This window comes from Streptomyces sp. NPDC086147, assembly GCF_040702165.1.
In the GTDB taxonomy this organism is placed as follows: Bacteria; Actinomycetota; Actinomycetes; order Streptomycetales; family Streptomycetaceae; genus Streptomyces.
This window is the reverse complement of sequence record NZ_JBFBJO010000004.1, coordinates 57,672-111,734: the sequence shown is the minus strand read 5'-3', so window position 1 is coordinate 111,734 and position 54,063 is coordinate 57,672. Positions and strand designations below refer to the sequence as shown.

The following is a 54,063-nucleotide window of genomic DNA, read 5'->3' as shown; positions in this document are numbered from 1 at the left end:
GGACCGCCGGGCGGGCAGGGGGCTCAGACACGGGCGGGCTCCTTCGTGCCGAAGAGGCCGGCCGGGCGGATCAGGAGCACCGCGACCATGACGAGGTACGGGGCGAGGTCGCCGATCCCCCGGCCGAGGAACGCCAGGTCGCCCTGGTAGCCGGTGGCGAGGGACTCGGTGACGCCGACGAGGAGGCCGCCGACGAGGGCGCCCGTGGTGGAGTCGAGGCCGCCGAGGATCGCGGCCGGGAAGGCCTTGAGGGCGGCGAGCGAGGTGGCCCGTTCCAGGCCGGGGGTCGGGAAGACGGTGAGGAAGAGCGCGGCGACGGCAGCGAGGCCCCCGGCGACCGCCCAGGCGCCGAGCGAGACCCGGCCGAGCCGGATGCCCATGAGGGCGGCGGTCTCCTGGTTCTCGGCGGCGGCCCGCATGGCGACGCCCCAGGAGGTGTACCGGAAGGCCAGCAGGAAGGCGGTGATGAGGAGGGCCGCCGCGAGGAGGGCGGCGATCCGGGTCTGGGCGATCGTGACCGGTCCGACGGTGACGACGGCGTCGCCCCAGGGGTCGCCGAGGGCGAGGATGTCGGTGCCGATCCGGCGGGTCAGCTCGGTGGCGAGCAGGATGTCGACGCCGATGGTGACGATGGCGAGGACGCTGTGGTCGGCCCCGCGGTGGCGGCGCATCACGAGGAACTCGACGGCCGCGCCGACCACCGCCGCGCCCGCGACGCCGGCGAGCAGGGCGGGCCAGAAGCCGATCTCGTCGTGGAGGACGGCGGTGACGTAGCCGCCGGCCAGGAGGAGCGAGGCGTGGGCGAAGTTGACGACCTCCGTGGCGCGGAAGATGACGACGAAGCCGAGGGCGATGAGGGCGTAGATCGAGCCCAGGGAGACGCCGTTGATCAGGAACTCCGCGAAGGTGCTCACGCGGCGGACTCCTCTCCGAGGTAGGCGCGGACGACCGCCGGGTCGTTCTGCACGTCGGCGGGTGCCCCGTCGGCGATCCGGCGGCCGAAGTCGAGGACGGTGACGGAGTCGGCGAGCCGCATCACCAGGCCCATGTCGTGCTCGACGAGGAGGACCGAGATGCCGAGGCCGTCGCGGACCCCGGCGATGACGGAGGCGGTGCGGCGGCGCTCGTCGGCGGTCATGCCGGCGACGGGCTCGTCGAGGAGCAGGAGCCGGGGCTCCGTGCAGAGGGCGCGGGCGAGTTCGGCGAGCTTCTGCTGCCCGTACGGGAGGGAGCCCGCGGGCCTGGCGAGCTGCCGCTCCAGGCCGACGAAGGCGGCGATCTCGCGGACCCTGGCCCGGTGCCGGGCCTCCTCGCGGGCGGCGGAGGGCAGCCGGAGGCCGGCGGCGAGGAAGCCGGTGCGGGTGAGCCGGTGGCGGCCGAGCATCAGGCTGTCCTCGACGGTGGCGCGGGGCGGCAGGGCCAGGTTCTGGAAGATCCGGCCGACGCCGAGGTCCGCGATCCGGTGCGGGGGCAGGCCGGTCAGTTCGCGCTCCCCGAGGCGTACGGAGCCGGAGGTGGCGCGGTAGACGCCGGAGAGGACGTTGAAGCAGGTGGACTTGCCGGCGCCGTTGGGGCCGATGAGGGCGTGGACGGTGCCGGGCCGGACGGTGAAGCCGACGGCGTCGAGGGCGGTGAGCCCGGCGAAGCGGACGGTCAGGTCGCGGACGTGGAGGGCGGGGACGTCGGGGGCGGGGACGTGGGAGGCGGGGGCCGGCGTGGGGCCGGGGGCGGGGTCCGACGGCGGGGGCTCGGGGGGCTGCGGTGTCATCGGGTCTCCTCCCAGCGGGTCAGGACCGGGTGCGCGGTGGCGGCGCGGGCCACGTCGGCGGCGGCGTCCTCGTCGACCACGCCCAGGTAGCGGCGGCGCACCTCGTCGGAGGCGGCGAGTTCGGCGGCGGGTCCCGAGAGGGTGACCTCGCCGACCTCCAGGACGTACGCGCGGGAGGCGAGCCGCAGCGCGAGCGCCGCGTTCTGCTCGACGAGGAGCACCGCCGTGCCCTGGGCGTTGATCTCGCGGACGGCGTCCGCGATCCGGGCCGCCATCAGCGGGGCGAGGCCGAGGGAGGGCTCGTCCAGGAGGAGCAGGCCCGGCGCGGCCATCAGGGCGCGGCCGACGGCGAGCATCTGCTGTTCGCCGCCGGAGAGCAGCCCGGCCGGCTGGCGGGCGCGCTCGGCGAGGACCGGGAAGAGCTCGTGGACCCGGCGGAGGGCGGCGGCCCTGGAGGCCCGGCCGCCGCGCCGGCCGAGCGCGCCGGCCCGCAGGTTGTCCTCGACCGTCATCCGGGCGAAGACCTGGCGGCCCTCGGGCACCTGGGAGACGCCGGCGGCGACGACCCGGTCGGGCGGCAGCCCGTCGAGCGGCCGGCCGTCGCGGCTCACCGTGCCGGAGACCACGGCGCCGCCGTGGAACCGCAGGGTGCGCGAGACGGCCCGCAGCAGGGTGGACTTGCCGGCTCCGTTGCCGCCCAGGACGGTGACGACGGCGCCCGCGGGCACGGTCAGCGACACCCGCCGCAGCGCGCGCACCGGTCCGTATCCCGCCGTCAGGTCCGTGACCTCCAGGGCGGGTGCGGTACCTCCCATGGCTCCCCTTTCCCGGGCCGCCCACGTCGGCCCGGCCGTTCGGTGGCGCTCACCCCAGCACCGCACCGGACCGCGCGTCCACGCCCGGTGGCCGAATCGCTGCCGGTGACCAGCGGGCGCGGCGGGGGGCTGTGCACGCGCACAACGGTGCGCGTCAGGGGGTGTGCGAAGGGGGGCGGGAGGGGGGATCCTCCCGGCATGGGACGGCGCAGACGGCGGACCGGTGACGACTGGAAGGTGCTCGCCCGGGCGTGCACGGAACTTCTGGAGCGGGTGCCGGAGCTGGTGGACGAGCATCTGAGGGAACTCCACGCGTACGAGCCCGCCTACGGGCGGATCCTGCCGTACGACCAGCACTGGCAGGAGGCCCACGAGGCGATGCGGATCGGGATCGAGATGATCTCGGCGCCCCGGAACTCGCCCCGGCGGGACCTGGAGCACGCCGACGGGATGGGCCGGCGGCGGGCGGCGCAGGGCATGCCGCTCGAACTGGTCGTGCACGCCTACCGGCACGCCGGGCACCTGGTGTGGGACGCGCTGATCGAGGGCGCGGGGTCGGACGCGGCGCGGCTCGCGGCCCTGATGCAGTCGGCGACGACGGTGTGGTCGGCGGTGGACGCGCAGGCGGACACGGCGTCGGAGGCGTACCGGGAGACGGAGCTGGAGCTGCGCAGCCGTACGGACGAGCAGTTGCAGGCGCTCCTGGACGCGCTGCTCCAGGGGCAGCGCTCGCCCGAGCTGGTGGCGCGGGCGGCGGCGGGCCTGGACCTGCCGGAGCAGGGGCGGTACGCGGTGGTGGTGCTGCGCTACGACCGGCGGGAGGAGCGGGAGCCGTTCCACCGGCAGGTGCAGGGCGAGGGGGTGCGGTTCCTGTGGCGGATGGGCGCGGACGGCGAGCTGGGGGTGGCGGCGCTCGCCGGTGACACCGGTCTGGACGCCCTGTCGGAGCTGCTGGACGGGCGGTGTCCGGGGCCGGGCGGGATCAGTCCGGTGGTGGTGGGCCTGACCGAGCTGGGCCGGGCGCGCCGCCTCGCGGAGCTGGCGCTGCGCACGTGTCCGCCGGGCAGCCGGCGGATCGTGCGGCTCGACCGGCGGATGACGGGGGCGCTGGTGGTGGGCCAGCCGGAGATGGCGAGCCTGCTGGTCTCGGACGTCCTGGGCGGTCTCCTGGAGCTGGATCCGGCGGACCGGGCGGTGCTCCTGGAGACGCTGGACGCGTGGCTGGAGTGCGAGGGGTCGGCGGGGCGGGCGGCCGGGCGCCTGTACTGCCACCGCAACACGGTCTTCAACCGGCTGCGGCGGCTCGAACAGCTGACGTCGCGGTCGCTCTCCCGGCCGCGCGACCTCACGGAGATGACGCTGGCGCTCGACGCGTTCCGGCTGACGGGGCCGGGGTGACCGGGCCCCGTCCCCGTGTCCCCCGCCTGTCCCGTCCCCGTACTCCTTACATCAGGAAGTCGCGGGCGATGTTCGCGGCCGCCTCCTCCAGGAGGGGGCCCGCGTTCGCCATGGACTTCGCGGGGTCCGGCTCCAGGTCGGCGAGGGGGTAGGCGCGGCGGATGCCGGCCTTGCCGAGGGCTTCGGCGGGGAGGGCGAGGCGGCCGCAGACCGCGACGACCTCCTTGCCGGCCGCGCGGGCCGCGGCGGCGACGCCCGCCGGGGCCTTGCCGTGGAGGGTCTGCTCGTCGAGGGAGCCCTCGCCGGTGACGACGAGGGTGGCGCGCTCCAGGGCGGGGGCGAAGCCGAGGACCTCCAGCATCAGCTCGATGCCGGGGCGGAAGCTCGCGCCGAGGATGAGGGCGCCGTAGCCGATGCCGCCGGCGCCGCCCGCGCCGGGCGCGAGGGCGGCCTCGGCCGCCTTGGGGCCGATCGCCTTCTCCAGGACGGTGGCGAAGTGGGCGAGGGCCGCGTCGAGGGTGCGGACGTCGTCCGGGGTGGCGCCCTTCTGCGGGCCGTAGACGGCGGGGGCGCCCTTGGGGCCGGTGAGCGGGTTGTCGACGTCGCTCGCGAGGATCAGGTCGACCTCGGCGAAGCGGGGGTCGAGGCCGGTGAGGTCGGCCGTGGCCAGGTCGGCGAGGGCCGCTCCGCCGGGGCCGACGGGCTCGCCGTCCGCGTCGAGGAAGCGGGCGCCGAGCGCGGCGAGCATGCCGGCGCCGCCGTCGGTGGTGGCGCTGCCGCCGACGCCGAAGACGACGGTGGTCGCACCGGCGTCCAGGGCCGCGCGGAGCAGTTCTCCGGAGCCGTAGGTCGTCGCGGTGAGCGGGGCGAACTCGCCGGCCGGGAGGAGCTGGAGGCCGGAGGCCTCCGCCATCTCGACGACCGCGGTGGTGTCGCGCAGCGCGAACGCGGCGGTGACCGGTGCGCCGATCGGCCCCGTCACCGTCGCCTCGTGGCGCTCGAACCCGGCCGCGACGGCCGCCGCGACGGTGCCGTCGCCGCCGTCCGCGACGGGCAGCGTCTCCACCTCCAGGTCCGGGACGACCCGTCGCAGGCCTGCCGTGACCCGCTCGGCGACCTCCACGGCCGTGAGCGAACCCTTGAACTTGTCGGCCGCCACGAGCACGCGAGCGACCGTTGCTGCTCCGTCCGTCACCTTGCATCCCTTGCTTTCGAACGTGCAGTCGCGCCGCCGCCGACCCTATCCGGAGCCCCGGACGGCGTGCCACCCCCTCATGTGCGGATATTCCGCACCATAGCGGGGTCGCATGGGCGCGGAACCGAGCGAGCGGGCCGGCGGATCCGGACGGGCGGTACGCGCCCGACGGCAAGGTCGTCGGGATCGGGGCCGCGGCCGTCGTCGCGGCCGTGACCCGGGCCCTCGGCGAGGACTCCTTCGACAGCGCCTCCGCCACGGCCCCGGCGTGGATCGCGATGATGTTCGGCGCCGGCGGCCGAGGTCTCCGCCGGGACCGGTGGTCTCAGCCCCGCTGCGGTTCCGGCGGGACGATCTCGCCGGTGCGGACCGGTTCGTCGCGGCCGGCGACCCGGGCCTCGGTGCGGTGACCGCGGGCGATGTAGTCGCGGACGACCACCTCGACGGCGTCCTGCGGGTTGTCGACGCCCGCCAGGACCATGACTTCCACGACGAGTTCGGCGTCGAGCGCGATGTTCACCTTGGCCATGCCGGGAACCTAACACCCCTGCGGGGGGGGGGAAGGGTGTCGGGTTTGTACGGAAAGGGCCGCGGGCTCGTACGGGAAAGGACCGCGGGCTCAGAAGAGGGCGTCGGGCTCCTTCGTGCCCGACTCGAAGGCCAGCAGCCGCTGCTTGCGGTCGAGGCCGCCGCCGTAGCCGGTGAGGCCGCCGCCCGCGCCGACCACCCGGTGGCAGGGGACGATGATGCTGACGGGGTTCTTGCCGTTGGCGAGGCCGACGGCGCGGGAGGCGCCGGGGTTCCCCAGCTCCTCGGCGAGTTCGCCGTACGTCCGGGTCTCCCCGTACGGGATGAGGTTCAGCCGCTCCCAGACGCGGAGCTGGAACGGGGTGCCGACCAGGTGGAGCGGCAGGTCGAACGTCGTGAGTTCGCCGGCGAAGTAGGCGTCGAGCTGGCGGACCGCCTCGCCGAAGGGGCGCGGGTCGGGTGCGCCGAAGGTCTCCTCGGGCGGACGGTGGCGCTGGCCGGTCATGTGGACGCGGCTGAGGACGCCGTCGACGGCGACGAGGGTCAGCGGCTCGTACGGGCTGTCGACGACGGTGTGCTGGACGGTGGGCACGGGGCGACCTCCTCAGGAGGGCAGGTGGTTGATCGGGTGGGAGTCGGTGGCCCAGAGGTACTGGACGGCGTAGGCGCGCCAGGGGCGCCAGTGCGCGGCGCGGGCGGTCAGCGCGGCCGGGGTGGAGGGCAGGCCGAGGCCCTCGGCGGCGCGGCGGACGCCGAGGTCGCCGGGGAGGAAGGCGTCGGGGTCGCCGAGGGCCCGCATGGCGATGATCCCGGTGGTCCAGGGGCCGAAGCCGGGCAGGGCGAGCAGCCGGGCGCGGGCCTCCTCGCGGTCGTCGGCGGGGCCGAGCGGGAGGGTGCCGTCGGCGAGGGCCCGGACCAGGGTGAGCAGGGTGGTGCGGCGGCTGCGGGGCAGGGCCAGGGTCTCGGGGTCGAGGGCGGCGAGCGCCGCGGGCTCCGGGAAGAGGTGGGTGAGGCCGCCCTCGGAGTCGTCGACCGGGGTGCCGTGGGCGGCGACGAGCCGGGCGGCGTGGGTGCGGGCGGCGGCGGTGGAGACCTGCTGGCCGAGGACGGCCCGTACGGCGAACTCGGCGGGGTCGACGGAGCCGGGCACCCGGCGGCCGGGGGCGGCGTCGACGAGCGGGGCGAGCAGCGGGTCGGCGCGCAGCCGCTCGTCGACGGCGACGGGGTCGGCGTCGAGGTCGAGGAGGCGGCGGCAGCGGCTGATCGCGTGGGTGAGGTCGCGGGGGTCGGTGAGGGAGAGCCGGCAGGCGATGTGGTCGGCGCGGGGCGCGAGGGCGACGACGCCGTGCCCGTACGGGAGGTTCAGGGTGCGGCGGTAGGCGCCGTCCCGCCACTCCTCGACGCCGGGGACGGCGGTGGCGGCGAGGTGGCCGAAGAGGTTGGAGGGTTCGAGGGGGGTGCGGAACGGCAGCCGGAGGGTGATCGCGCCGGAGGCGGGGGCCCGCCGTCCGGCCGGGCGGGCGGCGCGGGCGCGCAGTGCGCCGGGGGTGAGGGCGAAGACCTCGCGGACGGTGTCGTTGAAGGTGCGGATGGAGGAGAACCCGGCGGCGAAGGCGACCTCGCCCAGGGGCATGGGGGTCGTCTCGATGAGGACCCGGGCGGTCTGGGCGCGCTGGGCGCGGGCCAGGGCGAGGGGTCCGGCGCCGAGTTCGGCGAGGAGCTGGCGCTCGATCTGGCGGGTGGACCAGCCGAGCCGCCGGGCGAGCCCGGGGACGCCCTCCCGGTCGACGACGCCGTCCTGGATGAGCCGCATCGCGCGGGCGACGGCGTCGGCCCGGACGTTCCACTGGGGCGAGCCGGGGCTGGTGTCGGGCCGGCACCGCTTGCAGGCCCGGAACCCGGCGCGCTGGCAGGACGCGGCGCTGGGGTGGAACTCCATGTTCTCGGCCTTGGGCGGGACGACCGGGCAGCTCGGCCGGCAGTAGATCCGGGTGGTGCGGACGGCGGTGAAGAACACGCCGTCGAAGCGGGCGTCCTTCGACCGGACGGCCCGCACGCAGCGCTCGGTGTCGGTGTGCATGCCTCCATGATCGGGGGCGGACGGCGCCGGGGCTGGCGGAAAAACGACATGGCCGTCCGGCCCCGGGCCCGGGGCCCCTACTCGAAGCGGGTGGTGTCCCCCGCTCCCCGGCGGACGATCTCGGGCTCGCCGCTGGAGAAGTCGACGACGGTGGTGGGCTCGGTGCCGCAGTCGCCGGAGTCGAGGACCGCGTCGACCTGGTGGTCGAGCCGCTCCTTGATCTCCCAGCCCTGGGTCAGCGGCTCCTCCTCGTCGGGCAGGAGGAGGGTGCTGGAGAGCAGCGGCTCGCCGAGTTCGGCGAGGAGGGCCTGGGTGGCGACGTGGTCGGGGATGCGGACGCCGACCGTCTTCTTCTTGGGGTGGAGGAGCTGGCGCGGCACCTCCTTGGTGGCGGGCAGGATGAAGGTGTACGGGCCGGGGGTGGCCGCCTTGACGGCGCGGAAGACGTCGTTGTCGATGTGCACGAGCTGCCCGAGCTGGGCGAAGTCCCGGCACATCAGGGTGAAGTGGTGGCGGTCGTCGAGGTCGCGGATCGTCCGGATGCGGCTGATGCCGTCGCGGCTGCCCATGCGGGTGCCGAGCGCGTAGCAGGAGTCGGTCGGGTACGCGACGAGCGCCCCGTTCCGGATGCTGTCGGCCACCGTGGAGATGGTGCGCGGCTGCGGGTTGTCGGGGTGCACGTCGAAGTACTTGGCCATGGGAGCCAGTCTAATTTTCGCGGGCGGAGGCGCGCAGCCGCCGCCAGACCGCCTTCGCCGCGTTGTGCCCGGACATGCCGTGCACGCCGGGGCCGGGCGGGGTGGCGGAGGAGCAGAGGAAGACCGCGGGGTGCGGTGTGTCGTAGGGGCGGAGCGACAGGGTGGGTCGCAGCAGGAGCTGGAGGCCGCGGGCGGCGCCGCAGGCGATGTCGCCGCCGACGTAGTTGGCGTTGTGCGCGGCGAGTTCGGGCGGTCCCGCGGTGGCGCGGGCCAGGACGCGGTCGCGGAAGCCGGGGGCGAAGCGCTCGATCTGGCGCTCGATCGCCTCGGTGAGGTCGCCGCGCCAGCCGTTGGGCACGTGGCCGTAGGCCCAGAAGACGTGCTTGCCCTCGGGGGCGCGGGAGGGGTCGACGAGGCTGGGCTGGGCGGTGATGAGGAAGGGGGCGTCGGGGGCGGTGCCGGAGGAGGCCTGGTTCAGGGCGGTGCCGATCTCGCCGGCGGTGGGGCCGATCTGGACGGTGCCGGCGCGCCGGGGCTCCTCGGCGGTCCATGGCACGGGGCCGTCGAGCGCGTAGTCGACCTTGAAGACGGCGGCGCCGTACTTGTAGTGGTCGTAGTGGCCGCCGAAGCCGGCGATCCGGGCGAGGGCGGTGGGCGAGGTGTCGAAGACGTAGGCGCGGGCCGGCGGCAGGTCGTCGAGGCGCTTGACCTCGAAGTCGGTGTGGACGGCGCCGCCGAGGTCCTTCAGGTACGCGGTGAGGGCGTCGGAGACGGACTGCGAGCCGCCCCGGGGCAGCGGCCAGCCGCCGGCGTGGGCGGCGAGCGCGAAGACGAGGCCGACGGCGCCGGTGGCGAAGCCGTCGAGCGGGGCGATGACGTGGCCGACGAGTCCGGCGAAGAGCGCGCGGGCCTTCTCGTCCCGGAAGCGGCGCATCAGCCAGGTGGAGGGCGGCAGTCCGGCGAAGCCGAAGCGGGCGAGGGTGACCGGGTCGCGGGGCAGCGCGGTGAGCGGCAGCTGCATGAAGTCGGCCGCCAGGGTGTCCCACCTGCCGAGGAAGGGGGCGACGAGCCTGCGGTAGGCGCCGGCGTCGCGCGGCCCGAAGGAGGCGGCGGTCTCGGCGACGGAGCGGGCGAGGACGGCGGCGGTGCCGTCGTCCCAGGGGTGGGCCATGGGCAGTTCGGGATGCAGCCACTCCAGGCCGTACCGGTCGAGCGGCATCGTCTTGAAGACGGGCGAGCCGGCGCCGAGGGGGTGGACGGCGGAGCAGGGGTCGTGCCGGAAGCCGGGGAGGGTGAGCTCCTCGGTCCTGGCGCCGCCGCCGACGGTGGACCTCGCCTCGAAGACGGCGACGGAGAGGCCGCGGCGGGCCAGTTCGACGGCGGCGGTCAGTCCGTTGGGCCCCGCCCCCACGACGACGGCGTCGAGCATCGGCGTCCTGTGCGTCACCTGCGGGCTCCTTCGTCAGCCGGTGGCCGGGTTCTCAGGATAGGCGGAGGGGTGCGGCGGTCTCACCGCCCCCCGAGGAGGGTCCGTATCCGTTCGGCGGTCGCCGCGTCCCGGGCGGCGGTGAACGGCAGCGCGTTGCCGCCGGTGACGCGGAAGGGCTCCCCGGTGAGCGTGGCGTCCGTGCCGCCCGCCTCGGCGACCAGGAGGAGTCCGGCCGCGTGGTCCCAGGCGTACTCCCAGGAGAAGGCCACTCCGGAGAGCGCCCCGCGCGCGACGGCGAGGTATTCGAGTCCGGCGGAGCCGCAGGGGCGGGGGCGGACGCCGTCGGTGTCCAGGCCGAGCAGGGCGCGCTTCTGCTCCGGGGTGGTGTAGTCGGGGTGCGAGGAGGCGACCTCCAGGACCTCGCCGGGCGCGGGCGAGCCGGAGCGCAGCGGCTCCCCGTTCAGCGTGGCGCCGCGTCCGCGCACCGCGACGGCCATCTCCTCCAGGGCGGGCGCGTACGTCCAGGAGGCGAGGACCTCGCCGTGCCGGGCGAGGGCGACGAGGGTGCAGAAGGCGGGGTCGCCGTGGACGAACTGGCGGGTGCCGTCGACGGGGTCGACGATCCACACGGGCGCGTCGCCGCCCAGCGCGTCGTAGACCGCCGGGTCGGCGTGGACGGCCTCCTCGCCGACGACCACGGAGCCGGGCAGGAGCGCCGTGAGGGAGGCGGTGAGGTGGGCCTCGGCGGACCGGTCGGCGACGGTGACCAGGTCGTGCGGGCCGTTCTTCTCGATGATCTCGTGGGCGGCGAGTTGCCGGAAGCGCGGCATGATCTCGGCGGCGGCGGCCTTGCGGACCGCCTCCTCCACCTCGGTCGTACCGCCGGCGAGGACGTGCTCAAGGAAGTCTTCGATCATGTGTCCAGCTAAGCACGGGGCTCCGACAACCGGTACGGCCCCCGCGCGGCGGCCCCCGAACGCCAGTCCGGTCGCCGCGCCCGGGTGACCGGAGCCCGTCCGGTTCGTTGATGCCGACGCGGGCCGGAAGCGCGCGTGGAGGACGCTCTGAGGAAACGTCTTTGCACGCCGACGGCGCGGAAGAGACGGTGCCGACAGGTCGGAGTTCTCCATGGGATGGGCGCGGAAGGTCGTGGCCGCGGTCGCGGGCGCGGTGATGGGCGTGAGCCCGCTCGGGATCGCGCCGGCGTACGCGGTCGTCGGCGGCCAGGAGGCCCGGCCGCACCAGTACCCCTTCATGGCGGGGCTCGTGGACCTGAGGGAGCGGCGGGTGATGTGCGGCGGGGCGCTGATCGGCGACCGGTACGTGCTGACCGCCGCGCACTGCCTGACGGGCTCGTACGGCAGCACGGCGCGGGTGGGCGTGCTCCTCGGCGACCACGACCTGACGACCGGGGCCGACAGCCCGCACGCGCTCCTCGCCTCCGCCGCCCGGTTCCTGACGCACCCGGAGTACGACCCGGAGACCCAGCGGAACGACATCGCGCTCGTCCGGCTGGCCGAACCGGTCGCGTTCGGCCGGGACGTGGCCCCGGTCGCCCTCCCCTCGGCGTACGCGCACGGCACCTTCGACCACACGCAGGTCGAGGCCCCCGGCTGGGGCGCCACCTCGTTCGGCGGGCCCGCCTCCGACGTCCTGCGGACGGTGACCCTCGGCACCATGAGCAACCGGACGTGCGTCGACCGGGGCATGTCCCGGGTGACCTCCGCCCAGCTCTGCACGTACGCCCCCGGCCGGGACACCTGCCGGTACGACTCCGGCGGCCCCCTCGTCCACACGGCGGCCCGCAAGCCCTACCTGGTCGGCCTGGTCTCCTACGGGCGGGGGTGCGCCACCGACACCCCCGCCGTCAACACCCGCGTCTGGTCGTACCTCACCTGGATCGGACAGGTGACCGGACTGCCGTCCCGCGCCTCATGAGGGCGGTGTACAGGAGCAGGGAGGCGGCGAGGCCCACCGCCCAGCCGTAGTCGGCCAGCGGCCTGAGGAGGGGGATCAGGCCGTCCTCGGGGAACGGGCCCGTGCCCGGGGCCGAGTGGGAGCCGCCGACGGCGAGGATCCCGCCGACCGCGAAGGCGAGGACGGCGACCGGGTTCCAGCCGCCCCGGTACCAGTAGGGGCCGTCGGCCCGGTAGAGCCCTTCGAGGTCGAGGACGGTGCGGCGGACGAGCCAGTAGTCGGCGATGAGGATCCCGGCGACCGTGCCGAGCAGCCCGCCGACCAGACCGAGCCAGGTGAAGATGTAGAGCTCGGGGGTGGCGGTGAGCTTCCACGGCATGATGACCACGCCGACGACCCCGGTGATCAGCGCGCCCGTGCGGAAGTCGATCAGCTTGGGGGCGAGGTTGGCCAGGTCGTACGCCGGGGAGACGATGTTCGCCGCGATGTTCACCGACAAGGTCGCGACCAGGACCGTCACCAGGGCGAAGAGCAGCCCGAAGACGTTGTCGGTCCTGGCCGCGAGCGCCACCGGGTCCCAGACGGGCGCTCCGTACACGGCCTGGGAGCCGGAGGTGACGAGCACCGAGAGCAGCGCGAAGAGCGTCATGGTGGTGGGCAGGCCGAGGGTCTGGCCCCATACCTGGGCGCGCTGGCCCGCGCCGAAGCGGGTGAAGTCGGGGATGTTGAGGCTGAGGGTGGCCCAGAAGGCGATCATGCCCATCAGGGACGGGAAGAAGACGGGCCAGAAGTCGGCGCCCCAGCCGAGCTTCGAGGGCTGGTCGAGGAGCGGCCCGAGGCCGCCGGCCTTGGCGGAGACCCAGACGAGGAGGACGAGCGCGCCGACGATGACGAAGGGCGCGGCCCAGTTCTCGAAGCGGCGCAGGGCTTCCATGCCGCGGTAGATGATGGCGAGTTCGAGGGCCCAGAAGAGGACGAAGCAGAGCCAGAGGGTCCAGGGCTGGCCGCCGACGCGCGCCGCCTCCGACCAGCCGCCGAAGACCTTGTCGAGCAGGACGAAGACGCCCTGGCCGCCGATCCAGGTCTGGATGCCGAACCAGGCGCAGGCGACCCCGGCGCGGATCAGCGCGGGGAGGTTGGCGCCGCGCAGCCCGAAGGAGGCGCGGGCGAGGACGGGGAAGGGGATGCCGTACTTCGGCCCGGCGTGCCCGGTGAGGAGCATCGGCAGCAGGACGATCACGTTGGCCAGGGCGATGGTGAGGACGGCCTGCTTCCAGTCCATGCCGAGGGCGACGAGACCGGAGGCGAGCATCCAGGAGGGGATGTTGTGGGCCATGCCGACCCAGAGGGCGGTGAAGTTGTACGTGGTCCAGCGGCGCCGTTCGACGGGGACGGGGAGCAGGTCGTCGTTGACGAAGCGGGGGTCGGCCGGGACCGTGCCGGGCGCGAGCTCGACACGGTCGTCGGCTATGGCGGGTCTTCCCGCGGGGGTGGTGGCGGTCATGGCGGCGGAACCCTTCGTTCGGCGGGGGACGGAACGAGCCGTGCGGGGCGTGGGGGTTCGGGACCGGCGTGGGTTACGGAGCGAGCGCCGGGATGACCTCGGAGCCGTACGCGTCGATCGTGGACTCCTTGGCGTCGTGCATCGCGTACACCGCGAACTGGTCCACGCCCATGTCCCGGAGCCGCCGCAGCTTCTCGACGTGGGCCTCGGCCGGGCCCAGGAGGCAGAAGCGGTCGACGATCTCGTCGGGGACGAAGTCGGTGGAGGGGTTCCCGGCGCGCCCGTGGTGGCTGTAGTCGTAGCCGTGCCGGTTCTTGATGTACGCGGTCAGCTCCTCCGGGACCATGGACGAGTGCTCGCCGTACTTGGCGACCAGGTCGGCGACGTGGTTGCCGACCATGCCGCCGAACCAGCGGCACTGCTCGCGGGCGTGGGCGAGGTCGTCGCCGACGTACGCGGGGGCGGCGACGCAGATCGTGAGGGCGTCGGGGTCGCGGCCCGCGTCGGTGGCGGCCTGCCGGACGGCCTTGACCATCCACTCGGTGAGGAAGGGGTCGGCGAGCTGGAGGATGAAGCCGTCGGCCTTCTGCCCGGCGAGGGCGAGGGCCTTGGGGCCGTAGGCCGCCATCCACACCGGCAGCTTGCCGTTCTTGATCCAGGGGATGCGGATCGGACTGCCGTCGACCTCGGCCTCGCGGCCCTCCGCCAGGTCGCGGATGACGTCGATGGCCTCGCCCAGGCGGGCCAGGGTGTTCGGCCTGCGGCCGGCGACGCGCATGGCGGAGTCGCCGCGGCCGATGCCGCACACCGTCCGGTTGCCGTACATGTCGTTGAGGGTGGCGAAGGTGGAGGCGGTGACCTCCCAGGTGCGGGTGCCCGGGTTGGTGACCATGGGGCCGACGTGGAGCTTGGTGGTGTGCTCCAGGATCCGGCTGTAGACGACGAAGGGTTCCTGCCACAGCACGGCGGAGTCGAAGGTCCAGCCGTAGCGGAAGCCGTTGCGTTCCGCCCGGCGCATCAGCCCGACGACCTGCGAGGCGGGCGGGTCGGTCTGCAGGACGAGTCCGAAGTCCAAGGCGCGGTCTCCTAGTTCAGGTATTGACAGGTGGAGCGGGGGGTGAAGACCCCGTGCCCGGCGCGGCCGACGTACGTGCGCCGGTCGATGACGGGCTCGCCGCGCGAGAGGACCGTCTCGACCTGCCCGGTGACGGTCCTCCCCTCGTACGCCGAGTAGTCGACGTTCATGTGATGGGTCTCGGCCGAAATCACCTGCGTGGCGTGCGGGTCGTAGATGACGACGTCGGCGTCGGCGCCCGGCGCGAGCGTGCCCTTCTTCGGGTAGAGGCCGAACATCCGGGCCGGGGCGGCGCAGGCGATCTCGATCCAGCGGCGCCGGGAGATGCGCCCGTCGACGACGGCCTGGTGGAGGAGGTCCATGCGGTTCTCCACCCCGGGAAGGCCGTTGGGGATCTTGGAGAAGTCACCGCGGCCGAGCTCCTTCTGCCCGGTGAAGCAGAAGGGGCAGTGGTCGGTGGAGACCACCTGGAGGTCGTTCGTCCGCAGGCCCCGCCACAGCGCCGCCTGGTGCTCCTTGGGCCGCAGGGGCGTGCTGCACACGTACTTGGCGCCCTCGAAGTCCGGCTCCGCGAGGTTGTCGGTGGAGAGGAAGAGGTACTGGGGGCAGGTCTCGCCGAAGACGGGGAGGCCCTTGTCCCGGGCGGCGGCCAGCTCGGCCACCGCCTCCTCGGCCGACACGTGCACGACGTAGAGCGGGGCGCCGGCCACCCGGGCGAGCTGGATCGCGCGGTGGGTGGCCTCCGCCTCCAGGAGGGCCTTGCGGACCTCGCCGTGGTACCGGGGGTCGGTCTCGCCGCGGGCGAGGGCCTGTTCGACGAGGACGTCGATGGCGATGCCGTTCTCGGCGTGCATCATGATCAGCCCGCCGTTCTCGGCGGAGCGCTGCATGGCGCGCAGGATCTGGCCGTCGTCGCTGTAGAAGACGCCGGGGTAGGCCATGAAGAGCTTGAAGGAGGAGATCCCCTCCTGGACCAGCTTGTCCATCTCCTTGAGCGTGTGCTCGTTGACGTCGGAGAGGATCATGTGGAAGCCGTAGTCGATCGCGCAGACGCCGTCGGCCTTGGCGTACCAGGCGTCGAGCCCCTCGCGCAGGCCGTGGCCCACGGTCTGGACGGCGAAGTCGACGATGGTGGTGGTGCCGCCCCAGGCGGCGGCGCGGGTGCCGGTCTCGAAGGTGTCGGAGGCGAAGGTGCCGCCGAAGGGCAGCTCCATGTGGGTGTGGGCGTCGACGCCGCCCGGGATGACGTAGCGGTCGGTGGCGTCGACGGTCCGGTCGGCGGTCCAGCCCGCCGCCGCGTCCGAGCCGTGGGCCGCGAGGGCGGCCACGCGGCCGTCCTCGATCAGCACGTCGGCGTGGACCTCGTCGGCGGCGGTGACGACCAGGCCGCCCCGGATGAGGGTACGGGTGCTCACGGGACTCTCCCTGTCGCTGGGTCGGAACTACGGGGCGGCCGGCGGGGGCTACAGGGTCCTGAGGGCCGCTTCCAGCAGGGCGGCGCCTTCCTCGGCCTCGGCGACCGTGAGGGAGAGCGGCGGGGCGATGCGCAGGGTGCTGGTGTCGTGCCCGCCGCCCTTGCCGATGAGCAGGCCGTTCTCGCGGGCCGCCTCCAGGACGGCGGCGGCCGCCTCGGGGTTCGCGCGGTCGGTGCCGGGTTCGGTGAGCTCGATGCCGATCATGAGGCCCCGGCCGCGCACCTCCCGTACGGCGGGGACGCCGGCGCAGGCGGCCCTGATCCGCTCGATCAGGAGTCCGCCGACCCGGCGCGCGTTGCCCTGGAGGTCGTGCTCCAGGAGGTACGAGAGGTTGGCGAGCCCGGCGGCCATGGTGACGGGCGAACCGCCGAAGGTGGAGATGGAGTTGGCGTCGAGGCAGTTCATGACCTCGGCGCGGGCGACGACCCCGCCGACCGACATGCCGTTGCCGATGCCCTTGGCGAAGGTGAGGATGTCGGGCGGTCCGGCCTGGCCGTGGGCCTGCCAGCCCCAGAAGTGCTCGCCGGTGCGGCCCCAGCCGGTCTGCACCTCGTCCGCGATCCACAGGATGCCGTGCCGGTCGAGGACGCGGCGGAAGGCGGCGTACAGGCCGTCGGGCGGGGAGGTGAAGCCGCCGACGCCCTGGATCGGCTCCGCGATGAGGGCGGCGACGTTCCGGGTGTGCCCGAGGAGGTCTTCGAGGTCGGCGACGCAGGCCTCGGTGAACCGCTCGTCGTCGTACTCGGCGTAGGGGCCGCGGGTGCGGACGCCGCCGTGGACGTAGAGCGTCTGGAGCGGGGAGAGTCCGGTGGGCGACCAGGCGCGGTTGCCGGTGATGCCGACGGTGGAGAAGGAGCGCCCGTGGTAGCTGTTGCGCATCGCCAGGATCTGGTTCGAGCCGCGGTACGCGGTGGCCAGGAGGAGGGCGGTGTCGTTGGCCTCGGTGCCGGAGGTGGTGAAGAAGACGCGGGCGTCGGGGATGCCGGAGAGCCCGGCGATCCGCTCGGCCAGTTCCACCATGGGCCGGTTGAGGTAGAGCGTCGAGGAGTGGATGATCCGCCCGGCCTGCTCCGCGACGGCCTTGGTGACCTCGGGCAGGGCGTGGGCGGTCATGGTGGTGAGGATGCCGCCGAAGAAGTCGAGGTACCTGCGCCCCTCGGCGTCCCAGACGTGGCGGCCCTCGCCGTGGGTGATCTCCAGGGGGTCGCGGTAGTAGAGGGCGACCCAGTCGGGGATGACGGCCCGGTGCCGGTCGTAGAGGTCGTTCACGGCTTCACCAGCCCGTCGTACGCGTCGGGGCGGCGGTCCCGGTAGAAGGCCCACTGCTGCCGGACCTGCTCGATGAGGCCGAAGTCGAGGTCGCGGACGACCAGTTCCTCGGCCTTGTCGGAGGCGACGTCGCCGACGAAGCGGCCGCGCGGGTCGACGAAGTAGCTGGTGCCGTAGAAGTCGTTGTCGCCGTACTCCTCGACGCCGACGCGGTTGATCGCGGCGACGAAGTACTCGTTGGCGACGGCGGCGGCCGGCTGCTCCAGCTGCCAGAGGTGGGCGGAGAGGCCCCGGTGGGTGGCGGACGGGTTGTAGACCAACTGGGCTCCGTTGAGACCCAGTTCGCGCCAGCCCTCCGGGAAGTGGCGGTCGTAGCAGATGTAGACGCCGACCTTGCCGACGGCGGTGTCGAAGACCGGCCAGCCGACGTTGCCCGGGCGGAAGTAGTACTTCTCCCAGAAGCCCTTGACCTGGGGGATGTGGTGCTTGCGGTACTTGCCGAGGTAGCTGCCGTCGGCGTCGATCACGGCGGCGGTGTTGTAGTAGAAGCCCTCGCCCTCGACCTCGAAGACGGGGACCACGATCACCATCCCGGTCTCGCGGGCGAGGTCCCGCATCCGGCTGACGGTCGGCCCGTCGGGCACGGGCTCGGCCCAGCGGTAGTGCTCGGCCTCCTGCACCTGGCAGAAGTAGGGGGCGTTGAACACCTCCTGGAAGCCGATCACCTTCGCGCCCTGCCGGGCGGCCTCCCGGGCGTGTTCCTCGTGTTTGGCGATCATGGATTCGGTGTCGCCGGTCCAGGATGCCTGGACGAGCGCGGCGCGTACGACGTCGGTCATGAGCTGCTCCTTCGGCACGGCGTCAGAGAGCCTCTACGCACGTAGACGCGGTGCGTAGGAGGAGAACGTAAGCCCCGTCACACCCCGGAGCAAGACCGCCGCAGTGAACCGACCGGGTCGATCATGTTTCATACCCGAGTGGTCCACATCGGACACGTACCGACACGTGCGGAGGCGTACGGGTACGCCCATCGGTCCACTCCGTGCCCGGCTCCGGCGCCCGTGACGCCTCAGACGCCCGCCAGGCCCGCCACGCGGAGGGCGTGGAGGAGGTCGCGCTCGCGGGAGGCGGACACCGCGCGGGCCGCGTCGAGGAGTTGGGGGACGAGTCCGCGCGGGTCGGCGCCCGCGAGGCGGGCCGCGTCCTCGGGGGCGCGGACCCGGACGAAGGCGGTCAGGAGGGCGTGGGCCTCGCGGTGGTGCTCCTCGGCGCGCAGGGCGGCGCAGGCCCCGGCCAGCTCCTCGACCGGGCGGGCCACGCCCTGGCGCAGGAGCTGCTCGCAGTCGGCCGTCCGGCCCGCGTCCGCGAGGACGCCGGCGACGGCGGCGAGCCGGTCGGGCGGCAGCGAGGCCGCCTCCCAGAGCAGGGTGGACCAGTCGGCGCCGAGTCCGGCCCGGTGCAGTTCGTCGGCGAGCGCGGGCAGCCGGGCGGGCGGGCCGCCGAGCGCCTCGCAGAGCAGGGCGTGGGCCTCGCCGCTGCGGCCCCGGGCGCGGAGCCTCCGCAGGGCGTAGACGGCGTTCGCGGCGGCACGGGCGGCCTCGACGGGGTCCTCCCACGGGCCCCCGGCGGGCCGCCCGGCCGGCCCCTCGGGCCCGGCGCCGCCGAAGCGGGCGCCCCGGGGCGCCGCGCCCGTCTCCGGGAGCACGGGTACGGGCACGGCCACCGCCTCTCCCGCCTCGTCGCCCTCCTCCAGCCAGGCGTACCGGGCGCCCCGGGGACGACGCCCGGCCTTCACGGCCCGGCCCGGCTTCGCGGGCGGGGCCGGAGCGGGGTCCGCCGGAGCATGGCCCACCGGAGCAAGGTCCGCCGGAGCACGACCTGCCGGAGCGAGGCCCGTCGGGGCCCGGCCGTCCGGCACCGGCCCCCGCCCCCGCTCCCCCGCCCCCGCCAGCCGTGCCGTCAGTTCCGCGACCCGGGCGGCGGCGCGGGCGTGGTCGTCGCGGGTCCAGGCGAGGTCGCGCTCCAGGCGGGCGGCCTCCTCGGGGTCGGGCCCCGGGACCGCGCGGAGCCGTTCGTCGAGCGCGCGGGCGCGGGACTCGGCGTACCGGCGTTCGCGCTCCATGAGCTCCCGGCGTTCGGCGAGCGCCGCCGCCGCGCCGGGCCGGCGGTCGTGGGCGCCCGCGGCCGCCGCGTACAGCGCGCTGCCCCGGAGCGCGAAGGGTCCGCCGACGGCCTCCCCGGCGTCCTGGAGCAGGGACGAGACGACGTCCCAGGGCAGGAGTTCCGTACCGTCGAGACAGGCGCGCAGGCCCTCCGGGTCGCGTGCGGCGAAGACCCCGTACCAGCCGGCGTCCGGCCGGAGGCGGGCCTTGAGACCCGCCAGCCAGTGGGTGAACTCGGCGACTTCCGCCGGTTGTTGAGTCACCGTCATGCGTTACGCACCTGCCCCGCAGTCGACTGGAACCGTACGGTCCGCGGGTATTGGACCGCAGTCGTGTTACGGGACGACTACGGACCGTTTTCGTGCGGGTGGCCGCCCCCTCAGGGGAAGCGCACGACGATCCCGGTGTGCGGGCGCTTGCCGAGCCGGAAGACCGTGGCCGGCACGTCGATGAACCAGAACTGCCAGGTGTACTTGCGCAGGAGCAGCTTCCGGACGCGGCGCAGCTCCTCCCCCGTCACGAGGCGGGCCTCGCCGGTCACGCGCGCGGCACCCTCGGGGACGTTGCCGCGCACGTCGCAGACGGCGGCCTCGACCCGCGGGTCGTTCCGCAGCCGCTTGACCTTCCAGGAGTCGGTGCGGGTCCAGGCGTACAGCTCGGACCCCTCCACCGCGTACCAGACGGGCGTCGCGACCCCCGTGCCGTTCTTCCGGAAGGTGGTCAGGCTGACGTAGCGGCCGCGCCGCAGTTCCTCGGGAATCATGCCCGGAGCCTAAGCCCGGGGGCATCCGGCCGCTCAGACGGGGACCGGGACGCAGTGCGCCACCAGCTCGTCCATGGAGAGGTCGAGGACTCCGGCGAGGGCCGCGACGGTGAAGAAGGCCGGGGTCGGGGCCCGGCCGGTCTCGATCTTGCGGAGGGTCTCGGCGGAGAGGCCGGCGGCCGCGGCGATCTCGGCCATGGACCGCTCGCCGCGCGCCGCGCGCAGCAGCAGGCCGAGCCGCTCGCCGCGCTCGCGCTCTTCGGGGGTCAGGGGTGTGCGCACCATGGGGACCATTCTAATACCGGTATAGTAATTGGCATGGTGGAGATCAAGACGAACGAGTCCCTGGCGGCCATGCGCGAGGCCGGCCGGGTGGTGGCCCGTGCCCTGGCGGCCGTGCGGGAGAAGGCGGCGCCCGGGGTCCGGCCGACGGAGCTCGACCGGGTCGCGCGCGAGGTGCTGGACGCGGCGGGCGCCGCCTCGCCCTTCCTCGGCTACCGCCCGGAGTGGGCGCCGGTGCCGTTCCCGGCGGTGGTGTGCGTCTCGGTGAACGACGCGATCGTGCACGGCATCCCGGACGACACCCCGCTCGCGCCGGGCGACCTGGTGTCGGCGGACTGCGGGGCGCTGCTCGGCGGCTGGGCGGGCGACGCGGCCGTCAGCTTCACGGTCGGCCGGGCCCGGCCGGAGGACGCGCGGCTGATCGCCACGGCGGAGGAGGCCCTGGAGGCCGGCATCGCGGCGGCCGTCGTCGGCAACAGGATCGGGGACGTCGCGCACGCGATCGGCCGGGTCTGCCGGGCCGCCGGGTACGGCATCCCGGACGGCTTCGGCGGGCACGGCATCGGCCGCACCATGCACGAGGACCCGGGCGTCCCCAACGAGGGACGCCCGGGCCGGGGCATGAAGCTGCGCCACGGGATGACGCTCGCGATCGAGCCGATGCTCGTCGGCGGCGGCACGGACGACTACTACACGGCGCGGGACGGCTGGACGATGCGCACGCTCGACGGCTCGCGCGCCGCCCACGCCGAGCACACGGTGGCGATCACGGACGGCGGCCCGCGCGTCCTGACGGCGCTGTAGCCGCCGCCGGTCACCGTCCCGCCGGCCGGACCACCATCGCGGAGCCGCCGCCCCGGCGGGCCTTCTCCGCGGCGGCCACCCAGCGGCCGTCCGGCAGGCGCTGGACGCCGGTGGCCGCGCCGATCTCCGGGTTCTGCCGGAAGCCGTGCCCGATCGCCTCAAGGTCGGCCCGGACGGGGCTGTTCCACAGGCCGGGTTCGAGTTCGGTGGTGGCCTGGTTGCGCTGGCTGGCGCGCGGCGCGGCGATCGCCTCGACCAGCGGCAGGCCCCGGTCCACGACCCCGGTGAGGGTCTGGAGGACGGTGGTGATGATGGTCGCGCCGCCCGGCGAGCCCAGCGCGAGGACGGGCCGGTCGTGCCGGTCGAGGACGATCGTCGGGGAGATCGAGGAGCGCGGCCGCTTGCCGGGGCCGGGCAGGTTCGGGTCGTGCACGGCCGGGTTCGCCGGGGCGAAGGAGAAGTCGGTCAGCTCGTTGTTGAGCAGGAAACCCCGGCCGGGCACGGTGATCCCGCTGCCGCCGGTGGACTCGATGGTGAGGGTGTACGCGACGACGTTGCCCCACCTGTCGGCCACGGTCAGGTGGGTGGTGTTCTCGCCCTCGTACGGCGTCGGGGCGGCGGTCCCGCCGGGAGCGCACGGCGCCGGGTCGCGCGGGTCGCCGGGCGCGAGCGGGCTGGTCAGGACGGCGTCGTCGCGGATCAGGCAGGCCCGGGAGTCCGCGAACCGCTGCGAGAGCAGGCCGCGCGTCGGCACGGACTCGAAGGCCGGGTCGCCGACCCAGCGGCCCCGGTCGGCGAAGGCGATGCGGCTCGCCTCGATGAACCGGTGCAGATAGCGGGCCTGCGGGGCGCGGGAGAGGTCGGTGCCCTCCAGGATGTTGAGCGCCTCGCCGACACTGGTGCCGCCGGAGGAGGAGGGCGCCATGCCGTAGACGTCGAGCCCCCGGTACGCGACCTTCGTCGGCGCGCGGAACACGGTCCGGTACGCGGCGAGGTCGCGCTCCGTCAGATCGCCGGGGCGGACGTTCCGGGTGGCGCCGGGGCGGACGGGGGGCGTGCGGACGGTGTTGACGATGTCCCGGGCGAGCGGCCCCTTGTAGAGCGCGCCGACGCCCTCGCGGCCCAGCTTCTCGTACGTACGGGCCAGGTCGGGGTTCTTGAAGCGGGAGCCGACCACGGGCAGCTGCCCGTCGGGCAGGAAGAGGTCGGCGCTGGCCGGGAAGTCGCGGAAGCGGGCCTCGTTGGCGGCCGTCTGGGAGCGGAAGGTCCCGTCGACGGTGAAGCCCTCGCGGGCGAGCCGCTCGGCGGGTTCGAGGAGGGTGGAGAGCCGTTTGCTGCCCCAGGCGTCGAGGGCGGACCGCCAGGTCGCCGGGGTGCCGGGGGTGCCGACGCCGCGCCCGCTGGTCATGCCCTCCTCGAAGGGGATGGGGACGCCGTTCTCCGTGAAGAGGTCCGGGCCGGCGGAGCGGGGCGCGGTCTCGCGTCCGTCGACGGTGTGCACGGAGCGGCTCTTCGCGTCGTAGTACACGAAGTAGCCGCCGCCCCCGATGCCGGCCGAGTAGGGCTCGGTGACGCCGAGCGCGGCGGCGACGGCGACGGCGGCGTCGACCGCGTTGCCGCCCTCGCGGAGGATCTCGATCCCGGCGGCCGAGGCGTCGGCGTCGACGCTGGCGACGGCGCCGCCGTATCCGGTCGCGACGGGCTCCTTGACGGGTGGTTCCAGCGGCGCCGTCGGCGGCGCGGCGGCTCCCATCGAGAACACCGTCGCCGTGACGGCGAGAACGGAGACCTTGCCAGCGGCGGAGCGACGCATTCGTACCTCCAGTCAACAACCGTCCGCGCAGCGTAACTTCCTCCGTCCCCTTCCGTCAGGAACGCCTCGAACGGGACCTCGAACGGGACCTCGAACAGTGGGCCGAACGGCCGCTAGCATGCGCGCCCATGAACGAAGACGTGCGCAACATCGTGCTCGGGGTGCTCGCCACCGGTGTCAGTGCCTCCCTCGGATGGATCGGCCGTACGTACGGGTGGCGGCGCAGGCTCCGTCGCAAGCAGGCGTTCTTCGGCCTCCCCAGCGGCTCGGAGTGCCTGCTCGTGGTGAACAGGGAGTCCGGCGGGGACAACGTGGTGCACCGCTACGACGTCTTCGCGCTGCTCGAACTCTCCGCGCTCGTCAAGGACTGCGGCGCGCGGGCCCGCATCCTGCCGCACGACCGGGCCCACCAGGGCTTCGGCGACCGCACCGAGTTCTGCGTCGGCGGGCCGTACTCGAACAGGCGCATGGCCGCGCACCTGGCCACCCTGCTGCCGGGCGTGAAGATGAACGTGGACGTCGAGCCGCCCGAACTGCGGGGCTCGGTCACGATCGGCGGCGAGCGGCACCTCATGGAGAAGGGGCTGTCGGAGTACGTGATCCTGGCCCGGCTCACGGCCGGGGAGGGTCACCGTCCGGTCTTCCTCTTCTGCGGCCAGCGGGCGATCACCAACCAGGCGGCGACCCGCTATCTGGCCCGCCACCACGAGGACCTGGCCCGCCGTCACCGCGACGGCTCGTTCGTGCTGCTCCTGAAAGTGGTCAACTCGGAGGCGTACGGCCCCGACGTGGTGGAGCTGGTGGCCGACGTGACGCGTGCGGCCCGTACGGCTCCCCCGGCGCCCGAGCCCTCCGCCGCCGAACCGGCGGCGACGGCCTGACCGGAGGGGTCCGAGGAGGTGAAGACGTCACCATCATGACAGCTCAGAGGCGTTTTTCGTAGGACCGAACGCACAGTTCGCGAGCCTTGTCCGGCCCCTCCCCCGGATCCCAGAATCGCCGTCATGAATCACTCCGGGAACATCAGTCAGAACATCGATCAGGACACGGTCCTGCGGGCGAGGACGATGCTGCTCGGATCGGGGCGGCTCGGCCTGCCCCAGGAGGTCGAGGCGTACCGGGTCCTCGCGAAGGTGAGCCCGGCGGCGTATCTGCCGAAGCTCGTCCGAGCGCTGGCCTCGTACGGGTACGAGGTGGGACGCAGGCGCGGTCCGGAGCGGGAACTGGTGCTGTACGCGGAGGCCGTGGACGCGGCCCGCCGCATCGGCGCCGACCACCCGAGGAGGGCGGTCCTGCTCATCGGCGCCCTGAGGGACTACGAACGCACGCTCTTCGAGCTGGGGCGGCGGGCCGAGGGGCGCGCGGTGTGCGAGGAGGTGGCCGAGGCCGGGCGGATCGCCTTCGAACGCGGGCAGGTGGCGTACCCGGCGTACGGAGGCGACCGGCTGGTGGTCGTGCTGGCCGAGGAGGGGCGCCACGGGGAGGCGGCGGACCTCCTGGCGCGGGACGCCGGCGCGGAGCCGGAGGTCTCCTTCTGGTCGGCGGTCGAGCGGACGGCGGAACTGGAGGCGGCCGGCCGGCACGAGGAGGCGGTGGCGGTCTTCACGGAACTCCTGGACGACACGCGGTGGAAGACGGAGACCGACTCCGCCGCGTTGGCCAACCTGGTGTGGGAACTCGTCCACCGCTCCCGGATGCTGGACGCCGCCGGACGGCACGGGGAGGCCGGTGCGGACCGGCGGGAGGCCCTGGCGGTCCTCGACCGGCTCGCGGAGTCCGGCGAGCCCAGGAGCTGGAGCAACATCCTCTCCTGGTGGACGACCCTGTACGCCCTGTCGGCCCGGGCGGTGGAGCCGCCCGCGTCGCCGGAGGCCCCGGCACCGGCGTTCGGCGCCCATCTCCACCACTGGTCGCGGGACACGCGGAAGGCCTACTTCGACGGCATCGCCGCCCTGGAGGCCGAGGCCGCGCGCCTGTCGGCGGCGGGGCACCCCGCCGAACTCACGGCCGTGCACCACCGGCTGACCGTGCGGTCCGCCCTCTTCCACGAGAACCGCACCCATCGGATCGAGGAGCCGCTCCGGCCGCTCTTCGACGAGGAGGTGGCGCTCGCCCGGCGTGCGGCGGAAGGACTCCCCCGGGCCCTGACCGACCGGGCGATGTTCCTCGTCGCGGCCAAGCGGTACGGACAGGCCCGTGCGGACTTCGCGGAGGCCGTGGACCCGCTCGACGGCGCCGACTGGACGCCAATCGTTACCCCCACGTAACTTACCGGGGAGTTACCTCGGGTAAGAACCTGCGGTTACCGTCGGGTCACTTTCACTGCCCCCCATCGCCGACCACCCATCGGCGCCCCCAGTGAGGAGTGCCCCGTGCGCACATCCCTGGTCCTCGCCGTCTCGGCCGCACTCGTGGCCGGGACGGCCCTCGGGCTCGCCCCCGCCGCCCAGGCCGTGGAGACCGCCGACCCGGCCGGCATCCGCTTCGTCGACATCGCGGGAGAGGGCGGCACCGTCCTCAAGGCGAACGTCATCGCCCCCGCCGGGACCGCCGGCGCCCGCCACCCCCTGATCGTGCTGCCCACCAGCTGGGCCATGCCCCAGATCGAGTACCTCGCCCAGGCGCGGAAGCTCGCCGACTCCGGCTACGTCGTGGTGAGTTACAACTCGCGCGGCTTCTGGCAGTCCGGCGGGGAGATCGAGACCGCGGGCCCCAAGGACGTCGCCGACGCCTCCAAGGTGATCGACTGGGCCCTGGCCAACACCGCCGCCGACCCCGACCGGGTGGGCATGGGAGGCGTCTCGTACGGCGCCGGGATCAGCCTGCTCGCCGCCGCGCACGACCCGAGGGTCAAGGCCGTCGCCGCGCTCAGCGGCTGGGCCGACCTCATCGAGTCCATCTACAGCGGCCGGACCCAGCACCTCCAGGCCGCCGCCCTGCTCGGCGGCGCCGGGGCCCTCACCGGCCGCCCGGGCCCCGAACTGAAGCAGATCCTGGGCGACTTCCTCTCCTCGAACCTGGCCAAGGAGGAGGACATGATCGCCTGGGGCCGCACGCGCTCCCCGGTGACCTACCTGGACCGCGTCAACGCCAACGGCACCGCGATCATGCTCGGCAACGCCTGGGGCGACACCATCTTCCCGCCCAACCAGTACGCGAGCTTCTACGAGAAGCTCACCGGCCCCAAGCGCCTGGAGTTCCGCCCCGGCGACCACGCCACCGCCGAGCTCACCGGCCTCTTCGGTCTGCCCAACGACACCTGGACCAACGCCCGGCGCTGGTTCGACCGTTACCTCAAGGGCGCCGACAACGGCATCGACCGCGAGCAGCCCGTCCAGCTCAAGTCCCGGTCGACCGGCGGCTACGAGGGCTATCCGGACTGGAAGTCCGTGCACGCGAACCAGCGCAGGTTCGACCTCGGCGGCACCCAGCGGCTGTGGGCGAACGTCGACTCGGGCGCGAACGGCGGGGTCACCCTGCTCACCAACGCCCTGGACCAGTTCCTCCGCATCCCGCCCGTCGTCTCCGTCCCTCTCCTCCCCCGCGCCTTCGCCGGCGTCTGGCAGTCCGAGCGGTACGACGCCCCGCAGCGGGTGCGCGGCACGGTGAGGGTGCACACCACGGTCGCCTCCACGAAGGAGAGCGGCACCCTCGTCGCGTACCTCTACGACGTCGGCCCGCTCGGCGTCGGCAAGCTGGTGACCAACGCCCCGTACACCTTCCACGGCAAGGCCCCCGGGCAGCCGTTCGCCGTCGACCTGGAGCTGTTCTCCACGGCGTACGACGTGCCCGCCGGGCACCGGCTGGCGCTGGTCGTCGACACCGTCGACCCGCTCTACATCGAGCACAACCCGGCCGGCGCGCAGCTGACCTTCTCCTCCCCGGCCGCCGACCCGTCGTACGTGTCGGTGCCGCTGCGGAAGGAGTGATCTCCGGCTGCCGCCGGGCGGGTGCGGCCCGTGCCCGCTACCGCCCTCCCGGCGGCGGCCCTCCCGGTCCGGCCGGAGCGACGTCCGCGGCCTTCGTCCTCGGGTCGCGGCGCTCCCTGCGGGCCACCCAGGTGGCGAACCAGGAGAGCAGCATGCACATCCCGATGTAGATCGGCGAGATGACGAGCACGACGGGGATGAACGGCAGGTCGTAGTCGAGGTTGGACGCGATCAGCTTGCCCGCGTGCAGGAACTCCTCGTAGGTGATGAGGAACCCGAGCGAGGTGTCCTTCAGGGCCACCACGAGCTGGCTGATGATGGCGGGCAGCATCGCGCGGACGGCCTGGGGCACCAGGACGTACGTCATCACCTGCGTCTTGCGCATGCCGAGCGCGTACGCCGCCTCGCCCTGGCCGCGCGCCACGGAGTGGACGCCGGTGCGGAAGACCTCGGCGAGCACGGAGCCGTTGTAGAGGGTCAGTCCGGTGACCAGGGCGGGCAGCGGCTGCACCTTCAGCGCCACGAAGACGAAGAAGATCATCACGAGGACGGGCATCGCGCGGAAGAACTCCACGAAGAGGGTGGAGACCCAGCGCAGGACGCGGTGTTCGGAGAGGCGGCCGCAGGCCAGGACGGCGCCGAGGGCGAGCGAGAGGACCGACGCGCAGGCGAAGGCCTTCAGGGTGTTGCCGAGGCCCCTGAGCAGCAGTTCCTGGATGCCCTCGTAGAGGAAGGGCGACCACTTGGCGGAGGTGAACTGCTCGGTGTCGAAGAGGAGGTAGAGGATCCAGCCGGCCAGGGCGAGGAGCACGGCGGTGGAGACGAGGCCGTAGAGGAGGTGGCGCCGCCGGGCACCCGGCCCGGGGACGTCGTAGAGGGCGGTGGACTCGGTGGTCATCGGGCGACTCCCCAGCGCTTCTCCATGACGTGGAAGAGGGCGCTGATGGTGAGGGTGATGATCAGGTATCCGACGGCGATCCAGACGAAGGTCCAGACGATGTTGTAGCCGAGCTCGCTCAGGGTCTTGTAGGTGCCGAGGAGTTCGGTGACGCTGAACGCCCCCGCGATCGCCGAGTTCTTGGCGAGGGCGATCAGGGTCGAGCCGATGGGCGGGATGACGGTGCGGAAGGCCTGCGGCAGGACGACGGCGCCGAGGGTCTGGGCGAAGGTCATGCCCAGGCTGCGGGCCGCCTCGCCCTGGCCGCGCGGCACGGTGTTGATGCCGGAGCGCAGCACCTCGCAGACGAAGGCCGAGGTGTAGCAGCCGAGGGCGAGGACCGCGAACAGCTCGAAGGGCAGGACGATTCCGAAGCGGGGCAGTCCCAGCATGACCGCGAAGAAGAGCAGGGTCAGCGGGGTGTTGCGCAGCACGGTCACCCAGACCGTGCCGAAGACCCGGAGGGAGCCGACGGGCGCGACCCGGAAGGAGGCCATGACGAAGCCCAGGACGAGGGCGAGCGCCGAGGCGTAGACGGTGAGTTCGACGGTGCCGAGGAACCCCTTTCCGTAGAGCGAGAAGTTGTCGGTCAGGACGTCCATGTCGGAGGCTCCTGCGGATCAGCCCGCGGGGTAGCGGTCGATGGCGGGCGGCGGCGGGGCGGGGACTCCGGAGAGGCCGAGGGTGGCGTCGTACGCCTTCTTCCAGTCGCCGTTCTTCTCGTGGGCGGCGAGGGCGTCGTCCAGGGCGAACCGCAGGGCGTTGTCGCCGCGCGGGACGCCGATGCCGTAGGGCTCCTCCGAGAACGGCTTCCCGACCACCTTGAGCTCGTCGGGGACCTTGGCGGCGTAGCCGAGCAGGATCGTGTCGTCGGTGGTGACCGCGTCGACCTGGTAGGTCAGCAGGTTGTCCACACAGACGGAGTACGTGTCGTAGGCAACGAGTTCGGCCTCCGGGTGGTCCTTCTCGATGCGCTGGTACGGGGTGGAGCCCGCGGCCGAGCAGACCCGCTTGCCGGCCAGGTCCTGGGGGCCCCGGATGTCCTTCTCGTCGGCGCGGACCAGGAGGGACTGGCCGGCCAGGTAGTAGGGCCCGGCGAAGCCGACGAGCTTCTTGCGGTTGTCGTTGATGGTGTACGTGCCGACGTAGTAGTCGATCTGGCCGTTCTGCAGGGCGGTCTCGCGGTTGGCGGAGGCGATCGTGCGGAACTCGACGCGGGCCGGGTCGAAGCCGAGGGAGGCGGCCATCATCTTGGCGATCTCGATGTCGAAGCCGGAGTAGCGGCCGGTGGCGGGGTCCTTCTCGCCCATGTAGGGCTGGTCCTCCTTGACGCCGACGACGAGCCGGCCGCGCTTCTTCGCCCGCTCCCAGGTGGGCGAGTCGGGCAGGGTGAAGTCCGACCGCACCTGGTAGACGGGGAGTTGGCCGGGCTTCGGGCCCTTGACGGGCGGGCTGCCCTCCCGGCCGCAGCCGCCGAGCGCCGCCGCGAGGGCGAGCAGCAGGGCGAGCGCGGCCAGGGTCCGGTGCGTACGCTGCATGGTTCCCGTCCGGTCAGTGCGTGAGGATCTTGGAGAGGAAGTCCTTGGCGCGTTCGCTGCGCGGGGCGGTGAAGAACTCCTCCGGCGCGCGGTCCTCGACGATCCGGCCGTCGGCCATGAAGACGACCCGGTGGGCGGCGGAGCGCGCGAAGCCCATCTCGTGGGTGACGACCACCATCGTCATGCCGTCCCGGGCCAGTTGCCGCATGACCTCCAGGACCTCGTTGATCATCTCGGGGTCGAGGGCCGAGGTCGGCTCGTCGAAGAGCATCACCTTCGGATCCATGGCGAGGGCGCGGGCGATGGCCACGCGCTGCTGCTGGCCCCCGGAGAGCTGCGCCGGGTACTTGTCGGCGTGCCCGGCGAGTCCGACCCGGGCGAGGAGTTCGCGCGAACGCCGGTCGGCCTCCTCCTTCTTGCGCCCGCGGACCTTGGTCTGCGCGAGGGAGACGTTGGCGAGGACGGTCTTGTGCCCGAAGAGGTTGAAGGACTGGAAGACCATGCCGACCTCGGCCCGGAGCCGGGCGAGCGCCCTGCCCTCCTCGGGGAGCGGCTGTCCGTCGACGAGGATCTCGCCCGACTCGACGCTCTCCAGCCGGTTGATCGCCCGGCAGAGGGTGGACTTGCCGGAGCCGGAGGGGCCGATGACGACGACCACCTCGCCGCGGCCGACGGTGAGGTCGATGGACTGGAGGACGTGCAGGGCGCCGAAGTGCTTGTTGACGCCACGCAGTTCGATCAGCGGATCGACGACGGCCATACGCTGCCCTGCCCCATTTCTCAGCGGTGTCGCGGTCCCCGCAAAATATCCACCGAAAAAAGGACTTCAGGGACGACACGCACGAAACAGGTATTAGCCGTATTTACTGCGGAAGAGGGGCGGCCGACAGGCGTACGCGTCAGTACTCGGCGGCCTCCGCGTACACCTGGGAGAGCTGCGGAGCGCCCGTCATCGCCCAGTCGAGACCGGCCTCGACGACCTGGATCTCCCGGCCGGAGGCGAGCTGCACCACCGGGCCACCACCGGGGCGCATCTGCCAGCGGGCCGCCGGGACGTTGCGGACGATCACCGTGCCGAGGTAAAGCCCGGCGTCGTTCCCGAACCAGGGCAGCTCCTCCGGGTCGTCCCGCCAGCGGGGCGGCAGCTGGTCGAGCTCCTGGAGCGAGCGGGGGCTGTCGTCGAGCACCACCCCGGCCTCCTCGACCCGGTCGCGCAGCAGCTCGCACTCGGCGAACAGCTCGGCCATCCCGTCCGGGGCGCGGTCGAAGGCGGCGGCCGGCGGGGAGTCCGGAGGGTCGGGATGGTGCCGCTTGCGCCAGCTGTCCAGAAACGGGATGTTCATCCGAACAGCCTCGCACCGACACCTCCCGGTCCACCACTCGGCGCGCGGAGATCGTTACCGGCCCCGGTCCGCCGGACAGTCGCCGGGGGTGTCCGGCACTCCTAGACGTCCAGGTCGACGACGACGGGCGCGTGGTCCGAGGCGCCCTTGCCCTTGCGCTCCTCGCGGTCCACGTAGCTGTCCGTGACCACGTCGGCGAAGGGCTTGTTGCCGTAGACCAGGTCGATGCGCATGCCCTTGTTCTTCGGGAAGCCGAGCTGGCGGTAGTCCCAGTACGTGAAGGGGTGGTCGTACTTGAGGGGGCGCGGGACCACGTCGCGCAGACCGGCCTCGCGCAGGCCCGCGAGCGCGGCCCGCTCCGGCTCCGTCACGTGCGTGGCGCCCTCGAAGACGGTGATGTCCCAGACGTCCTCGTCGGCCGGCGCGATGTTGTAGTCGCCGAGGACCGCGAAGGGGCGGTCCCCCGCCGCGTCCTCCGCGACGGCCGCCCTGAGCGCCTCCAGCCAGCGCAGCTTGTAGGCGTAGTGCTCGTGGGCGACCTCGCGGCCGTTCGGCACGTACACCGACCAGACGCGGACCGGGCCGCAGGTCGCGGAGACCGCCCGGGGCTCCTGCGCCCCGTCGTACTCCGGGCCGCCGGGCAGGCCCGTGACCACGTCGTCGAGGCCGACCCGGGAGAGCAGCGCGACGCCGTTCCACCGTCCGGTGGCGTTGACCGCCGACTCGTAGCCCAGTTCGCGCAGTTCCTCGGCGGGGAACTGCTCGGCGGTGCACTTGGTCTCCTGGATGCACAGCACGTCGGTGCCGCTGCTCTCCAGCCAGGCCAGGAGACGGGGCAGCCGGGCGGTGATCGAGTTGACGTTCCAGGTCGCGATGCGCATGGGCGCAAGCCTACTGGCGGGCACCGACAACGGCCGGTCCTCCGGGGCCGTCTCAGACGTCGGCGGAGCTCCCGGGGGCGAGCCGGGAGTGGTCGGTGCCGCCGAGCTCCCCGATCTGGCGGTCGTAGATCGGCCGGGCGAGGTCGGTGAGCAGGGCGTCGTGGATGTCGTACGCCCGGCGCGGCTTCAGCTCGCGCACGTAGTCGATGACCTCGGAGATCTTGTTCCAGGGGGCCATGACGGGCAGCAGCAGGGTGTCGACCGGGTGGTCGGGCACGGTGAGCGCGTCGCCGGGGTGGAACACGGAGCCGTCGACGAGGTAGCCCACGTTGGTGATGCGCGGGATGTCGGGGTGGATCACCGCGTGCAGCTCGCCGTGCACCTGGACGTCGAACCCGGCGGCCGTGAAGGCGTCGCCGTGGCCGACGGTGTGCACCCGGCCGGGGAAGGCCGCCGCGATCCGCTCGGCGACGCTGCGCAGCGTCCACACCTCGGCGGCCGGGTTCGCCTCCAGGGCGGCCCGCAGCCGGCCCTCGTCGAAGTGGTCGGGGTGCTCGTGGGTGACGAGCAGCGCGTCGGCCCCGAGAGCGGCGTCCTCCTCGGTGAACCCGCCGGGGTCGAGGACGAGCGTCCGCCCGTCCTTCTCCAGCCGGACGCAGGCGTGGGACTTCTTCGTCAGCTTCACGGAACCAGGCTACGCCGGGGGCGTGGTCTCCTCCGTGATGACGCGGGTGACGACGCGCAGGGCGGTCTCGGCGGCCGGGAGGCCGCAGTACACGCCCGCGTGGAGCACGATCTCGCGGATCTCGTCGGGTGAGAGGCCGTTGCGGAGGGCGGCCCGGGTGTGGTCCGCGAGGGCCTCCCGGTGGCCCCCGGCGAGGAGGGCCGTGAGGGTGACCACGCTGCGGACCCGCCGGTCGAGGCCCTCACGGCCCCAGACCTCGCCCCACTCGTACCGGTTGACGAGCCCCTGGAGGGCCCCGTCGGGGTCCTCGGCGAGGGCCCGGTCCACATGCGCGTCGCCGAGCACCTCGCGGCGCAGCCCGAGCCCCTTCTCGTACGGGTCGGGGCGCCCGTCCACGGCGGGCTCGGCGGCCGGGGCGGGGGCCGCGGGCTCGGCGGCGGGCGCCGGCCCGGCGGACGGCGGCGGCACGGCCGGGACGCCGGCGGTCTCCTGGACCGTCCCGGCGAAGTGGTCGAGGAGCAGGTCGGTGACGGCGGCGGGCTGCTCGACGGGGGCGAGGTGGGAGGCGCCGGGGACGACGGCGAGCCGGGCGTCGGCGATGCCGGCGACCAGGGTGCGGGCCTCGGCGGGCCCGGTGACCTGGTCCTCGGAGCCGACGAGCACGAGCGCGGGGACGCCGACGCGGCCGAGGGCCTCGCGGACGTCGAAGACGGCGAGGGCCTCGCAGGCGGCGATGTAGCAGGCGGGGTCGGTCGTACGGACCATCTGCACGGCCCAGTCGACGATGGCGGGCTGCGCGCCGGCGAAGAGCGGGGTGAACCACTGCTCGGGGGCGGTGCGGGCCATCGGCTCCAGACCGTTGGCCCGCACGATGACGCCCCGCTGCCGGAACTCGTCGGCGGTGCCGAACCGGGGCGAGGTGGCGATCAGGACGAGCGAGGCGACCCGGTGGGGCGCCCGCAGCGCGAGGTCGAGCCCGACGGCCCCGCCGAAGGAGCAGCCCGCGTAGCCGAAGCGCTGGATCCCGAGCCCGTCGAGGGTGGCGAGCAGCCGGTCGCCCAGCTCGGCCACGGAACCGAAGGGCTGCGCGGGCGCGCCGCCGTGCCCGGGCAGGTCGAAGCGCACGATCCGCCAGTCCCGCGTGAGCTCGGGGATCTGCCGGTCCCACATGTGGAATGTAGTGCCCAGGGAGGGCCCCAGGACCAGGACCGGAGCGTCCTCTCGCCCGTCGACGCGGTACTGCAGGGTGTTCGGTGGTGTCTCGCTCACCCGCAAGACCCTCTCATATCCCGCGCCTTCCCTCCGGCGGAGGGCACAACTGTGCGGTTCTGTCCCCTTCGTGCTCTCCTCCGCCGGGCCCGCCGCGGCGGAATCCGCTACGGCAGGATGGAGTCGACGTACCCGCCGTCGACCCTCAACGCGCCCCCGGTGGTGGCGGAGGCGTGGTCGGAGGCGAGGTAGACCACCATGGCGGCGATCTCCTCCGGCTCGATGAGCCGCTGCAGCAGCGACTGCGGCCGGTGCTCGCGCATGAACACGCGCTGGGCCTCGTCCCAGGGCAGGGAGCGGTCCACCAGCTCGTACACGAAGTCCTCGACCCCGCCCGTGTGGGTGGGGCCCGCGACGACCGAGTTGACGGTGACGCCGCTGCCCGCCGCCTGCTTGGCGAAGCCGCGCGTGACCGCCAGGAGGGCGGTCTTGGACATGCCGTAGTGGATCATCTCGGCGGGGATCACCACGGCCGAGTCGCTCGCGATGTTCTGCACCCGTCCCCAGCCGCGCTCGCTCATGCCGGGGAGGTACTGGCGGATCAGCCGGACCGCCGCGAGGACGTTCACCTCGAAGTAGCGCCGCCACTCGTCGTCGCTGATCTCCAGCGGATCGGCCTCCCCGAAGATGCCGAGGTTGTTCACCAGGACGTCCACCCGGGGCAGCGCCTCCGCGGCGCGGCGCGCCCCCTCCTCGGTCGTGACGTCGGCGACCACGGGGACCAGGTCCGCGTCGGCGACCTGGGCGCGCAGGTCGGCGATGGCCTGTTCCACCCGCTGCTCGGTGCGTCCGTTGACGCCCACGCGGGCCCCCGCGCGGGCCAGGCCCTCGGCGATCGCGGCACCGATCCCCTGGGTGGATCCGGTGACCAGAGCGGTCCGTCCTGTCAGGTCGACGAGCATGGGGAGAGCGCCCTTCTTGCGGATCACGGGTGGCTGTCCCCTCCCCTGTACCCGGTCCGCGCCCGGCCGCACCAGGAGACGCCCGTCTCGCCCAAGGCCCGGCGGTCAGCCCGCGTCGAGGGCGCCGACCGGACCGGGCCGGATCCGGTCCGGTCCCTCAGCCGGGTCCGGGCACGCCCTACGCGTCCCGGCCACCGTGCGCCGGCCGGTGGGCGCCGCGCAGCCGCTCCTCCAGGGCCTCCAGGAGGCCGGGCAGGTCGGGGGCGACGGCGAGGTCGTCCAGGGTGGAGGCGGCGAGGAACCCCGTGCCGGAGATCCCGCGCAGGGCGCCGAGCAGTGGTGTCCAGAAGCCCCCGGCGTCGAGGAGGCCGACGGGCTTGGCGTGGAAGCCGAGCTGGCGCCACGACCACACCTCGAAGATCTCCTCCAGGGTCCCGAGCCCGCCGGGCAGCGCGGCGAAGGCGTCCGCGCGGTCGGCCATGATCGCCTTGCGCTCGTGCATCGTGTCGCAGACGACCAGCTCCGTCACCCCTTCGTGCGCCCACTCCCGCTCGATCATGCTGCGCGGGATGACGCCGACGACCTCGCCGCCCGCCTTCAGGGCCGCGTCCGCCAGGACGCCCATCAGCCCCGTACGGCCGCCGCCGTAGACGAGGCCGATCCCGCGCCGGGCCAGGTCGGTGCCAACCGCGGCGGCCAGTGCGGCGTACGCCGGGTCGTGCCCGTCGGAGGAGGCGAGGAAGACGGCGAGGCGGCGCATGGGGACCTCCCGGGGCGGCTGCGGCGGACGGTCCGGTCTACCACGGGCGCTTCCGCTCCGGCCAGAGGGCTATGACCAGGGGCTTCGGTCAGGGGTTTCGGGCAGGGGGCTTTCGGGGCGTGGAGCGCGCGCTCCGGCGGTTCAGGGGCTCGTCGTGGAGACCGCGTACACCCGGGGGAACGCCGGTTCCGTGAGGTCGACCGTGATGTCCGTGGTCGGGCGGGGCTCCTCGCGGGTGACGGTGGTGCCCGACCAGGTCGGGGTGTCGGGGAAGGTCCAGGCGGCGATGGAGCGGTCGCGGTCGCCGATGGTGATCCGGCCCGGGGTGAGCTGGGAGCGGGCGGCGCCGGACTCGGCGAGGAAGGCGTCGAGTCCGGCGGCGGTCGTCGAGAACCGGACGTACAGCCTGCTGGTCTTCCAGTTGCTGGTCTCGTAGTAGGCGACCTCCCAGGACCCGGCGGGGATCGGGACCTCGAAGACCCGGCGCTTCATCAGGGAGGGCCAGTTGTCCTGGAAGCCGGCCACCGAGGACTCGCGCTCCTTGTCGAGGCCGCTGTCGCGGCTCTGGCCCGCGGAGATGACGAGGTAGCCGGCGGGGATGCCGACGAGGAGCACGATGATGACGGCCGTCAGCCAGCGGCGGCGGATCATGTGCCGGCGGTCCTCGGGCATCCGGTCCAGCGGCGGGCGGGGCGGGGGCGGGGCGGTCGGGATCACGACGGGGGGTCCTCGGGGGTGCGGGCGGCCCGGGCCGAGGTCCCGCTGCGCAGGGCCTGGGCGTAGCGCTCGTACCGTTCGTACCGCTCGACGCGGCGCCGGTTGGCGCGGCGGAAGCGGCGGGCGACGAGCCGGGCGAGGTCGGCGGCGCCGACCATCCCGGCCTCGGGGCCGAGCTGGGCGCGGACGAGACGGGCCTCGGGGCGGTAGCCGCGGCCGGTGAGGTGGCGGCGGAAGGAGTCCCGGGCGGGCCCGATGAGGAGGTCGTCGGCGGCGGAGACGCCTCCGCCGATGACGAAGCAGGAGGGGTCGAGGGCGGCGGCGAGGTTGGCGATGCCGACGCCGAGCCACTGGCCGATGTCCTGGAACAGCTCGACGCACATGGCGTCGCCCTCGCGGGCTAGCTCGGTGATGAGCGGGCCGGTGATGTCGGGGACGTGGCCCTTGACCCGCTCGATGATGTTGTACGCGACCGGGGAGTCGGCGGCGGCCAGCTCGCGGGCCTCGCGGACCAGCGCGTTGCCCGAGCTGTACTGCTCCCAGCAGCCGCGGTTGCCGCAGGGGCAGCGGTGGCCGCCGGGGACGACCTGCATGTGGCCGAACTCGCCGGCGACGCCGTACTTGCCCCGCTTGACCTGGCCGTCCTCCAGGATGGCGCCGCCGATGCCGGTGCCGAGGGTGATCATGACGAGGTGGTCCTCGCCGCGTCCGGCGCCGAAGCGCCACTCGGCCCAGGCGGCGGTGTTGGCGTCGTTGTCGACCATGACGGGGACGGCGAGGCGGCCCTGGAGGGCGTCGCGCAGGGGCTCGTTGCGCCAGGCCAGGTGGGGGGCGAAGAGGACCCGGGCCCGGTCGGCGTCGACCCAGCCGGCCGCGCCGATGCCGACGGCGTGCACGTCGTGCCGGTCGGAGAGGTCCAGGACCAGTTCGACGATGGTGTCCTCGACGACCTTGGGGCTCTTGGACTTGTCCGGGGTCTCCGTGCGGAGCTTCTCCAGGATGTTGCCGTCGGCGTCGACGACCCCGGCCATCACCTTCGTGCCGCCGATGTCGATGCCGACGGTCGGCACCCGGGGGGCCGTCAGGTGGGAGCGCCGTTCCCGGGTCCCCACGGTCCGCAGCACGGTGCCGCGGGCGGAGCCGCGGTGGGCGAGGTCACGGTAGGTACTCATCGGCTCCGATTCTGCCAGGTGGGCCCCACGGGGGCCGTCACGTCGCGGAGGGGCGTTCCAGTTCGTGGCGGAGGTCCTCCAGCTCGCTGCCGCCGGCCATCTGCCGGGTCAACTCGTCGAGGGTGACGGAGTCCTTGGTGTGGCTGCCGGCCATGACGCCCCGCTTGAGGAGGACGAAGCGGTCGCCGACGAGGTGGGCGTGGTGGGGGTTGTGGGTGATGAGGACCACGCCGAGGCCCTGGTCGCGGGCGGCGGCCACGTACTTCAGGACGACCCCGGACTGCTTGACGCCGAGGGCGGCGGTCGGCTCGTCGAGGACGAGGACCTTGGCGCCGAAGTGGACGGCGCGGGCGATGGCCACGCACTGGCGCTCGCCGCCGGAGAGGGTGCCGATGGGCTGGTCGACGTCGCGCAGGTCGATGCCCATGCGGAGCAGGGCCTCGCGGGTGGTGTCGCGCATGAGGCCGGCGTCGAGCCGCTTGAACGGCCCCTTGCCCTTGGTCGGCTCGGAGCCGAGGAAGAAGTTCCGCCAGACCGGCATGAGCGGGACGACGGCGAGGTCCTGGTAGACGGTGGCGATGCCCCGGTCGAGGGCGTCGCGCGGGTTGGCCAGGGTGACCTCCTCGCCCTCGATGCGGAAGGTTCCGGCGTCGTGCCGGTGCAGTCCGGCGACAATCTTGATGAGGGTGGACTTGCCGGCGCCGTTGTCGCCGAGGACGCAGGTGATCTCGCCCGCGCGGACCTCCAGGGAGACCCCTTCGAGGGCGCGGATGTTGCCGTAGTACTTGCTGACGTCGTCGAGCTCGACGAGGGGCGCGGTCGCGGTCGTCACAGAGGTGCCGGTCGTCACTTGGTGGCCTCCACGCGCTTGCGGATCCAGGCGTTCAGGAGGGTCGCGAGCAGCAGCATCGCGCCCAGGAAGAACTTGAACCAGTCCGGGTTCCACTCGGCGTACACGATGCCCTTGCTGGTCATGCCGAAGATGAGGGCGCCGACCGCCGAGCCGATGGCCGAGCCGTACCCGCCGGTGATCAGGCAGCCGCCGATGACGGCCGCGATGATGTAGATCAGCTCGTTGCCGACGCCCTCGCCCGACTGGACGACGTCGAAGGAGAAGAGCAGGTGCTGGCCGGAGATCCAGGCGCAGAGGGCCACGCCCGCGTAGAGGCCGATCTTGGTGCGGTGGACGGGGACGCCGACCGCGCGGGCCGCGTCGGCGCCGCCGCCGACCGCGAAGATCCAGTTGCCGAAGCGGGTGCGGAGCAAGATCCAGGTGGCGAGCGCGACCAGGCCGAACCACCACAGGATGGTGACCTTGAGCTCGACGCCGCCGAGGGTGAGCTGCGAGGCGAAGAGCTTGCGGGCGGAGGGGAAGCCCTCCATGTCGGCGATGGTCTTGGTGGAGACGGTGCCGCTGATCAGCTTGGTGAGGCCGAGGTTCAGACCGGTCAGCATGAGGAAGGTGCCGAGCGTGATGATGAAGCTGGGCAGCTTGGTGCGGGTCAGCATGACGCCGTTGAAGACGCCGATCGCCAGGGTGACGAGCAGCGAGACCCCGACGCCGACCCAGACGTTCGCCGTCATCTGGTAGCTGAACATCGAGGAGACGAGCGCGGAGCTGGTGACCATGACGCCGGCGGAGAGGTCGAACTCGCCGCCGATCATCAGGAGCGCGACGGGGACGGCCATGATGCCGATGGTGGAGGCCGCGTAGAGGACGGTGCCGAGGCTGGAGGCGCGCAGGAAGCTGTCGGCGAAGACCGCGAAGAAGACGAAGACGGCGGCCGCGCCGACGACCGAGCCGAGCTCGGGGCGGGCGAGGAGCTTCTTCAGCGGGGTCGTGCGCAGCAGGCGTTCGTCGACGTGGTCGATGCCGGACGGCGGGGCGGTGGAGCTCATCGGGTGCCCCGATCCGCGTAGGCGACGAGGTCGGCGGCGTTCTCCTTGGTGATGATCTGGGGGCCGGTGAGGACCGGCTTGCCGCCGCCGAGGACGTCGGCGTTGTAGCGGTACAGCCAGAGCAGGTCGACGGCCTCGTACCCCTGGAGGTAGGGCTGCTGGTCGACGGCGAAGCCGAGGGTGCCGGCCTTGAGGGCGGTGGCGACCTTGGCGTTGAGGTCGAAGGTGTCGATCTCGGCCTTGCTGCCGGCGCTCTTCGCGGCCTGGACGGCGGTGTCGGCGAAGGGGGCGCCGAGGGTGACGACGGCGTCGACGTCCTTGTCGGCCTGAAGCTTGGCCTCGATGGAGGCCTTCACGTCGGGCATGTTGGTGCCGTCGACGTAGAGGTTGACGAGTTCGCCGCCGAAGGTCTTCTTCGCCCCGGCGCAGCGCTGCTCGTGGCCGACGTTGCCCTGCTCGTGCAGGACGCAGAGCGCCTTCTTCCTGCCCCGCTTGTCGAGCTCCTCGCCGACGGCCTCGCCGGCGACCGTCTCGTCCTGGCCGATGTGGGTGAGGGCGCCGTAGGCCTTGGACTGCTCGGCGCCGGAGTTCACGGTGATCACCGGGATGCCGGCCTTGACGGCCTTCTCGACGGCGGCCTTCATGGCGTCGGGCTTGGCGAGGGTGACGATCAGCCCGTCGACGCCCTTGGCGATGTACGAGTCGACCAGCTGCGCCTGCTGCTGGGCCTCGTCGTTGTGGGCGTAGAGGAAGTTGATGTTGTCCTTGACGGCGGCCTGCTGGGCGCCCTTCTGGACGATGTCCCAGAAGGTGTCGCCGTCGCCCGAGTGCGTCACCATCGCGAAGGTCCAGCGGGGGGTGTCGACGGCCGCCCTGCCCTGGGCCTGCGCGGCCTTGCGGGCGTCCTCCGCCCGCTTGCCGCCGGTGCTGCTGCACCCGGCGAGCGCCGTCGTCAGCGCGAGTGCGAGCACGGCGCCGACCGCGGCGCGTACCCCTCCTGTCCGAAGCCTGGTCACGAGGCCGTGCCCTCCTTTGTGTCCTTTGTGCGCATTGCAGGCGTGCATTGCAGTATCGGTCATGCGGGCCGGGCGGCTCGCCGCGGGGCCCGCCCGGCCCCGATCCGCCGGACGGGCCCCGGGTCACGGGCGGGCCATCAGGCGGAACTCGAAGGAGTGGCGGGCGGCCCGGTAGAGGTGGGAGCCGTAGTCGACGGCCCGGCCCGTGTCGTCGTAGGTGACGCGCTCCATGGTGAGCAGCGGCGCCCCCTCCTCCTCGTCGAGCAGCGCGGCCTCGGCGGCGGTCGCGGCGCGGGCGCCGACGGTCTGGCGCGCGCTGTGCAGGGTGATCGCGGCGGAGCGGAGCAGCCGGTGGAGGCCGGTGGCCTCCAGGAGCGCGGTGTCCGGTTCCAGGAGCCCGGCGGGCAGGTGGTTGCGCAGGTGGGCCAGGGGTTCGCCGTGCGCGGTGCGGAGCCGTTCCAGGTGGTGGACCTCGCTCCCCTCGGGTACGCCGAGGGCGGCGGCGACCGGTCCGGTGGCGGGTTCGAGCCGGTCGACCAGGACGCGGGTGGCGGGGTGCCGGCCGGCGCTCTCCAGGTCGTCGTAGAGGCTGGCGAGCTCCGGCGGGCACCGGACGCCGGTGTGCACGACCTGGGTGCCGACGCCCCGGCGGCGGACCAGGAGCCCCTTGTCGACGAGGGTCCGGAGGGCCTGGCGGACGGTGGGCCGGGAGAGGCCGAGCCGGGTGGCGAGGTCGATCTCGTTGCCGAGGAGGGTGCCCGGGGCCAGCGTGCCGTCCTCCACCGCGCTCTCCAGCTGGCGGGCCAGCTGGAAGTAGAGCGGGACCGGGCTGGTGCGGTCCACCGCGAGCTGCGGGAGGGCCGGGCCGGACCGCGGCGGGAGCGCGGCGCGGGACCGCGGGGTGGGGGCGGATCCGGACCGCGGGGGAAGGGCTGAGCCGGACTGCGGGGGCACGGGGCGAGCGTAGTCCCGGGGTACGGAGGACGGGAACCCGATGACGGCAAGTCGTGACGTCCTGTTGTCCTGACAATCCTTGACAGGGGGTGCGGGCGCCCCCACGGTGGGGCCATGCGCATCGGACTCATCGGTACGGGACGGATCGGGAGCTTCCACGCGGGGGTGCTGGCCCGGCATCCGGAGGTCGGGTCCCTGGTCGTCGCGGACGCGGATTCCGCACGGGCGGCCGGGGTCGCGCGGGCGCTCGGGGCGGAGGCGGCGCCGGACGTGGACGCGCTGCTCGGGAGCTCCCCGGACGCGGTGGTGATCGCCTCGGCGACGGCGGCGCACGCGGAGCTGATCGCCCGGGCCGCCGGGGCGGGCCTTCCGGCCTTCTGCGAGAAGCCGATCGCCCTGGACGTGCCGGGGACGCTCGCCGCGCTGGACGCGGTGGCGGCGGCGGGCACGGAGCTCCAGCTCGGATTCATGCGCCGCTTCGACGCCGGCTACCGGGCGGCCCGCGAGGCGGTCCGGTCGGGGCGGCTCGGCCGGCTGCACACCGTACGGGCGGTGACCTCCGACCCGGAGCCGCCGCCCGCCGCGTACCTGCCGCTCTCCGGCGGGCTCTTCCGGGACTGTCTGGTGCACGACTTCGACGCGGTGCGCTGGGTGACCGGGCGCGAGGTCGTCGAGGTGTACGCGACGGGCTCGGACGCGGGTCCGTCGGTGTTCCGGGGGACGGGGGACGTGTCCTCGGCCGCCGCGCTGCTCACCCTGGACGACGGCACGCTGGTGACGGCGACCGCGACCCGGTGCAACGGCGCCGGGTACGACGTGCGGATGGAGCTGGCGGGCGAGCGGGGCCAGATCGGGGTGGGCCTGGACGACCGCACCCCGCTCACCTCCGTGGAGCCGCGGGGGCCGTCCGCGCCGGAGAAGCCGTGGCCCGGCTTCCTGGAGCGGTTCGCCCCGGCGTACGAGGCGGAACTCGACGCCTTCGTACGGCTCGTGCGCGGCGCGGCGCCCAATCCGTGCGACGGGCGGGAGGCCCTGGCGGCGCTGCGGATCGCGGAGGCGTGCGAGCGCTCGCGGCGGGAGGGGCGGCCGGTGCGGGTGGACCCGTCGGGCTGAACCCCGCCGGTGCGGATGGATCCGTCCGGCTTACTCCCGCCGGTGCGGGTGGACCCGTCGGGCTGACCCGCAAGGGGTGTCGTCAGGCGTTCGCCGTGCGGACCGTGCCCTGGGCGAGCGCGCACAGCGTCTCCGTACCGCCCTCGTCGGCGGTCAGCAGTTCGCAGCGGACGACCGCCTGACGCCGGCTCGCGTGGAGGACGGTGGCGCGGGCGCGCAGGACGGCGCCGACGGCGGGACGGACGTAGTCGATGGTGTAGCCGGCGGTCAGGACGGCCGGGCCGAGGACCGTGCCCGCGGCGAAGGTGATCGCGTTGTCGGCGGCGTACGAGAGGACTCCGCCGTGCACGAAGCCGTTCTGCCGGCGCAGCTCCTCGCGGATCGCCGGTTCGAGGACGGCCCCGCCGTCGCCGAAGGCGGTGACCTCGGTGCCGAGGAGGCGGCTGAACGGCTGGGCGTCGAGGACCTTCCGGGCGAACTCCAGCCCGTGGGCGCCCGTGTCGGTGTGGGTGTCGGTCACCGGGTCGGCCTATGCGCCGTCCTCCTCGTCGAGGAGGCCCGCGTCGTGGACGAGGAGGGCGATCTGGACGCGGTTGTTGAGGTCGAGCCTGGCCAGGATCCGGGAGACGTACGTCTTGACGGTCGGCACGCTCATGTACAGCCCGGCGGCGATCTCCGCGTTGGAGCGCCCGTGGCCGACGGCGACGGCCACCTCCCGCTCGCGGTCGGTGAGTCCGGCGAGGCGGTCGGCCGCCGTGGTGCGCCGGGGCTGCTCCGGCCGGCCCGCGACGTGGCTCATGAGCTGGCGGGTGACGGCAGGGGAGAGGACGGGGTCCCCGGCGGCGACCCGGCGGACCGCGGCGACGATCTCGGCGGGCGGGGTGTCCTTGAGGACGAAGCCGGCGGCTCCGGCCCGCAGGGCGCGCAGGACCTGCTCGTCGGCGTGGAAGGTGGTGAGGACGACGACCTCGGGCGCGCCGGGCCGGGCGCGCAGGAGTTCGGTGGCGGTGAGGCCGTCGACGTGGGGCATGCGGATGTCCATGAGGACGACGTCGGGGGCGTGCCGGGCGACGAGGCCGGGGACGTCCCGGCCGTCGGAGCCCTCGCCGACGATGTCGAGGTCGTCGTCCCCGCCGAGCATGAGGGCGAGGCCCGCGCGGACGAGGGGGTCGTCGTCGACGACGATCAGCCGGATGGTCATGGGGGCCACGGTAGCCAGGCCCGCAGGGCGAAGCCGCCGTCGGGGGCCGGTCCGTGGGCGAGGCGGCCGCCGGCGAGGGCGGCCCGTTCGGTGAGCCCGATGAGGCCCTGGCCGGAGCCGGGGACGTGCGGGACGGGTCCGGCGGGGGCCGGGTTGCGGACGTCGACGGTGAGGCCCTCGCCGGGGCGGCCGCGGACGGTGACGGTGACGGGGGTGCCGGGGGCGTGCTTGCGGGCGTTGGTGAGGCCCTCCTGCGCGATGCGGTAGACGGTGCGGCCGGTGGCGGCGGGGACCGCGGCCGGGTCGTCGACGGTGGTGTCGAGGACGACCTCGGCGCCGGCCTCGCGGGACTCCTCGACCAGCGCGCCGAGGGTGGCCAGGGTGGGCTGGGGCCGGTTGCCCTCGCCGTCCTCGTCGGGGGCGCGCAGCACGCCGATGATCTCGCGGAGGTCCTGGAGGGCCTCGTGGGCGCTGTCGCGGATGACTCCGGCGGCGCGGGCGACCTGCTCGGGCGGGGCGTCGGGCCGGAACTCCAGGGCTCCGGCGTGGACGCTGAGCAGGGTGAGCCGGTGGGCGAGGACGTCGTGCATCTCGCGGGCGATGGCCTCGCGGGCGAGCCGCTGGGCCTGGGCGGCGCGCAGTTCGGCCTCGGCCTCGGCGCGGCGGGCGCGTTCCCTGAGGGCCTCGACGAGCTGGCGCCGGGAGCGGACGAGCATGCCCCAGGCGGTGACGAGCAGGACGAGGACGAAGCCCAGGACGAGGGAGAGCGTGCGGCTGGTGGTGGGGTCGGGGCGGAGGAAGACCTGGACGACGGAGGTGGCGACGGCGAGCGCGCAGATCCAGGCGACCTCCCGGAAGGGACGGCGCACGGCGACGCTGAACAGGCTCGCGAGGAGGGCGCCGGCGGCGACCGGGGCCAGGACGTTCGCCAGGGAGAGGCCGACCGCGAGGCCGACCGGCCACCGGCGGCGCAGCCAGAGCGCGCAGCAGGCGGCGGCGCCGGCGAGCTGGTCGAGGAGGGTGACGGGCTCGCTGGTGTACTGCGCGCTGGCGTCGGCCGCGAGGAGGCCGACGAGGGCGGCGAGCAGGAAGAGCGAGGTGTCCACGATCCAGTCGCGGACGGTACGGCGGGGCCGCGCCGCCCCGCTCCCGCCCGGTTCGACCAGGTCGGAGGGGAGCAGCCAGCGCTGCCGGTCCGTGCGAGTCATGTCCGCAATGTACGCAGCCGGGGGCGCCCGGAAGGGGTTCGGCGGCCGGGTCGCTACCGAAGTCGCGGAGGTCGGTACTTCGGTAGCGGCGGACGGGGACCGGGGTCGGACGCGGCCGCTCCCCCGCCCCGGTCATGATCGGGGCATGAAGAGATTCCTGGAGGCCGTCGGGTTCCTGATCGCCCTGGCCGGTGTGTGCGGGGTGGTCCGCGAGCTGACGGACGGCTGGTTCCGGTTCATGGGCCTGACCCGGTTCCTGACCGAGAACGTGTGGTTCCTGGAGGGGCGGGAGCTGTTCGCCAACATCGTCATGGCGGTGCTCGGCGGGGTCGTCCTGATCGTGTCGGACCGGGTGCCGAAGTCCTGAGCGGTGGAGCCTGGCCGTCCCGAGGGGTGGGCGCCGGCTTGGGCCCCGAGGGGTGGACTCCGGCGCCGGCCGGGCCCCGAGCGGTGGGCTCAGGCGCCGGCGGAGTCCAGGCGGGTGACCTCGGCGAGGTAGTCCGCCGTCCGGTGCGCGGCGGAGCCGCTGGTGTAGAGGGCGGCGCCGACGACGGCGAAGGGGAGGGAGCCGCCGAGGAGGGCGACGAGGCCGGGCCAGTCGCGCTCCTCGACGCAGTCGTCGTGGTGGACGTACTCGCTGGTGAGGAGGGCGGGGCAGGGACTGCCGCCGCCGCTCTGCTCGTACGGGGTGACGAGGAGGACGGCGAACCAGATCCAGAGCAGGCCGGCGGCGGCGAGCAGGAGGATCCCCCAGCCCTGGGTGCGGCGGGCACGGGCCCTGAACTCGTTGCCGTGGACGAGGGAACGCGTTGACGAGGACATGAAGGGAGAACCTACCGGTCGCCCTCGCCGGCCCCGGCGGGGCGGTCGGTCCCGTCGGGTCGGTCGGTCCTGTCAGAGCGGTCGGTCCCGTCGGCGGCGCGGCGGCCCCAGGTGGTGCCTGCGAGGACGAGGAGCGCGCCCGCGAGGCCGAGGGCTCCGGGGCGGTCGCCCGCCACGGCGATGCCCGCGGCGGCGGCCCAGAGGGGTTCGGTGCCGAGGAGGAGGCTGACCCGGGACGGGGAGGTGCGGCGGACGGCCCACATCTGCACGAAGAAGGCGAAGAGCGTGCAGAAGACGGAGAGGAAGAGCAGCCCGGCCCACTCGCGCGGACCGAAGTCGAGGGCCGTGGCCCACGGGGAGGCGCCGGTGCCGGGGAAGGCGGCGATGACGGCGAACACGGCGACGGCGGAGCCGAGCTGGACGGTGGTGAGGGAGAGCGAGTCGGCCGAGCGGACCGCCTTGATCCGGGACATGGCCAGGACGTGGACGGTACGGGCGAGGGCAGCGAGCAGCATGAGCAGGTCGCCGGTCGAGGGGGCGGTGAAGCCGCCGCCCTGGGTGAGCAGGACGACGCCCGTGACGGAGAGCGCGGCGGCGGCGAGGAAGGCGCGCGTCGGCCGCACGCCGGTGACGGCGGCCTCGGCGAGCGGGGTGAAGATCATGGTGAGGCTGATGATCAGGCCCGCGTTGGTGGCGGAGGTGTGGACGATGCCGTAGGTCTCCAGGAGGAAGATCCCGCCGAGGATCAGCCCGAGGGTTCCGGCGCCGCGCCACTGGGCGGCGGTCAGGGCCCGGAGCCTGTTCCACCCGGCGGCGACGAGGACGGGCAGCACCACCGCGAACCGCAGGACGAGGACCGCGACGACCGTGTGGGTGGTGGTGATGCCCTTGGCCGCGAGGTAGCTGGCGCCCCAGAAGACGGCGACGAACAGGACGGGCAGATCGGTGAGCCAGGCCCGGCGCGGGGCGCCGAGCGGCAGGGGTGCGGCGAACGACGGAGCCGACATCGGGCCGTTTCTCCCACTCTCGTACGGGGTGGAGACTTCGGCGGCTCGCACGCGGAGGATCACCGTACCCGGAGCGGCCCGTGGCGGCTACACCTTTCTACCGGCGCTCAGTAACTGCCGTACGCGGGGCGCCCTTCGAGCTCGTACGTGTGGACGGCGACGCCCGCGCCGGTGGTGTGCGACCCGGCGGGCCGGAAGGCGGTGGGGCGGACGCCCTCGGTGAAGAGGCGGCGCCCCGTGCCCAGGACGACGGGGAAGACGAGCAGGTGGAGGGTGTCGATGAGGTCGTGGTCGAGGAGGGTGCGGGCGAGGCCGGCGCTGCCGTGCATCTGGATCTCGCCGTCGAGCCGCTCCTTGAGGCCGGCGACCTCCTGGGCGACGTCGCCGCGGAGCACGGTGGTGCCGGCCCAGTCGGCCTCGGTGAGGGTGGTGCTGGCGACGTACTTGGGGAGGGCGTTCAGCTTGCTCGCGACCGGGTTGTCGGGGTCGGTCTGCTTCGGCCAGTAGCCGGCGAAGATGTCGTAGGTGCGGCGGCCGAGGAGGAAGGCGGTCGGACGGGTGAAGACCTCGTCCATGAAGCGCCCGAAGTCCTCGTCGCCGTACGGCACGGACCAGCCGCCGTGCTCGAAGCCGTCGCTGCGGTCCTCGTCGGGGCCGCCGGGGGCCTGGACGACGCCGTCGAGGGTGAGGAACTGGGTGAGGCTGAGGGTGGCCATGGCGGATGCCCTTTCTGTTCTCCGGACCATCGTGTTCCGAAAGCTCCGACCGCGCCGCCGGGCGGAACTCATCGGTGCCGGACGCGTCGGTCCGCGGGAGCGGCCGACGGACTCGACGTCCGATTGCCGCCGGTCTTCGGCCGCTCCCCCGACTTTCATTGAACCCGCAACCACTTAACGCTTTCAGGGAGGTTCGGGATGTCCACGATGAACGGCACGGCGGTCCTGGTGACGGGCGGCAGCAGGGGGATCGGCGCGGCGACGGCGGTACGGCTCGCCCGGGAGGGCGCGGACGTGGCCTTCACCTACGTACGGGACGAGGCGCGGGCCGCGGAGGTCGCGGCGCGGATCGAGGCGGCGGGCCGGAAGGCGCTGCCGCTGCGGGCCGACGCGGCGGACCCCGGGGACGCGGCGGGCGCGGTCGCGTGGGCGGCGGACGCCCTGGGCCGGCTCGACGTCCTGGTGAACAACGCGGGCGTCGGGGTCCTCGGCCCGCTGGAGTCGCTGGCCCTCGCGGACGTGGACCGGGTCCTCGCGGTGAACGTCCGGGCGGTCTTCCTCGCCTCGCAGGCGGCGGCGGGCCGGCTGCCCGACGGCGGCCGGATCGTCACGATCGGGAGCTGCATGACCCGGCGGGTCCCGGGCCCCGGCGGGACCCTCTACACGATGAGCAAGACCGCCCTGACGGGCCTGACCAAGGCGCTCGCCCGCGAACTGGGCGGCCGGGGCATCACGGCCAACCTCGTCCACCCCGGCCCCGTCGACACCGACATGAACCCGGCGGACGGCCCGCTCGCGGAGGGCCAGAAGACCCTCACGGCCCTGGGCCGCTTCGGCACCCCGGACGAGGTCGCGTCGATGGTGGCGTTCCTGGCGGGCCCGGAGGGGCGGTACGTGACGGGGGCGGAGTTCTCGGTGGACGGGGGGCACGCGGCGTAGGGCGGGGCGGTGACGCCGGTGAACCCGGCGGCGGCGAGGACGCGGCGGATCCGGTCCGGGTCCGCCGGCGGGAACATGCCGGGCGGACCCGGGAGAAGTGGCAGGGGTGGCAGGAGTCGAACCTGCGGCATCCGGTTTTGGAGACCGGCGCTCTGGCCTCTGAGCTACACCCCTTCGGTGGTCCCGAGCATGACACCCGGTGCGCGTCGGCCGCCACGCGTTTTCCGAGGCGCACGGCGGGGGGAGGCGCCCCGGCCGGAGGTCCGGCGGAATGTGCGAGGGCGCACCGGTGCTGTCGGGCCGGTGCGCCCTCGGGGCCGGGCGGGGTGTCGTGTCCCGCTCGGGTCGTGGGGGCCGGGCGGGTCGCCCGGCCGGGGGGCGGGGGGCCGGGGGGCGCCTTGTCGGCAAGGCGCCCCCCAGGTCAGCCGCCCAGTTCCTGGTGGCGGGCGGTCAGCCGCGCCGTACCGGCCTCCGTGAGGGAGCCGAAGAGGCGGAGGCGGGAGATGCCGCCGTCCGGGTAGATGTCGATCCGGACGCGGGAGCCGACCGCCGGGGCGTCCAGGACGAAGCGGTGGTTGGTGTCGGGCTGGAGGCGGGTCCGGGGCAGGATCTCGGTCCACTCCTCCGAGCCCTCGGCCGCGACGGAGAGGGCGGCCCAGCCCGCGCTGTTGCCCTTGAGGTAGGCGGTGTCGATCTCGACGGCGCGGATCTCGGACTCGGCGACCAGGGCGTAGCGGATCCAGTCGTTGCCCTTGTCGCGGCGGCGGCGGGTCTCCCAGCCGTCGTCCATCTTGTGGGAGCGGCCCGGCTGGATGGTGTTGGTGGCCGGGGAGTAGAAGCGGTCGGAGGCGTCCTCCACCCGGCCGCCGTTCTCCAGGGCCGCCAGGTCGAAGGTGCCGAGGACGCCGAGCCAGGCCGGGTCGGGGGCGACCTCGCCGTACACCCGGAGGCGGGCGATGCCGCCGTCGGGGTGCTGATTGACGCGCAGGTGCGTGAAGCGCTGCTCGACGTCGACGGCGAAGCCGTTGGCGGCGTGGCCGCCGACGGCGGTGCGCGGGACGAGCACCGTCCACTTCACGTCGTCGGCGAGGAGGTCCTCGGGCGAGGGCGAGCCGGTGACGGACGCGGCCTCGACGGAGACGGCCTGCGGGTAGTTGCCCCGGAAGTGGGCGGTGTCGAGGACGATGCCCCGGATCACGCCGGGGGCGCCGAGCCGTACGAGGGCCCAGTCGTGGTCGTCCTCGGTGGGGTGCGGCTGCTGCGCGGAGATCCCGCGACGACGGCGGGTCTCCCAGCCGTCCATGATCTTGCCCTTGTGGCCGAAGTGCTCGGGGTCGAACTCGGCGGCACCGGGCTTGAGCAGGTTCTCGCGCTCCGCGAAGAACTCGTCGTTGGCCGCGATCACGCCCGCGCCGAGCCGCCGGTCCGCGAGGTCCGCGTACTGGGTGAAGGGGAAGTCGGCCGTGCGGTAGTCGGCGTACGGGTCGCCGCCGCCGTAGGGGCTGGCGTCGCCGGTGAAGGAGGGTATGCCGGTGCTCACGGGTCAGTTGTTCCTTTCGAGGAGGCGGCCGGAGGGTTCGGCGAGGACACCGTGGTCGGCGATCCGCTCGCCGCGCAGCCAGGTGGAGGTGACGACGCCGTGCAGGGTCCGGCCCGCGTAGGCGGTGATCCGGTTGCGGTGCTGGAGCTCGGCCGGGTCGACGGTGAAGGTCGCCTCGGGGTCGAGGACGGCGAAGTCGGCGTCGCGGCCGGCCTCGATGGCGCCCTTGCGGTCGAGTCCGGCGAGCCGGGCGGGGCCGGTGGACATCCAGCGGACGACGTCCGTCAGGTCGTGGCCGCGGCGGCGGGCCTCGGTCCAGATGGCGGGCAGGCCGAGCTGGAGGGAGGAGATCCCGCCCCACGCGGAGGCGAAGTCGGGGGTCTTGAGGTCGGCGGTGGACGGCGAGTGGTCGGAGACGATGCAGTCGATCGTGCCGTCCGCCAGCCCCTGCCACAGCGCGTCCTGGTTGGCGGCCTCGCGGATCGGCGGGCAGCACTTGAACTCGGTGGCGCCGTCCGGGATCTCCTCGGCGGTGAGGGTGAGGAAGTGCGGACAGGACTCGACGGTGATCTTCACGCCCTCGGCCCTGGCGGCGGCGATGGCGGGAAGGGCGTCGGAGGAGGAGAGGTGCAGGACGTGGACGCGGGCGTCGAGCCGGCGGGCCTGGTCGATCAGGTTCCCGATGGCCGTGTTCTCGGCGTCCCGGGGCCGGGAGGCGAGGAAGTCGGCGTACGCGCCGCCCGACCGCTGGGGCGCGGCGGCGAGGTGGTGCGGGTCCTCGGCGTGCACGATCATCAGGCCGCCGAAGCCGGAGACCTCGGCGAGCGAGGTCGCCAGCTGCTCCTGGTCGAGCTCGGGGAACTCCTCCACGCCGGAGGGCGACAGGAAGCACTTGAAGCCGAAGACGCCGGCGTCGTGCAGCGGGCGCAGGTCCTTGACGTTGCCGGGCAGGGCGCCGCCCCAGAAGCCGACGTCGATGTGGGCCTTGGTCCGGGCGACGTCCTGCTTGACGCGCAGGTTCTCCACGGTGGTGGTCGGCGGCAGCGAGTTGAGCGGCATGTCGAGCAGGGTGGTGATGCCGCCGGCGGCGGCCGCGCGGGTGGCGGTCCAGAAGCCCTCCCACTCGGTGCGGCCGGGGTCGTTCACGTGCACGTGGGTGTCGACGAGTCCGGGCAGGACGACGTCGTCGCCGACGTCCTCCAGCCGGGCGCCGGCGGGCACCTCGGCGTCGTACGGCAGCACGGCCGCGATCGTCCCTCCGGAGACGGCGATCGACGCCGGGCGCGTCCCCTCGGGGGTGATGACGCGCGTCGAGCGCAGGACCAGGTCGATGTCCACCCGTACCCCTTCTTCCACTGCTCCGGGAAGGAGCCGTCCCTGCTCGGGGCGGACTCCACGGAGAAATTCAACGAACTGTTGAAGGAGTCTTCACTTCCGGACGACATGTCGTCAAGGGCACACTTCCAGCATCCGGGACCGCCGAATCCGGCTTGGACGTTTCCACGAAGTGGAATGTAAATTTCGTACAGTAGAACGTAGCTCCGCACATGCGGGGCAGCCCCGGACCGCTCCGGGCCCTCTCCGACACCGGACAAACACCCCCTGACCGGCGCCGACGCCGGTACCGGGGCCGTGTGCCCCGGCCGGTGGCCCGGTAGGCTGCTGCCTTGCCCGCCCGCCCCGAAAGGACCGTGACGTGCCGACGTCCAGCGCCAGCACCACCGACGCCGCCAAACCCGCCGCGAGCGGGGGCGTCCAGTCCCTCGAGCGCGCCTTCGACCTCCTGGAGCGGATGGCCGACGCCGGAGGCGAGGTCGGGCTGAGCGAGCTCTCCGCCAGCAGCGGGCTCCCGCTCCCCACCATCCACCGCCTGATGCGCACCCTGGTCGCCTGCGGCTACGTGCGCCAGCAGCCCAACCGGCGGTACGCGCTCGGCCCCCGGCTCATCCGGCTCGGCGAGTCCGCCTCCCGCCTCCTCGGCACCTGGGCCCGGCCGTACCTCGCCCGGCTCGTCGAGGAGACCGGCGAGACCGCGAACATGGCGCTGCTCGACGGCGACGAGATCGTGTACGTGGCGCAGGTGCCGTCCAAGCACTCGATGCGCATGTTCACCGAGGTCGGCCGGCGGGTCCTGCCGCACTCCACCGGCGTCGGCAAGGCACTCCTCGCGCACACCCCGCCGGAGGAGGTGCGCGCGCTGCTCGCCCGCACCGGCATGCCGGCCGCGACCGAGAAGACCATCACCACGCCCGAGGGCTTCCTCGACGCGCTCGTCGCGGTCCGCGAGGCGGGGTACGCGGTCGACGACAACGAGCAGGAGATAGGGGTCCGCTGCCTCGCGGTGTCCGTGCCCGACTCCCCCACCGCCGCCGCCATCTCCATCTCGGGCCCGGCGGGCCGGGTCACCGAGGCGGCCACGGAGAAGATCGTCCCGATCCTCCAGGAGGTGGCCCGCGACCTGTCGGCGGCGCTGGCGAACACGGCGGGGAACGGCCAGGCCTGAAACCCCGTACGAGGGCGCCCGGAACCAGGCCGGTTCCGGGCGCCCTCGCGCGCGTTGGGGACTACACGGGTACGGCCTCCGAGAGCCGGCCGTCCCTGACCGTCACCGTGCGGTCCGCCCGGGACAGATGGGTCCGGTCGTGGGTGACCAGGACCGTCGCCGTGCCCCGGTCCTCCGCCAGGCGGGCGAGGAGGTCCATGACCGCCGCCCCCCGCTCGTGGTCGAGGGCGCTGGTCGGCTCGTCGACCAGGAGGACGGACGGCTCGTTCATCAGCGCCCGCGCGATGTTGACGCGCTGCCGCTGCCCGCCCGAGAGCCGGTGCGGCCGGCGTCCGGCCAGGTCCGCGAGGCCCACCGCGTCGAGCAGTTCCAGGGCCCTGCCCCGTACCGCCTTCGGCGAGCGGCCCGACAGGTGGGCCATCACCTGCACCTGCTCCACCGCGCTCAGCGCGGGCAGCAGGTTGGGCTGCTGGAAGACGATCCCGATGTGCTCGCGCCGCAGCTCCGCCCGGCCGGCCGGGGTGAGCGCCCCCGTGTCCGTACCGGCGACGACGACCCGCCCCCGGTCCGGGGTGACCAGGGTCGCGGCCACCGCGAGCAGGCTGGACTTGCCGGAGCCCGAGGGGCCGACGACGGCCGTGAGCGTCCCGGCGGGAACGGCGAGCGAGACGGCGTCGAGGGCGGTGAGCCGGCCGTCGCCGTCGGGGTAGGTGAGGGTGACGCCGTCGAGGACGAGGCTCATCGGGTGCTCCACGGATCGGGGGAGAGGGTGGACCGGCTGGGGGCGCTCCGGTGGGCGGCGAGAGGGCTCATCGGGCGCTGCCCAGGGCCGTCAGAGGGTCGACGGCGGTGATCCGCCGGACGGCCAGGGCCGCGCCGAGCACACCGAGGAGGCCCATGACGGCGGCCGGCCCGAGGACGGTGAGCGGGTCCAGGACGAAGGGCACGTTCCCGCCGCCGACCAGGGCGCCGATGCCGAGCGCGAGCCCGGTGCCGAGCAGGGTCCCGGCGGTGAGCACGAGGACGGCCTGCCCGAGGGCGTCCCTCAGGAGGTACGGGGTGGAGGCGCCGAGCGCCTTGAGGACGGCGACGTCACCGGCGCGCTGGACGGTCCAGACGGTGAAGAAGGCCCCGACGACCAGGGCGGAGATGACGAAGAGGAAGCCGCGCATGAGCTGGAGGGAGCCGTTCTCGGCCTGGTACGACCCGATGGCGGTGAGGGCGTCGCCGACGGTCCGCGCCTCGGTGCCGACGGCCTCGTCACCGGCCGCCCAGTCGGCCCCGTCTCCCCCGCGCAGGGCGATGACGGTGGCCTGCTCCCGCGCGGTGGTGCCGCTGTGGCCGACCTTCTGCCAGTCGTCGAGGGAGGTCCACACAACGGGCGTGTGGCTGTACGAGGCCTCGCCGGAGACGGCCGCGACGACGACCTCCAGGGGGCCGAGGCGGAGCGCGTCACCGGCGCCCACGCCCAGTTCCCCGGCCGCCGCCTCCGACAGGACCGCCCTCCCGGGGGCGACGGGTCCGGGCGCGAGCCCGGACTCCGGCTCCGTGCCGAAGGCGGAGACGGCGGCGGTGCGGTCCCCGGCCACCGCGTCGAGCGTGCGGATGCCGAGCGGCGCCGCGCCCGTCACCCCGGGCCGCTCCGCCCACGCCCGCCACTGCTCCTCCGTCACCGTCGAGTCGGTGAAGGAGACCGACCGCCCGGACGGCGGCGCCGCGAAGGCCAGCCGGTCGGCGGGCAGACCGGTGATCGCGGAGACGTTCTCCCGCGCGAGTCCGGCGGTCAGCCCGGACAGCAGCCCCACGAGCAGGGTGATCAGCACGATCACCGTACCCATGAGGGCGAACCGCCCCTTGGCGAATCCCATGTCTCTCCATGCCACGAACATGCGGACCAGCCTGGTCCGCGCACCCCCTCGCGGGCATCGCGCGGCGGATGGCCCCGCAATCGAACTTTCGGTTGAGCCGGGTCCCCCGCCCGCTGTCTACCCTGGAGGGATCATGCATCCGCGCTCCTCCCTCCACCCCGCCCGGCAT

Annotated in this window: 57 protein-coding genes and 1 tRNA gene (2 of these 58 running past the window's edge); 11 read left to right on the top strand and 47 right to left on the bottom strand. The window is 73.8% G+C overall.

Going from position 1 to position 54,063, the window contains the following annotated elements; all coding sequences use genetic code 11:
• The 4 genes in view from AB0398_RS11260 to AB0398_RS11245 are tightly spaced (each overlapping or abutting the next) and all read right to left on the bottom strand, a layout consistent with a single transcriptional unit that may run on beyond the window.
• On the bottom strand, window positions 1–31 hold the beginning of the coding sequence (locus AB0398_RS11260) for a hypothetical protein (RefSeq protein ID WP_366373895.1). Its footprint begins 98 nt before the window's first position; only the first 31 of its 129 coding nucleotides appear in the window; it begins with the start codon at window positions 29–31; the stop codon falls past the left edge of the window.
• Window positions 24–914, bottom strand: coding sequence for a branched-chain amino acid ABC transporter permease (locus AB0398_RS11255; RefSeq protein WP_366373893.1), 891 nt, complete (start codon window positions 912–914; stop codon window positions 24–26). Before AB0398_RS11255 ends, AB0398_RS11260 begins: the two co-directional genes overlap by 8 nt.
• Window positions 911–1,768: an ABC transporter ATP-binding protein gene (locus tag AB0398_RS11250; RefSeq protein ID WP_366373891.1), complete on the bottom strand. Its 858-nt coding sequence runs from the start codon at window positions 1,766–1,768 to the stop codon at window positions 911–913. Before AB0398_RS11250 ends, AB0398_RS11255 begins: the two co-directional genes overlap by 4 nt.
• Window positions 1,765–2,583, bottom strand: coding sequence for an ABC transporter ATP-binding protein (locus AB0398_RS11245; protein ID WP_366373890.1), 819 nt, complete (start codon window positions 2,581–2,583; stop codon window positions 1,765–1,767). Before AB0398_RS11245 ends, AB0398_RS11250 begins: the two co-directional genes overlap by 4 nt.
• A gap of 198 nt (window positions 2,584–2,781) precedes the next feature.
• Here AB0398_RS11245 and AB0398_RS11240 point away from each other — a divergent pair, with 198 nt between their 5' ends.
• Window positions 2,782–3,981 carry a helix-turn-helix domain-containing protein gene (locus tag AB0398_RS11240; RefSeq protein WP_366373888.1) on the top strand — a complete coding sequence of 400 codons (1,200 nt, stop codon included), beginning with the start codon at window positions 2,782–2,784 and terminating at the stop codon, window positions 3,979–3,981.
• 46 nt (window positions 3,982–4,027) lie between these two features.
• On the opposite strand, the gene AB0398_RS11235 is transcribed toward AB0398_RS11240, so the two are convergent.
• From AB0398_RS11235 to AB0398_RS11205, 7 genes are all read right to left on the bottom strand, one after another.
• The gene (locus AB0398_RS11235; protein ID WP_366373886.1) at window positions 4,028–5,176 is read right to left on the bottom strand and encodes a glycerate kinase; all 1,149 of its coding nucleotides are present in this window, start codon (window positions 5,174–5,176) and stop codon (window positions 4,028–4,030) included.
• Window positions 5,177–5,501: 325 nt separating this feature from the next.
• Complete coding sequence (locus tag AB0398_RS11230; protein ID WP_366373884.1) at window positions 5,502–5,705, bottom strand: type II toxin-antitoxin system VapB family antitoxin; 204 nt, start codon at window positions 5,703–5,705, stop codon at window positions 5,502–5,504.
• A gap of 90 nt (window positions 5,706–5,795) precedes the next feature.
• Window positions 5,796–6,296: a methylated-DNA--[protein]-cysteine S-methyltransferase gene (locus tag AB0398_RS11225; protein WP_366373882.1), complete on the bottom strand. Its 501-nt coding sequence runs from the start codon at window positions 6,294–6,296 to the stop codon at window positions 5,796–5,798.
• A gap of 12 nt (window positions 6,297–6,308) precedes the next feature.
• Window positions 6,309–7,784 (bottom strand): AlkA N-terminal domain-containing protein, encoded by a 1,476-nt coding sequence (locus AB0398_RS11220; RefSeq protein ID WP_366373881.1) that lies wholly within the window; start codon window positions 7,782–7,784, stop codon window positions 6,309–6,311.
• A gap of 77 nt (window positions 7,785–7,861) precedes the next feature.
• Entirely contained in the window at window positions 7,862–8,482 is a 621-nt protein-coding gene (locus AB0398_RS11215; RefSeq protein WP_366373879.1) for an L-threonylcarbamoyladenylate synthase, read from the bottom strand.
• A gap of 10 nt (window positions 8,483–8,492) precedes the next feature.
• Window positions 8,493–9,911 (bottom strand): NAD(P)/FAD-dependent oxidoreductase, encoded by a 1,419-nt coding sequence (locus AB0398_RS11210; protein ID WP_366374507.1) that lies wholly within the window; start codon window positions 9,909–9,911, stop codon window positions 8,493–8,495.
• Between the two features lie 80 nt (window positions 9,912–9,991).
• Complete coding sequence (locus AB0398_RS11205; RefSeq protein ID WP_366373877.1) at window positions 9,992–10,828, bottom strand: inositol monophosphatase family protein; 837 nt, start codon at window positions 10,826–10,828, stop codon at window positions 9,992–9,994.
• A 211-nt stretch (window positions 10,829–11,039) separates the two neighbouring features.
• On the opposite strand from AB0398_RS11205, the gene AB0398_RS11200 reads away from it, so the two are divergent.
• Window positions 11,040–11,849 carry a serine protease gene (locus AB0398_RS11200; RefSeq protein ID WP_366373875.1) on the top strand — a complete coding sequence of 270 codons (810 nt, stop codon included), beginning with the start codon at window positions 11,040–11,042 and terminating at the stop codon, window positions 11,847–11,849.
• On the opposite strand, the gene AB0398_RS11195 is transcribed toward AB0398_RS11200, so the two are convergent.
• The 8 genes from AB0398_RS11195 to AB0398_RS11160 form a co-directional block, all read right to left on the bottom strand.
• The gene (locus AB0398_RS11195; RefSeq protein ID WP_366373873.1) at window positions 11,803–13,332 is read right to left on the bottom strand and encodes an NCS1 family nucleobase:cation symporter-1; all 1,530 of its coding nucleotides are present in this window, start codon (window positions 13,330–13,332) and stop codon (window positions 11,803–11,805) included. The two genes, AB0398_RS11200 and AB0398_RS11195, sit on opposite strands and share 47 nt — an antisense overlap.
• Before the next feature lie 73 nt (window positions 13,333–13,405).
• A complete protein-coding gene (locus AB0398_RS11190; RefSeq protein ID WP_366373872.1) occupies window positions 13,406–14,407 on the bottom strand; it encodes a TIGR03842 family LLM class F420-dependent oxidoreductase in 1,002 nt (333 codons plus the stop codon).
• Window positions 14,408–14,418: 11 nt separating this feature from the next.
• Complete coding sequence (gene hydA / locus AB0398_RS11185; RefSeq protein WP_366373871.1) at window positions 14,419–15,822, bottom strand: dihydropyrimidinase; 1,404 nt, start codon at window positions 15,820–15,822, stop codon at window positions 14,419–14,421.
• Between the two features lie 48 nt (window positions 15,823–15,870).
• Window positions 15,871–17,151, bottom strand: a complete 1,281-nt coding sequence (locus tag AB0398_RS11180; protein WP_366373869.1) for an aspartate aminotransferase family protein — start codon at window positions 17,149–17,151, stop codon at window positions 15,871–15,873.
• On the bottom strand, window positions 17,148–17,990 hold the full coding sequence (locus AB0398_RS11175; RefSeq protein WP_366373868.1) for a nitrilase-related carbon-nitrogen hydrolase: 843 nt from the start codon (window positions 17,988–17,990) through the stop codon (window positions 17,148–17,150). The genes AB0398_RS11180 and AB0398_RS11175 overlap by 4 nt, the downstream gene beginning before the upstream one ends.
• A gap of 230 nt (window positions 17,991–18,220) precedes the next feature.
• Window positions 18,221–19,582, bottom strand: coding sequence for a UL36 very large tegument protein (locus tag AB0398_RS11170; RefSeq protein ID WP_366373866.1), 1,362 nt, complete (start codon window positions 19,580–19,582; stop codon window positions 18,221–18,223).
• 110 nt (window positions 19,583–19,692) lie between these two features.
• Entirely contained in the window at window positions 19,693–20,076 is a 384-nt protein-coding gene (locus AB0398_RS11165) for a PPOX class F420-dependent oxidoreductase (protein ID WP_351969263.1), read from the bottom strand.
• A 33-nt stretch (window positions 20,077–20,109) separates the two neighbouring features.
• Window positions 20,110–20,361 carry a helix-turn-helix transcriptional regulator gene (locus AB0398_RS11160; protein WP_121833151.1) on the bottom strand — a complete coding sequence of 84 codons (252 nt, stop codon included), beginning with the start codon at window positions 20,359–20,361 and terminating at the stop codon, window positions 20,110–20,112.
• Window positions 20,362–20,394: 33 nt separating this feature from the next.
• Between AB0398_RS11160 and map the strand changes: the two genes are divergently transcribed.
• A complete protein-coding gene (gene map / locus AB0398_RS11155) occupies window positions 20,395–21,162 on the top strand; it encodes a type I methionyl aminopeptidase (protein ID WP_366373863.1) in 768 nt (255 codons plus the stop codon).
• A 10-nt stretch (window positions 21,163–21,172) separates the two neighbouring features.
• Here the strand turns inward: map and ggt are convergent, their stop codons facing one another.
• Window positions 21,173–22,975: a gamma-glutamyltransferase gene (gene ggt / locus AB0398_RS11150; protein WP_366373861.1), complete on the bottom strand. Its 1,803-nt coding sequence runs from the start codon at window positions 22,973–22,975 to the stop codon at window positions 21,173–21,175.
• A gap of 128 nt (window positions 22,976–23,103) precedes the next feature.
• Between ggt and AB0398_RS11145 the strand changes: the two genes are divergently transcribed.
• From AB0398_RS11145 to AB0398_RS11135, 3 genes are all read left to right on the top strand, one after another.
• Window positions 23,104–23,856 carry a hypothetical protein gene (locus tag AB0398_RS11145; RefSeq protein ID WP_366373859.1) on the top strand — a complete coding sequence of 251 codons (753 nt, stop codon included), beginning with the start codon at window positions 23,104–23,106 and terminating at the stop codon, window positions 23,854–23,856.
• A gap of 123 nt (window positions 23,857–23,979) precedes the next feature.
• On the top strand, window positions 23,980–25,242 hold the full coding sequence (locus AB0398_RS11140) for a hypothetical protein (RefSeq protein ID WP_366373857.1): 1,263 nt from the start codon (window positions 23,980–23,982) through the stop codon (window positions 25,240–25,242).
• 105 nt (window positions 25,243–25,347) lie between these two features.
• Complete coding sequence (locus tag AB0398_RS11135; RefSeq protein WP_366373855.1) at window positions 25,348–26,904, top strand: alpha/beta fold hydrolase; 1,557 nt, start codon at window positions 25,348–25,350, stop codon at window positions 26,902–26,904.
• Window positions 26,905–26,941: 37 nt separating this feature from the next.
• Here AB0398_RS11135 and AB0398_RS11130 read toward each other — a convergent pair whose 3' ends face one another.
• The 16 genes from AB0398_RS11130 to AB0398_RS11055 form a co-directional block, all read right to left on the bottom strand.
• Window positions 26,942–27,802, bottom strand: coding sequence for an amino acid ABC transporter permease (locus tag AB0398_RS11130; protein WP_366373853.1), 861 nt, complete (start codon window positions 27,800–27,802; stop codon window positions 26,942–26,944).
• The gene (locus AB0398_RS11125) at window positions 27,799–28,443 is read right to left on the bottom strand and encodes an amino acid ABC transporter permease (RefSeq protein WP_366373851.1); all 645 of its coding nucleotides are present in this window, start codon (window positions 28,441–28,443) and stop codon (window positions 27,799–27,801) included. Before AB0398_RS11125 ends, AB0398_RS11130 begins: the two co-directional genes overlap by 4 nt.
• An 18-nt stretch (window positions 28,444–28,461) precedes the next feature.
• On the bottom strand, window positions 28,462–29,379 hold the full coding sequence (locus AB0398_RS11120; protein WP_366373849.1) for a glutamate ABC transporter substrate-binding protein: 918 nt from the start codon (window positions 29,377–29,379) through the stop codon (window positions 28,462–28,464).
• A 13-nt stretch (window positions 29,380–29,392) separates the two neighbouring features.
• On the bottom strand, window positions 29,393–30,139 hold the full coding sequence (locus AB0398_RS11115) for an amino acid ABC transporter ATP-binding protein (protein ID WP_366373847.1): 747 nt from the start codon (window positions 30,137–30,139) through the stop codon (window positions 29,393–29,395).
• 139 nt (window positions 30,140–30,278) lie between these two features.
• Window positions 30,279–30,722 carry a DUF6278 family protein gene (locus tag AB0398_RS11110; protein ID WP_366373845.1) on the bottom strand — a complete coding sequence of 148 codons (444 nt, stop codon included), beginning with the start codon at window positions 30,720–30,722 and terminating at the stop codon, window positions 30,279–30,281.
• A gap of 101 nt (window positions 30,723–30,823) precedes the next feature.
• The gene (locus AB0398_RS11105; RefSeq protein WP_366373843.1) at window positions 30,824–31,603 is read right to left on the bottom strand and encodes an exodeoxyribonuclease III; all 780 of its coding nucleotides are present in this window, start codon (window positions 31,601–31,603) and stop codon (window positions 30,824–30,826) included.
• 52 nt (window positions 31,604–31,655) lie between these two features.
• The gene (locus tag AB0398_RS11100; RefSeq protein ID WP_366373841.1) at window positions 31,656–32,288 is read right to left on the bottom strand and encodes an MBL fold metallo-hydrolase; all 633 of its coding nucleotides are present in this window, start codon (window positions 32,286–32,288) and stop codon (window positions 31,656–31,658) included.
• A gap of 9 nt (window positions 32,289–32,297) precedes the next feature.
• Window positions 32,298–33,557, bottom strand: a complete 1,260-nt coding sequence (locus AB0398_RS11095) for an alpha/beta fold hydrolase (protein WP_366373839.1) — start codon at window positions 33,555–33,557, stop codon at window positions 32,298–32,300.
• Between the two features lie 107 nt (window positions 33,558–33,664).
• On the bottom strand, window positions 33,665–34,459 hold the full coding sequence (locus AB0398_RS11090; RefSeq protein WP_366374506.1) for an SDR family oxidoreductase: 795 nt from the start codon (window positions 34,457–34,459) through the stop codon (window positions 33,665–33,667).
• 178 nt (window positions 34,460–34,637) lie between these two features.
• Complete coding sequence (locus AB0398_RS11085; RefSeq protein ID WP_366373837.1) at window positions 34,638–35,219, bottom strand: TIGR00730 family Rossman fold protein; 582 nt, start codon at window positions 35,217–35,219, stop codon at window positions 34,638–34,640.
• A 141-nt stretch (window positions 35,220–35,360) separates the two neighbouring features.
• Window positions 35,361–35,891, bottom strand: a complete 531-nt coding sequence (locus AB0398_RS11080; protein WP_366374504.1) for a hypothetical protein — start codon at window positions 35,889–35,891, stop codon at window positions 35,361–35,363.
• Between the two features lie 41 nt (window positions 35,892–35,932).
• Window positions 35,933–37,108 (bottom strand): ROK family glucokinase, encoded by a 1,176-nt coding sequence (locus tag AB0398_RS11075; protein WP_366373835.1) that lies wholly within the window; start codon window positions 37,106–37,108, stop codon window positions 35,933–35,935.
• Between the two features lie 37 nt (window positions 37,109–37,145).
• Window positions 37,146–37,958, bottom strand: coding sequence for an ATP-binding cassette domain-containing protein (locus AB0398_RS11070; RefSeq protein WP_366373833.1), 813 nt, complete (start codon window positions 37,956–37,958; stop codon window positions 37,146–37,148).
• Window positions 37,955–39,007, bottom strand: coding sequence for an ABC transporter permease (locus tag AB0398_RS11065; protein ID WP_366373831.1), 1,053 nt, complete (start codon window positions 39,005–39,007; stop codon window positions 37,955–37,957). Before AB0398_RS11065 ends, AB0398_RS11070 begins: the two co-directional genes overlap by 4 nt.
• Window positions 39,004–40,023 carry a sugar ABC transporter substrate-binding protein gene (locus tag AB0398_RS11060; protein WP_366373830.1) on the bottom strand — a complete coding sequence of 340 codons (1,020 nt, stop codon included), beginning with the start codon at window positions 40,021–40,023 and terminating at the stop codon, window positions 39,004–39,006. Before AB0398_RS11060 ends, AB0398_RS11065 begins: the two co-directional genes overlap by 4 nt.
• Window positions 40,024–40,146: 123 nt before the next feature.
• A complete protein-coding gene (locus AB0398_RS11055; RefSeq protein ID WP_366374502.1) occupies window positions 40,147–40,866 on the bottom strand; it encodes a GntR family transcriptional regulator in 720 nt (239 codons plus the stop codon).
• Between the two features lie 225 nt (window positions 40,867–41,091).
• Here AB0398_RS11055 and AB0398_RS11050 point away from each other — a divergent pair, with 225 nt between their 5' ends.
• Window positions 41,092–42,090: a Gfo/Idh/MocA family oxidoreductase gene (locus AB0398_RS11050; protein ID WP_366373828.1), complete on the top strand. Its 999-nt coding sequence runs from the start codon at window positions 41,092–41,094 to the stop codon at window positions 42,088–42,090.
• An 82-nt stretch (window positions 42,091–42,172) separates the two neighbouring features.
• Here the strand turns inward: AB0398_RS11050 and AB0398_RS11045 are convergent, their stop codons facing one another.
• Genes AB0398_RS11045 through AB0398_RS11035 form a run of 3 tightly spaced genes read right to left on the bottom strand, consistent with a single transcriptional unit; the run spans window position 42,173 to window position 44,499 of the window.
• A complete protein-coding gene (locus AB0398_RS11045) occupies window positions 42,173–42,610 on the bottom strand; it encodes a PaaI family thioesterase (protein ID WP_366373826.1) in 438 nt (145 codons plus the stop codon).
• A gap of 9 nt (window positions 42,611–42,619) precedes the next feature.
• The gene (locus AB0398_RS11040; RefSeq protein WP_366373825.1) at window positions 42,620–43,291 is read right to left on the bottom strand and encodes a response regulator transcription factor; all 672 of its coding nucleotides are present in this window, start codon (window positions 43,289–43,291) and stop codon (window positions 42,620–42,622) included.
• Window positions 43,288–44,499 carry a histidine kinase gene (locus tag AB0398_RS11035; RefSeq protein ID WP_366373823.1) on the bottom strand — a complete coding sequence of 404 codons (1,212 nt, stop codon included), beginning with the start codon at window positions 44,497–44,499 and terminating at the stop codon, window positions 43,288–43,290. Before AB0398_RS11035 ends, AB0398_RS11040 begins: the two co-directional genes overlap by 4 nt.
• A gap of 145 nt (window positions 44,500–44,644) precedes the next feature.
• Between AB0398_RS11035 and AB0398_RS11030 the strand changes: the two genes are divergently transcribed.
• Entirely contained in the window at window positions 44,645–44,866 is a 222-nt protein-coding gene (locus AB0398_RS11030; RefSeq protein ID WP_366373821.1) for a hypothetical protein, read from the top strand.
• An 89-nt stretch (window positions 44,867–44,955) separates the two neighbouring features.
• Here the strand turns inward: AB0398_RS11030 and AB0398_RS11025 are convergent, their stop codons facing one another.
• From AB0398_RS11025 to AB0398_RS11015, 3 genes are all read right to left on the bottom strand, one after another.
• The gene (locus tag AB0398_RS11025) at window positions 44,956–45,321 is read right to left on the bottom strand and encodes a hypothetical protein (RefSeq protein ID WP_366373820.1); all 366 of its coding nucleotides are present in this window, start codon (window positions 45,319–45,321) and stop codon (window positions 44,956–44,958) included.
• Between the two features lie 11 nt (window positions 45,322–45,332).
• Entirely contained in the window at window positions 45,333–46,328 is a 996-nt protein-coding gene (locus AB0398_RS11020; RefSeq protein ID WP_366373818.1) for a DMT family transporter, read from the bottom strand.
• Between the two features lie 107 nt (window positions 46,329–46,435).
• Window positions 46,436–47,044, bottom strand: coding sequence for a dihydrofolate reductase family protein (locus AB0398_RS11015; protein ID WP_366373816.1), 609 nt, complete (start codon window positions 47,042–47,044; stop codon window positions 46,436–46,438).
• A 198-nt stretch (window positions 47,045–47,242) separates the two neighbouring features.
• Here AB0398_RS11015 and AB0398_RS11010 point away from each other — a divergent pair, with 198 nt between their 5' ends.
• Complete coding sequence (locus AB0398_RS11010) at window positions 47,243–47,983, top strand: SDR family oxidoreductase (protein WP_366373815.1); 741 nt, start codon at window positions 47,243–47,245, stop codon at window positions 47,981–47,983.
• A gap of 98 nt (window positions 47,984–48,081) precedes the next feature.
• On the opposite strand, the gene AB0398_RS11005 is transcribed toward AB0398_RS11010, so the two are convergent.
• The 3 genes from AB0398_RS11005 to allB all read right to left on the bottom strand — a co-directional run bounded on the left by AB0398_RS11005 (window position 48,082) and on the right by allB (window position 50,861).
• A tRNA-Trp gene (locus AB0398_RS11005) sits at window positions 48,082–48,157 on the bottom strand.
• 247 nt (window positions 48,158–48,404) lie between these two features.
• Entirely contained in the window at window positions 48,405–49,523 is a 1,119-nt protein-coding gene (gene alc, locus AB0398_RS11000; RefSeq protein WP_366373813.1) for an allantoicase, read from the bottom strand.
• Between the two features lie 3 nt (window positions 49,524–49,526).
• Window positions 49,527–50,861 carry an allantoinase AllB gene (gene allB / locus AB0398_RS10995; RefSeq protein WP_366373811.1) on the bottom strand — a complete coding sequence of 445 codons (1,335 nt, stop codon included), beginning with the start codon at window positions 50,859–50,861 and terminating at the stop codon, window positions 49,527–49,529.
• Between the two features lie 358 nt (window positions 50,862–51,219).
• On the opposite strand from allB, the gene AB0398_RS10990 reads away from it, so the two are divergent.
• Window positions 51,220–52,026, top strand: a complete 807-nt coding sequence (locus AB0398_RS10990; protein WP_366373809.1) for an IclR family transcriptional regulator — start codon at window positions 51,220–51,222, stop codon at window positions 52,024–52,026.
• A 61-nt stretch (window positions 52,027–52,087) separates the two neighbouring features.
• Here the strand turns inward: AB0398_RS10990 and AB0398_RS10985 are convergent, their stop codons facing one another.
• Together AB0398_RS10985 and AB0398_RS10980 are read right to left on the bottom strand one after the other, a co-directional pair.
• Complete coding sequence (locus AB0398_RS10985) at window positions 52,088–52,768, bottom strand: ABC transporter ATP-binding protein (RefSeq protein ID WP_366373807.1); 681 nt, start codon at window positions 52,766–52,768, stop codon at window positions 52,088–52,090.
• 67 nt (window positions 52,769–52,835) lie between these two features.
• Window positions 52,836–53,915, bottom strand: a complete 1,080-nt coding sequence (locus AB0398_RS10980) for an ABC transporter permease (protein WP_366373805.1) — start codon at window positions 53,913–53,915, stop codon at window positions 52,836–52,838.
• A gap of 112 nt (window positions 53,916–54,027) precedes the next feature.
• Here AB0398_RS10980 and AB0398_RS10975 point away from each other — a divergent pair, with 112 nt between their 5' ends.
• Window positions 54,028–54,063, top strand: partial view of a sensor histidine kinase gene (locus tag AB0398_RS10975; RefSeq protein WP_366373804.1) — the beginning only. Its footprint extends 1,194 nt past the window's final position; only the first 36 of its 1,230 coding nucleotides appear in the window; it begins with the start codon at window positions 54,028–54,030; its stop codon lies off the right edge, out of view.

Bases quoted from the DNA above. Each gene is read 5' to 3' on its own strand.
- AB0398_RS11040 (WP_366373825.1), bottom strand. From the start codon at position 43,291: ATGACCATCCGGCTGATCGTCGTCGACGACGACCCCCTCGTCCGCGCG.
- AB0398_RS11210 (WP_366374507.1), bottom strand. From the start codon at position 9,911: ATGCTCGACGCCGTCGTCGTGGGGGCGGGGCCCAACGGACTGACCGCC.
- AB0398_RS11025 (WP_366373820.1), bottom strand. From the start codon at position 45,321: ATGTCCTCGTCAACGCGTTCCCTCGTCCACGGCAACGAGTTCAGGGCC.
- map (WP_366373863.1), top strand. From the start codon at position 20,395: ATGGTGGAGATCAAGACGAACGAGTCCCTGGCGGCCATGCGCGAGGCC.
- AB0398_RS11035 (WP_366373823.1), bottom strand. From the start codon at position 44,499: ATGACTCGCACGGACCGGCAGCGCTGGCTGCTCCCCTCCGACCTGGTC.
- AB0398_RS11130 (WP_366373853.1), bottom strand. From the start codon at position 27,802: ATGACCACCGAGTCCACCGCCCTCTACGACGTCCCCGGGCCGGGTGCC.
- AB0398_RS11195 (WP_366373873.1), bottom strand. From the start codon at position 13,332: ATGACCGCCACCACCCCCGCGGGAAGACCCGCCATAGCCGACGACCGT.
- AB0398_RS11160 (WP_121833151.1), bottom strand. From the start codon at position 20,361: ATGGTGCGCACACCCCTGACCCCCGAAGAGCGCGAGCGCGGCGAGCGG.
- AB0398_RS11115 (WP_366373847.1), bottom strand. From the start codon at position 30,139: ATGGCCGTCGTCGATCCGCTGATCGAACTGCGTGGCGTCAACAAGCAC.
- AB0398_RS10980 (WP_366373805.1), bottom strand. From the start codon at position 53,915: ATGTTCGTGGCATGGAGAGACATGGGATTCGCCAAGGGGCGGTTCGCC.
- AB0398_RS11065 (WP_366373831.1), bottom strand. From the start codon at position 39,007: ATGAGCTCCACCGCCCCGCCGTCCGGCATCGACCACGTCGACGAACGC.
- AB0398_RS11010 (WP_366373815.1), top strand. From the start codon at position 47,243: ATGTCCACGATGAACGGCACGGCGGTCCTGGTGACGGGCGGCAGCAGG.
- AB0398_RS11140 (WP_366373857.1), top strand. From the start codon at position 23,980: ATGAATCACTCCGGGAACATCAGTCAGAACATCGATCAGGACACGGTC.
- AB0398_RS11240 (WP_366373888.1), top strand. From the start codon at position 2,782: ATGGGACGGCGCAGACGGCGGACCGGTGACGACTGGAAGGTGCTCGCC.
- AB0398_RS11050 (WP_366373828.1), top strand. From the start codon at position 41,092: ATGCGCATCGGACTCATCGGTACGGGACGGATCGGGAGCTTCCACGCG.
- AB0398_RS11030 (WP_366373821.1), top strand. From the start codon at position 44,645: ATGAAGAGATTCCTGGAGGCCGTCGGGTTCCTGATCGCCCTGGCCGGT.
- AB0398_RS11170 (WP_366373866.1), bottom strand. From the start codon at position 19,582: ATGACGGTGACTCAACAACCGGCGGAAGTCGCCGAGTTCACCCACTGG.
- AB0398_RS11110 (WP_366373845.1), bottom strand. From the start codon at position 30,722: ATGAACATCCCGTTTCTGGACAGCTGGCGCAAGCGGCACCATCCCGAC.
- AB0398_RS11125 (WP_366373851.1), bottom strand. From the start codon at position 28,443: ATGGACGTCCTGACCGACAACTTCTCGCTCTACGGAAAGGGGTTCCTC.
- AB0398_RS11175 (WP_366373868.1), bottom strand. From the start codon at position 17,990: ATGACCGACGTCGTACGCGCCGCGCTCGTCCAGGCATCCTGGACCGGC.
- AB0398_RS11165 (WP_351969263.1), bottom strand. From the start codon at position 20,076: ATGATTCCCGAGGAACTGCGGCGCGGCCGCTACGTCAGCCTGACCACC.
- AB0398_RS11090 (WP_366374506.1), bottom strand. From the start codon at position 34,459: ATGCTCGTCGACCTGACAGGACGGACCGCTCTGGTCACCGGATCCACC.
- ggt (WP_366373861.1), bottom strand. From the start codon at position 22,975: ATGCGTCGCTCCGCCGCTGGCAAGGTCTCCGTTCTCGCCGTCACGGCG.
- AB0398_RS11085 (WP_366373837.1), bottom strand. From the start codon at position 35,219: ATGCGCCGCCTCGCCGTCTTCCTCGCCTCCTCCGACGGGCACGACCCG.
- AB0398_RS11015 (WP_366373816.1), bottom strand. From the start codon at position 47,044: ATGGCCACCCTCAGCCTCACCCAGTTCCTCACCCTCGACGGCGTCGTC.
- AB0398_RS11250 (WP_366373891.1), bottom strand. From the start codon at position 1,768: ATGACACCGCAGCCCCCCGAGCCCCCGCCGTCGGACCCCGCCCCCGGC.
- AB0398_RS11245 (WP_366373890.1), bottom strand. From the start codon at position 2,583: ATGGGAGGTACCGCACCCGCCCTGGAGGTCACGGACCTGACGGCGGGA.
- AB0398_RS11215 (WP_366373879.1), bottom strand. From the start codon at position 8,482: ATGGCCAAGTACTTCGACGTGCACCCCGACAACCCGCAGCCGCGCACC.
- AB0398_RS11080 (WP_366374504.1), bottom strand. From the start codon at position 35,891: ATGCCCGAGGACCGCCGGCACATGATCCGCCGCCGCTGGCTGACGGCC.
- AB0398_RS11075 (WP_366373835.1), bottom strand. From the start codon at position 37,108: ATGAGTACCTACCGTGACCTCGCCCACCGCGGCTCCGCCCGCGGCACC.
- AB0398_RS11200 (WP_366373875.1), top strand. From the start codon at position 11,040: ATGGGATGGGCGCGGAAGGTCGTGGCCGCGGTCGCGGGCGCGGTGATG.
- AB0398_RS11205 (WP_366373877.1), bottom strand. From the start codon at position 10,828: ATGATCGAAGACTTCCTTGAGCACGTCCTCGCCGGCGGTACGACCGAG.
- AB0398_RS11145 (WP_366373859.1), top strand. From the start codon at position 23,104: ATGAACGAAGACGTGCGCAACATCGTGCTCGGGGTGCTCGCCACCGGT.
- AB0398_RS11220 (WP_366373881.1), bottom strand. From the start codon at position 7,784: ATGCACACCGACACCGAGCGCTGCGTGCGGGCCGTCCGGTCGAAGGAC.
- AB0398_RS11105 (WP_366373843.1), bottom strand. From the start codon at position 31,603: ATGCGCATCGCGACCTGGAACGTCAACTCGATCACCGCCCGGCTGCCC.
- AB0398_RS11120 (WP_366373849.1), bottom strand. From the start codon at position 29,379: ATGCAGCGTACGCACCGGACCCTGGCCGCGCTCGCCCTGCTGCTCGCC.
- AB0398_RS10985 (WP_366373807.1), bottom strand. From the start codon at position 52,768: ATGAGCCTCGTCCTCGACGGCGTCACCCTCACCTACCCCGACGGCGAC.
- AB0398_RS11230 (WP_366373884.1), bottom strand. From the start codon at position 5,705: ATGGCCAAGGTGAACATCGCGCTCGACGCCGAACTCGTCGTGGAAGTC.
- AB0398_RS11020 (WP_366373818.1), bottom strand. From the start codon at position 46,328: ATGTCGGCTCCGTCGTTCGCCGCACCCCTGCCGCTCGGCGCCCCGCGC.